Origin of the sequence: Nocardia sp. NPDC049737, assembly GCF_040674755.1 — a bacterium.
Classification (GTDB): domain Bacteria; phylum Actinomycetota; class Actinomycetes; order Mycobacteriales; family Mycobacteriaceae; genus Nocardia.
The window spans coordinates 226,998-268,780 of the sequence record NZ_JBFANH010000009.1 but is presented as its reverse complement, the minus strand read 5'-3'; the positions used below and the strand labels follow the sequence as shown (position 1 = coordinate 268,780).

41 protein-coding genes and 1 pseudogene (1 of these 42 only partly in view) are annotated in these 41,783 nt (G+C 64.6%); 24 read left to right on the top strand and 18 right to left on the bottom strand.

The genetic code is table 11. The features are described 5' to 3' along the window. Positions 1-90: 90 nt before the first annotated feature. Together AB0J47_RS15450 and AB0J47_RS15445 are read right to left on the bottom strand one after the other, a co-directional pair. A complete protein-coding gene (locus tag AB0J47_RS15450) occupies positions 91-591 on the bottom strand; it encodes a DUF3830 family protein (RefSeq protein WP_364345708.1) in 501 nt (166 codons plus the stop codon). A 16-nt stretch (positions 592-607) separates the two neighbouring features. Then, complete coding sequence (locus tag AB0J47_RS15445; protein WP_364345706.1) at positions 608-1,855, bottom strand: aminotransferase class III-fold pyridoxal phosphate-dependent enzyme; 1,248 nt, start codon at positions 1,853-1,855, stop codon at positions 608-610. Positions 1,856-1,978: 123 nt separating this feature from the next. On the opposite strand from AB0J47_RS15445, the gene AB0J47_RS15440 reads away from it, so the two are divergent. From AB0J47_RS15440 to AB0J47_RS15410, 7 genes are all read left to right on the top strand, one after another. Beyond that, the gene (locus tag AB0J47_RS15440) at positions 1,979-3,451 is read left to right on the top strand and encodes an NAD-dependent succinate-semialdehyde dehydrogenase (protein ID WP_364345704.1); all 1,473 of its coding nucleotides are present in this window, start codon (positions 1,979-1,981) and stop codon (positions 3,449-3,451) included. Between the two features lie 23 nt (positions 3,452-3,474). Next, entirely contained in the window at positions 3,475-4,584 is a 1,110-nt protein-coding gene (locus tag AB0J47_RS15435; protein WP_364345735.1) for a tartrate dehydrogenase, read from the top strand. A 98-nt stretch (positions 4,585-4,682) separates the two neighbouring features. After that, positions 4,683-5,570 carry an ectoine/hydroxyectoine ABC transporter substrate-binding protein EhuB gene (gene ehuB, locus AB0J47_RS15430; protein ID WP_364345702.1) on the top strand — a complete coding sequence of 296 codons (888 nt, stop codon included), beginning with the start codon at positions 4,683-4,685 and terminating at the stop codon, positions 5,568-5,570. A 4-nt stretch (positions 5,571-5,574) separates the two neighbouring features. Next, on the top strand, positions 5,575-6,300 hold the full coding sequence (locus AB0J47_RS15425; RefSeq protein WP_364345700.1) for an amino acid ABC transporter permease: 726 nt from the start codon (positions 5,575-5,577) through the stop codon (positions 6,298-6,300). After that, positions 6,300-6,968, top strand: coding sequence for an ectoine/hydroxyectoine ABC transporter permease subunit EhuD (gene ehuD / locus AB0J47_RS15420; protein ID WP_364345698.1), 669 nt, complete (start codon positions 6,300-6,302; stop codon positions 6,966-6,968). The genes AB0J47_RS15425 and ehuD overlap by 1 nt, the downstream gene beginning before the upstream one ends. Positions 6,969-6,972: 4 nt before the next feature. Next, complete coding sequence (gene ehuA, locus AB0J47_RS15415; RefSeq protein WP_364345733.1) at positions 6,973-7,737, top strand: ectoine/hydroxyectoine ABC transporter ATP-binding protein EhuA; 765 nt, start codon at positions 6,973-6,975, stop codon at positions 7,735-7,737. 25 nt (positions 7,738-7,762) lie between these two features. Next, positions 7,763-8,500: a glutamine amidotransferase gene (locus tag AB0J47_RS15410; RefSeq protein ID WP_364345696.1), complete on the top strand. Its 738-nt coding sequence runs from the start codon at positions 7,763-7,765 to the stop codon at positions 8,498-8,500. A 7-nt stretch (positions 8,501-8,507) separates the two neighbouring features. On the opposite strand, the gene AB0J47_RS15405 is transcribed toward AB0J47_RS15410, so the two are convergent. The 3 genes from AB0J47_RS15405 to AB0J47_RS15395 form a co-directional block, all read right to left on the bottom strand. Then, positions 8,508-9,395, bottom strand: coding sequence for an MHYT domain-containing protein (locus tag AB0J47_RS15405; protein WP_364345694.1), 888 nt, complete (start codon positions 9,393-9,395; stop codon positions 8,508-8,510). A gap of 501 nt (positions 9,396-9,896) precedes the next feature. Next, entirely contained in the window at positions 9,897-10,229 is a 333-nt protein-coding gene (locus AB0J47_RS15400; RefSeq protein WP_364345692.1) for a hypothetical protein, read from the bottom strand. Position 10,230: 1 nt separating this feature from the next. Beyond that, complete coding sequence (locus AB0J47_RS15395; protein WP_364345690.1) at positions 10,231-10,611, bottom strand: hypothetical protein; 381 nt, start codon at positions 10,609-10,611, stop codon at positions 10,231-10,233. A 20-nt stretch (positions 10,612-10,631) separates the two neighbouring features. Between AB0J47_RS15395 and AB0J47_RS15390 the strand changes: the two genes are divergently transcribed. Together AB0J47_RS15390 and AB0J47_RS15385 are read left to right on the top strand one after the other, a co-directional pair. Then, on the top strand, positions 10,632-11,471 hold the full coding sequence (locus tag AB0J47_RS15390) for a recombinase family protein (protein WP_364345688.1): 840 nt from the start codon (positions 10,632-10,634) through the stop codon (positions 11,469-11,471). A gap of 34 nt (positions 11,472-11,505) precedes the next feature. Next, entirely contained in the window at positions 11,506-12,126 is a 621-nt protein-coding gene (locus AB0J47_RS15385; protein WP_364345686.1) for a hypothetical protein, read from the top strand. A 158-nt stretch (positions 12,127-12,284) separates the two neighbouring features. Here the strand turns inward: AB0J47_RS15385 and AB0J47_RS15380 are convergent, their stop codons facing one another. The 5 genes and pseudogenes from AB0J47_RS15380 to AB0J47_RS15360 form a co-directional block, all read right to left on the bottom strand. Next, positions 12,285-13,088, bottom strand: a complete 804-nt coding sequence (locus AB0J47_RS15380; protein ID WP_364345684.1) for a hypothetical protein — start codon at positions 13,086-13,088, stop codon at positions 12,285-12,287. A gap of 206 nt (positions 13,089-13,294) precedes the next feature. After that, the gene (locus AB0J47_RS15375; protein WP_364345731.1) at positions 13,295-13,717 is read right to left on the bottom strand and encodes a tyrosine-type recombinase/integrase; all 423 of its coding nucleotides are present in this window, start codon (positions 13,715-13,717) and stop codon (positions 13,295-13,297) included. Between the two features lie 92 nt (positions 13,718-13,809). After that, entirely contained in the window at positions 13,810-14,859 is a 1,050-nt protein-coding gene (locus AB0J47_RS15370; RefSeq protein ID WP_364345682.1) for an alpha/beta hydrolase family protein, read from the bottom strand. A 192-nt stretch (positions 14,860-15,051) separates the two neighbouring features. After that, positions 15,052-15,144: pseudogene (locus tag AB0J47_RS15365) on the bottom strand (LysR family transcriptional regulator); the annotation flags it as partial. Positions 15,145-15,283: 139 nt separating this feature from the next. Then, positions 15,284-16,942, bottom strand: a complete 1,659-nt coding sequence (locus tag AB0J47_RS15360) for a hypothetical protein (RefSeq protein ID WP_364345680.1) — start codon at positions 16,940-16,942, stop codon at positions 15,284-15,286. A 303-nt stretch (positions 16,943-17,245) separates the two neighbouring features. Between AB0J47_RS15360 and AB0J47_RS15355 the strand changes: the two genes are divergently transcribed. The 4 genes from AB0J47_RS15355 (at position 17,246) to AB0J47_RS15340 (ending at position 22,264) form a co-directional block, all read left to right on the top strand. Continuing rightward, positions 17,246-18,064: a hypothetical protein gene (locus tag AB0J47_RS15355; RefSeq protein ID WP_364345678.1), complete on the top strand. Its 819-nt coding sequence runs from the start codon at positions 17,246-17,248 to the stop codon at positions 18,062-18,064. 437 nt (positions 18,065-18,501) lie between these two features. After that, positions 18,502-19,248: an NAD(P)-binding domain-containing protein gene (locus AB0J47_RS15350; protein WP_364345676.1), complete on the top strand. Its 747-nt coding sequence runs from the start codon at positions 18,502-18,504 to the stop codon at positions 19,246-19,248. A gap of 523 nt (positions 19,249-19,771) precedes the next feature. Continuing rightward, positions 19,772-21,034, top strand: a complete 1,263-nt coding sequence (locus tag AB0J47_RS15345) for a cytochrome P450 (RefSeq protein ID WP_364345674.1) — start codon at positions 19,772-19,774, stop codon at positions 21,032-21,034. A 9-nt stretch (positions 21,035-21,043) separates the two neighbouring features. Then, the gene (locus tag AB0J47_RS15340) at positions 21,044-22,264 is read left to right on the top strand and encodes a cytochrome P450 (protein ID WP_364345672.1); all 1,221 of its coding nucleotides are present in this window, start codon (positions 21,044-21,046) and stop codon (positions 22,262-22,264) included. Positions 22,265-22,326: 62 nt separating this feature from the next. Here the strand turns inward: AB0J47_RS15340 and AB0J47_RS15335 are convergent, their stop codons facing one another. Further along, positions 22,327-23,313, bottom strand: a complete 987-nt coding sequence (locus AB0J47_RS15335) for a potassium channel protein (RefSeq protein ID WP_364345670.1) — start codon at positions 23,311-23,313, stop codon at positions 22,327-22,329. 57 nt (positions 23,314-23,370) lie between these two features. Then, complete coding sequence (locus AB0J47_RS15330; RefSeq protein WP_364345668.1) at positions 23,371-24,117, bottom strand: hypothetical protein; 747 nt, start codon at positions 24,115-24,117, stop codon at positions 23,371-23,373. A gap of 220 nt (positions 24,118-24,337) precedes the next feature. On the opposite strand from AB0J47_RS15330, the gene AB0J47_RS15325 reads away from it, so the two are divergent. After that, positions 24,338-24,496, top strand: coding sequence for a hypothetical protein (locus AB0J47_RS15325; protein ID WP_364345666.1), 159 nt, complete (start codon positions 24,338-24,340; stop codon positions 24,494-24,496). 59 nt (positions 24,497-24,555) lie between these two features. On the opposite strand, the gene glpD is transcribed toward AB0J47_RS15325, so the two are convergent. Both glpD and glpK (AB0J47_RS15315) read right to left on the bottom strand, forming a co-directional pair. After that, positions 24,556-26,235, bottom strand: coding sequence for a glycerol-3-phosphate dehydrogenase (glpD, locus tag AB0J47_RS15320; protein ID WP_364345664.1), 1,680 nt, complete (start codon positions 26,233-26,235; stop codon positions 24,556-24,558). 41 nt (positions 26,236-26,276) lie between these two features. Then, on the bottom strand, positions 26,277-27,797 hold the full coding sequence (gene glpK, locus AB0J47_RS15315; RefSeq protein WP_364345662.1) for a glycerol kinase GlpK: 1,521 nt from the start codon (positions 27,795-27,797) through the stop codon (positions 26,277-26,279). A 417-nt stretch (positions 27,798-28,214) separates the two neighbouring features. Between glpK (AB0J47_RS15315) and AB0J47_RS15310 the strand changes: the two genes are divergently transcribed. The 4 genes from AB0J47_RS15310 (at position 28,215) to AB0J47_RS15295 (ending at position 32,786) form a co-directional block, all read left to right on the top strand. Next, the gene (locus AB0J47_RS15310; protein WP_364345660.1) at positions 28,215-28,979 is read left to right on the top strand and encodes an IclR family transcriptional regulator; all 765 of its coding nucleotides are present in this window, start codon (positions 28,215-28,217) and stop codon (positions 28,977-28,979) included. A 49-nt stretch (positions 28,980-29,028) separates the two neighbouring features. After that, complete coding sequence (gene glpK / locus AB0J47_RS15305) at positions 29,029-30,534, top strand: glycerol kinase GlpK (protein ID WP_364345658.1); 1,506 nt, start codon at positions 29,029-29,031, stop codon at positions 30,532-30,534. 64 nt (positions 30,535-30,598) lie between these two features. Continuing rightward, the gene (locus AB0J47_RS15300) at positions 30,599-31,492 is read left to right on the top strand and encodes a DUF5995 family protein (protein WP_364345656.1); all 894 of its coding nucleotides are present in this window, start codon (positions 30,599-30,601) and stop codon (positions 31,490-31,492) included. Positions 31,493-31,538: 46 nt separating this feature from the next. Further along, complete coding sequence (locus AB0J47_RS15295) at positions 31,539-32,786, top strand: VWA domain-containing protein (RefSeq protein ID WP_364345654.1); 1,248 nt, start codon at positions 31,539-31,541, stop codon at positions 32,784-32,786. 31 nt (positions 32,787-32,817) lie between these two features. Here AB0J47_RS15295 and AB0J47_RS15290 read toward each other — a convergent pair whose 3' ends face one another. Continuing rightward, positions 32,818-33,093: a hypothetical protein gene (locus AB0J47_RS15290; RefSeq protein ID WP_364345652.1), complete on the bottom strand. Its 276-nt coding sequence runs from the start codon at positions 33,091-33,093 to the stop codon at positions 32,818-32,820. Positions 33,094-33,248: 155 nt separating this feature from the next. On the opposite strand from AB0J47_RS15290, the gene AB0J47_RS15285 reads away from it, so the two are divergent. The 3 genes from AB0J47_RS15285 (at position 33,249) to AB0J47_RS15275 (ending at position 35,905) form a co-directional block, all read left to right on the top strand. Then, positions 33,249-33,545 carry a hypothetical protein gene (locus AB0J47_RS15285; protein ID WP_364345650.1) on the top strand — a complete coding sequence of 99 codons (297 nt, stop codon included), beginning with the start codon at positions 33,249-33,251 and terminating at the stop codon, positions 33,543-33,545. Positions 33,546-33,659: 114 nt separating this feature from the next. Beyond that, a complete protein-coding gene (locus AB0J47_RS15280; RefSeq protein WP_364345648.1) occupies positions 33,660-35,057 on the top strand; it encodes a DUF1254 domain-containing protein in 1,398 nt (465 codons plus the stop codon). Positions 35,058-35,185: 128 nt separating this feature from the next. Beyond that, positions 35,186-35,905 carry a hypothetical protein gene (locus tag AB0J47_RS15275; RefSeq protein WP_364345646.1) on the top strand — a complete coding sequence of 240 codons (720 nt, stop codon included), beginning with the start codon at positions 35,186-35,188 and terminating at the stop codon, positions 35,903-35,905. Between the two features lie 7 nt (positions 35,906-35,912). Here the strand turns inward: AB0J47_RS15275 and AB0J47_RS15270 are convergent, their stop codons facing one another. Beyond that, on the bottom strand, positions 35,913-36,356 hold the full coding sequence (locus AB0J47_RS15270) for a group II truncated hemoglobin (protein ID WP_364345644.1): 444 nt from the start codon (positions 36,354-36,356) through the stop codon (positions 35,913-35,915). Positions 36,357-36,656: 300 nt separating this feature from the next. On the opposite strand from AB0J47_RS15270, the gene AB0J47_RS15265 reads away from it, so the two are divergent. Together AB0J47_RS15265 and AB0J47_RS15260 are read left to right on the top strand one after the other, a co-directional pair. Beyond that, entirely contained in the window at positions 36,657-37,886 is a 1,230-nt protein-coding gene (locus AB0J47_RS15265; protein WP_364345729.1) for a cytochrome P450, read from the top strand. 8 nt (positions 37,887-37,894) lie between these two features. Then, positions 37,895-38,620, top strand: a complete 726-nt coding sequence (locus AB0J47_RS15260) for a TetR/AcrR family transcriptional regulator (RefSeq protein WP_364345642.1) — start codon at positions 37,895-37,897, stop codon at positions 38,618-38,620. On the opposite strand, the gene AB0J47_RS15255 is transcribed toward AB0J47_RS15260, so the two are convergent. Beyond that, positions 38,610-39,374: an NAD(P)H-binding protein gene (locus AB0J47_RS15255; protein WP_364345640.1), complete on the bottom strand. Its 765-nt coding sequence runs from the start codon at positions 39,372-39,374 to the stop codon at positions 38,610-38,612. The two genes, AB0J47_RS15260 and AB0J47_RS15255, sit on opposite strands and share 11 nt — an antisense overlap. A gap of 137 nt (positions 39,375-39,511) precedes the next feature. Then, the gene (locus tag AB0J47_RS15250; protein WP_364345638.1) at positions 39,512-41,455 is read right to left on the bottom strand and encodes a TerD family protein; all 1,944 of its coding nucleotides are present in this window, start codon (positions 41,453-41,455) and stop codon (positions 39,512-39,514) included. Between the two features lie 149 nt (positions 41,456-41,604). Here AB0J47_RS15250 and AB0J47_RS15245 point away from each other — a divergent pair, with 149 nt between their 5' ends. Then, a protein-coding gene (locus AB0J47_RS15245; protein WP_364345636.1) for a hypothetical protein crosses the window boundary here: on the top strand, positions 41,605-41,783 show its beginning. 316 nt of this gene lie beyond the right edge of the window; 179 of the gene's 495 nt are visible here — the first part of the coding sequence; its start codon is at positions 41,605-41,607; the stop codon falls past the right edge of the window.

Here is a 41,783-nt window from a genome sequence, read left to right as displayed (position 1 = left end):
CGAAGCGCATGCGACGAAGTCGCGAGTCTCGACGGCTCGGACGCGAGACACCAGGGGGCCGCGAACACGCCGCGCCGCAGGCGCGGCAAATCAAACACTGCCGCGGGCAAACGCCAGGGTTTCGCCCTGGACGCCGTGCAGCCAGAGTGCGTTGCACGCCGTCGCGATATCGGTGAGGCCCTCTTCGATGGTGGCGAAGACATTGCCGGGCACCCAGCCCAGATCGCCATTGATAAGTAAGTTGTTGCGGCCGTAGAACAAAGCGAGGTCGGTAGCGCCCTGCTCATGGTGCGCCGCCGTACCGGGCTCGTAGCCGTAGGCCGGATTGCCGATCTCCCATGCTTCGAAATCGAACAGACACACATCACCCGGAATCGGGGTGACCGTCGGGTTCTCCCGATGTGGTGCCGCGGCGATCCGGGGCAGCAGCGTATAGACCTCGTTGCGGGCGTACTTGGCGTGGAATGCGTCGCCTTCCTGGGGCAGCGCATCCCACACCGCCGAGCAGGTCTGGGGTGCTTCGGCGTCGAGCAGTCGGGCTCGGCAGGTCACGCCCGCCTTGGTCAGTGTGATCGAGATATAGCGGGCCATGGGTTCTGCCTCCTGGTCACGCGGGGAGTTCGGCGAGCACGGTCGACCAGATCGCGAGTGCGTCGTCGATCTGGGTTTCGGTCACGATCAGCGGCGGGATCATCCGCACCACATTCATATACGCACCGCAGGTGAGCAGCAGCAGCCCCTTCTCGACCGCGAGCCGCTGCGCCGCGGCGGCCGTCGCCGTGTCGGGTTCGCCTGTGGCGGTGGTGAATTCGGTGCCGCAGAGCAATCCGAGTCCGCGCACATCGCCGATCGCCTTGGTGGCGCCCTCGCGCAGTCCGGTCAGCAGTTGCGCTCCGCGCGCGGCGGCGTTGTCCACCAACCCTTCCGATTGGATCACCTCGAGTGTGGCGACCGCCGCCGCGCACGCCACCGCATTGCCGCCGTAGGTGCCGCCCTGCGAGCCCGGCCAAGCCTTGGCCATCAGCTCGCGCGCAGCCGCGATTCCGGACAGCGGGAACCCACTGGCCAGGCCCTTCGCGATGGTGATGACATCGGGTCGGACGTCGAAGTGCTGATGTCCGAAAAACTTTCCGGTCCGGCCGAAGCCGGTCTGGATCTCGTCGAAGATGAGCAGAATGCCGTGCCGGTCCGCGCGTTCGCGCAGCCCGCGGAAGAACGTGGCATTGCCGGGGATGTAGCCGCCCTCGCCGAGCATCGGCTCGACCACGAATGCGGCGGTCTCGGCGGGGGAGGTGACGGTGGCGAACAGGTAATCGAGTTCGCGCAGCGCGAAGGCGGTGGCCTCGGCTTCGGTCCAGCCGTAGCGGAAGGCGGTGGGGAACGGCGCCACGTGCACACCGGACATCAGCGGGCTGAACCCGGCGGAGAAGCGGGTGCCCGAGGTCGTCATGGTCGCGGCCGCGACGGTGCGACCGTGGAAACCGCCTTGGAAGACAACGATATTCGGCCGTCCGGTGGCCTGGCGGGCCAGGCGCAGCGCGGCCTCGACCGCCTCGCTGCCGGAGTTGGCGAAGAACAGTGTGTCCAGACCTTCGGGCAGCACGGTGCCGAGTCGCTCGATGAGTTCGAGCAGCGGCCGGTGCATGACGGTGGTGTATTGGCCGTGGATCAGGCTGGCGACTTGTGCTTGGGCCGCGGCGACGACGTGCGGGTGGCAGTGGCCGGTGCTGGTGACGCCGATGCCCGCGGTGAAGTCGAGATAGCGGCGGCCGTCGGTGCCGTAGAGGTAGCAGCCCGATCCGTGGTCGACGGTGACCGGGGTGGCTTGTTTGAGAACGGGGGATAGCTCGGTCATGATCCGCCTCCCGGGCGCGTATCCGGTGGTTGTCTATTGTCGGATTGTTGACAATATGCATAACATGGGCACGGGGTTCGCAGCAATGGCCGAAGGCCGCGTCGGGAATGAAAAGGAGCCCACATGCTCACCGAAACCGCCCTGACCGCAGCCGAACGCGCCGCGATCGACACGGTTGCGACCGGACTGTTCATCGACGGCGGATGGCGCGCGACAGCCGCGACGTTTCAAGTCACCGATCCAGCGACCGGCCAGTTGCTGTGCGAGGTGGCCGATGCCGATTCGACCGACGGGCTGGACGCCCTTGCCGCGGCCGACCGGGCACAGGCGCAGTGGGCGCGAACGACGCCGAGACAGCGCAGTGACATCCTCATGGAAGCGCACCGGGCGCTGCTCGCCGATACCGAACGACTCGCGCTGATCATGACATTGGAAATGGGAAAGCCGCTGGCCGAGGCGCGCGGTGAAATCGCTTATGCGGCAGAGTTTTTTCGATGGTTCGCCGAAGAGGCTGTTCGGCTGGATGGCGGGTATATGCCGGCGCCGGCGGGTGGTTCGCGCTTCCTGGTGACCAGACAGCCGGTCGGTCCCAGCCTGCTCGTCACGCCATGGAACTTCCCGATGGCCATGGGGACCCGCAAGATTGGTCCGGCACTGGCCGCGGGATGCACCTGCATCGTGAAGCCCGCTGAGCAGACACCGCTTTCGATGCTGGCGCTGGCCGACATTCTGGATCGGGTCGGTGTTCCGGCGGGTGTCGTCAATGTGATCACCACATCCGATCCGGGGGCAGTGATGACGCCGATGATTCTGGACAACCGTTCACGCAAGCTGTCGTTCACCGGTTCGACCGCCGTCGGGAAGCTACTGCTCGAGCAGTGCGCGCGGACCGTGATGCGCACCTCGATGGAGCTCGGTGGCAATGCGCCGTTCATCGTATTCGACGACGCGGATCTCGATGAGGCCGTCGAGGGTGCGCTCGCGGCGAAGATGCGCAATATCGGGCAGGCGTGTACTGCCGCGAACCGAATCTTCGTGCAGCGCAGCATTGTTGACGAATTCGCGAATCGACTCGCGGACCGGCTGGCGGCGCTGCCGATGGGGCGCGGGACCGAGCCGGGAGTCGTAGTCGGTCCGCTGATCGACGCCGATGCGGTGGCTAAGGTGACCAGTCTGGTTGCCGATGCGGTCGGCCGCGGGGCCACCGTGCGCACCGGTGGCGCGGCACTGGAGGGGCTCGGAAACTTCTATTCCGCAACGGTATTGACCGATGTGCCCGATGACGCCGAGATGTGCCACACCGAAATCTTCGGACCGGTCGCGGCGATCGCGGCCTTCGATACCGAAGCCGAGGTCGTGGCGCGCGCGAATAACACGCCTTACGGATTGGTGGGCTATGTATTCACCGAAAATCTGCGGCGTGGACTGCGGGTGTGCGAGGCGCTGGAAACCGGCATGGTCGGTCTGAATCAGGGGGTAGTCTCCAATCCCGCCGCACCGTTCGGCGGCGTGAAAGAATCCGGGCTCGGCCGTGAGGGCGGACTCACCGGCATAGATGAATTCCTGGAGACCAAATACATCGGAGTGCGAATATGAGTACAGCATCGCGAAGCGATTCCATGTGGGGTGGCGCTCGGGCGACGGGTGGGCCCAACTATCGGATCGCTACCATTCCTGGTGACGGCATCGGGGTCGATGTCACCGCCGAGGCCGTTGCGGTACTCGATGCGGTGCTGCCCGGCATCGAATGGACCGAATTCGACTGGTCCTGTGAGAATTACCTGCGCACCGGAGCGATGATGCCCCCCGACGCATCTGGTCAGCTGGCCGGATTCGACGCGATCTTGCTCGGTGCGGTCGGCTTTCCCGGTGTGCCCGATCATATTTCGCTGTGGGGTTTGCTGATTCCGCTGCGTCGGGCCTTCGGTCAGTACGTGAATCTGCGCCCGGTCCGGCTGCTGCCCGGCACCGAATCGGCCTTGCGCGACCGCACCGCCGAAGACCTGGACATCCTGATCGTGCGGGAGAATTCCGAGGGCGAATACTCCGCGATCGGTGGCATGCACCATCCCGGCCGCACCGACGAATTCGTCCGGCAGGAATCGATCTTCACCCGGGTCGGCTGCGAACGGATCATCCGCTACGCCTTCGAACGTGCCCTCGAACGCGACGGCCGACTGTGCTCGGCGACCAAATCGAACGGGCTGCTGCACTCGATGCCGTACTGGGACAGCATCTTCGAGCGCGTTGCCGCGGAATATCCGCAGGTGCAGACGCGGCAGCTACATGTCGACGCGCTGGCCGCCGAAATCGTGCTGCATCCGGATCGGCTCGATGTGATCGTCGCATCGAATCTGTTCGGCGACATTCTGTCCGACCTCGCCGCCGCGGTAACCGGTGGACTCGGCCTGGCCCCATCAGGCAATATCAATCCCGAGCGCACGGCCCCGTCGATGTTCGAGGCGGTACACGGTAGTGCGCCCGATATCGCCGGAAAGGGCATTGCGAATCCGGTCGCGCAGATTCTCGCTGGAGCAATGCTGTTGGAGCACTTGGGCGAACGTGCCGCCGCCGCGGCGGTCGATCGCGCCGTCTGTGATGTCCTGCGCGAAGGTCGAATTCGCACACCTGATCTCGGTGGCACCGCGACGACCGGTGAGCTCGGCAGCGCCATTGCAAGCCGTGCGGCCGAATTGGTCGAGACCGGTTCGATATTCGCGCAACCATAGATCCGCATCGTCATGTGATCGCAAAGAATTCGGCAGGACGATCGCAAAGTTCCTCCGCAATCATGAGGCGACTCGCGTGTCTGCGGAAGGACGGGGTCATGAAGTTCGAATTCGGAGGTGCGCGCAAGCGATTGCGTCGCGCCATGGCCGCCACGATTGCCGCGGCCAGCCTCGTGGTGGTAGCGGGCTGTGGATTGGGCGGCGACGATGCCGCGGCGGTGACCTACGAGGATGCGAAATCCTCGGGCAAGATCAAGGTCGGTTTCGCCAATGAAGCGCCGTGGGCATTCCTCGGTGCGGACGGCCAGCTGACCGGATATGCGCCGACCGTCGCACGCGCGGTATTGAAACGCCTCGGCATCAATGAAGTCGAAGGCGTGGTCACCGATTTCGACGGACTGATCGACGGCGTCCGGGCCAAGAACTACGCATTCGTCGCGGCGGGGATGTTCATCAATCCGAAGCGATGTGAGAGCTCCGCATTCGCCACTCCCGACTACCAAGTCGGATCGTCATTCCTTGTGCCGGAAGGTAACCCGCGCAATATCAACCGCTTCGAGGACATCACCCGGGAGAACGTCCGGATCGCCACCCTGGGTGGTGCGGTCGAGAACGGCTACGCGCAGTCCTCGGGTGTGCCATCCCAACTCGTCGAGCCGATGGCCAAACAGGACGACATCCTGCGTGCGGTGCGCAACAAGGACGTCTACGGCGCGGCAATGCTCGATGTGACCGCCGCATGGCTGGTGAAGAATAATCCGGATGCCAAATTGGCGGTCGGCCCGTCCTTCCGCTTCGGCAATAAGCCCGACGTCGGCACCTTCAACTTCCGCATCGGCGACGACAAGTTCCGCGAGGACTTCAACCGCGAGCTGCGCGCACTGCACGAAAGCGGTGAATGGTTGAAGCTGGTGGAGCCGTTCGGCCTGACCAAGGCGAACGAGGCGGATCCGGCGGCCACGGCCGAGCAGTACTGCACGGCTTGACCTCGTGTCGTCGCATTTCTCGACTTACCTCGAGCGAGTACTCCAGGGTCTTCCCTTCACGCTGTGGGCGGCAGTCGGCGGCATCGCGCTGACCGTTGTACTGTCCTTTGCCGCCGGGATCGCCATGCTTTCGCCGTATCTGCCGGTGCGGTTGGTCACCCGCATCTATGTGGAGGGATTCCGGGGCAGCTCGGAGGTGGTGCAGCTGTTCTTCTTCGCGGTGGCGATACCGATCTTCTTCGGCGTATCGCTGGGTGCGACGGCGAAGGGGCTGCTGGTCATCGGCATCATCGTGCTCGGTCTCAACCACGGTGCCTACGGTGCCGAAATCGTCCGTGGTGCGATCGGATCGGTGCCGCAGTCGCAGGTCGAGGCCGCGATCGCATTGAATCTTTCACCAGCGCAACGCATGTGGCGGGTGGTCCTGCCGCAGGCGGTAGTGGAAATGCTGCCGTCGTTCAACAATCTGTTCATCCAACTCGTGAAAGCCACCGCGCTGCTGAGCTTTATCGCGGTGCCGGAGGTCTTCAAGAAGGCCGATGAATTGCGTGCGGTGCCGGCATTCTCTCGCGAACTCGGTCTCATCTACGGGATCCAGCTGGTCGTGTACCTGCTCATCGCGGTGGTGGTCACGGTGATCATGCGGGTGCTGGAGCTGTTGGCGGCTCGGCGGGTCGGGCGGCGACCGAAGCGATCGAGTATTCGACTCTCGGCACATGTGGGGGTCTGATGGAGAAATGGCGGTGGGACCGCTTCTTCGATGCCTTTCCGTTCATTTGGGACGGGCTGCTCGTCACGATCCAGTTCACCCTGCTGGGATCCGTGGTCGCCTATGTACTCGGTCTGATCTTCGCGGTGCTCCGACGGCTGCGGATTCCGGTGGTCGATCAACTGCTCTGGGCATTCATCGAATTCATTCGCAGTACACCGCTTCTGGTGCAGATTTTCTTCCTCTACTGGGTGCTGCGCCCGGATCTGCTCGGTGGGTTTTCCATCGACACCCAACGTCTGATCGTCGGTGTGACCGCACTCGGTGTGCACTATGCCTGCTACACCTCGGAGGTGTTCCGCGCGGGCATCGACGCGGTGCCCGCCGCGCAATGGGAGGCGGCCACGGCGTTGAATCTGCCGCGCACGCGCACCTGGGTCGATGTGATTCTGCCGCAGGCGGTGCCGCGGGTGCTGCCCGCGCTGGGCAATTACACGATCGCCATGTTCAAAGAGGTCCCGCTGTTGTCCTCGATCGTCATTCTCGACATGGTCTATCAAGTCAAAACCGAATACGCGGCCGATACCGGTGGCGCGGGCCCCGAGGCCTGGTTCGCGGCCGGTCTGACCTTCCTCGCGCTGAGCTATCCGTGCTCGACCCTGGTACGAAAGTTGGAACGACGTGTCTGAACCGATGATCCGGTTCACCGGTGTGGAAAAGCGCTACGGCGCGACAGTGTGTCTGGACGAACTCGATTTCGCCATTGCGCCAGGCGAATTCGTCACCTTGATCGGGCCGTCCGGTTCCGGTAAGACCACCATTCTGCGGCTGCTCATGGGACTGGAACGGATAGACGCGGGCACTATAGAGGTCGGCGCGGAGTTGTTCAGCCATCAGCGGCGCGGCGACAAACTGGTGCCCGCCGGTCCGGCGCACCTGCGCCGGATGCGGCGCAAGATCGGTATGGTCTTCCAGCAGTTCAATCTGTTCCCGAATATGACCGTACTGCGCAACGTCACCGAAGGCCCGATCCGTGGTCTCGGCCAGTCCAAGGACGCCGCCGAGGAGCGGGCGCGAAAGCTGCTCGAACTGGTCGGGCTCACCGACAAAATCGACGCCCGTCCCGCGCACCTGTCCGGCGGCCAGCAGCAGCGTGTCGCCATTGCCAGGGCGCTGGCCATGGAGCCGGAAGTGCTGCTGCTCGACGAGGTGACCTCGGCGCTCGACCCGGAGCTGGTGACCGGAGTACTGCATCTGCTGGCCGATATCGCGGCCGATACCGAGATCACGTTCCTTTGCGTCACCCACGAAATGCAGTTCGCCCGAAAGGTTTCCGATCGGGTAATGATGTTCGACGCCGGACGGGTGCTCGAGGACGGTGATCCGGAACAGATCTTCACCGACCCCCGGCACGATCGGACTCGTGAATTCTTACGTGCGGTCTTGGATGAAAACTGACCGCCGATCTTCCACAATCTGAAGCATGACCAAGCCGTGTCTAGTCCTGCAGTTGCGGCCGGAGCGACCCGCCGCAGATGACGAATACCGCGCCGTCCTGCGTATGGCCGACCTCGACGAGGATGACACGGTCCGGGTGCAGATGGACCAGGAATTCCCGGATATCGACCTCGACGATTACTCGGCGGTCATCGTCGGTGGCGGGCCGAGCAATGTCAGCAGTCCGGACGCGGAGAAATACGGATACCAGCGGACATTCGAACCCAAGCTGAAGAAGCTGATGACCGAGATCGTCGGCCGGGATTTCCCGTATCTGGGCGCCTGCTACGGATTGGGCATCCTCGCGGACGTACTCGGTGGCGAGGTGAGCGTTCAGCAATACGGTGAACCGGTCGGCGCACAGACCATCGATCTGACCGAGCCCGGCCGCGCGGATCCGCTGCTAGTGGGTATTCCGCGAACATTCCGAGCGTTCGTCGGCCATAAGGAAGCCTGTCAGGAGGTGCCGCCCGGTGCGGTGCTGCTGGCCGGATCGGCCGATTGCCCGGTGCAGATGATTCGCGTCGGTGAGCACGTGTACGCGACCCAATTCCATCCCGAATTGGACAGCGATGGACTGGCGTTGCGCATCGAGGTTTACCGGCACGCGGGCTATTTCGAACCGGATCAGGCCGAGGATCTGATCGAGCTCGGTCATCGGGAATCGATCACGGTGCCCAGCGTGATTCTGAGCCGATTCATCGCGCGGTACTGCCGCGGGTAGGGCCCGATTACCGATCGGAGTCGAGGCGATGGCGATTTCGGTATTCGGTCTGCGAGCTATTACGCAGCCCCCAGCTGGGGGATTCGTGGCGTACGTCGGTGATTACCGGCCAGGCTCCGGTTGTCGTCGCCGATGGTTCGCGGGGTTCGCGCCGGACGGACAGCGCTTCGCGGGTGCTGCGTTCGTCGATCTCGGCGAGTCCGACGACCACCATCAGCATCATGATGACCATCGTGACGGTCACGATCAGCGGTGTCACCAGTTGGAGCGGATCGATGCCGCCGCCGACCTGGTGGTCGGAATGGCTGGCGTGCATCGAGGTCATTCCGACGTAGTGCATTCCGCACACCGCGACACCCATGATCAGCGCTGCGCCTATGGTGGCGAACAGACCGCGGACATGCAGCATGAACCACAATGCGGCGGTGGCCGCGACCACCGCGATCACGACCGACACCGCTACCGTTTTGCGGTCGTATTCGACGTGGGCGGTGGTTTTCATCGCGTACATGCCCAGGTAATGCATGGCGGCCACGCCGATACCCGTGACCGCGCCGCCGATCGGCAGTGCCACGAGTTCGTTTCGACCGTGTACCACGATCGATAGCCCGACCCAGACGACCAAGATCGCGATGACCGCGCTGAGCAGTGTCATCGGGACGTCGTAGCGAATGGTGGCGCCGTGGATGGAGAACCCGAGCATGGCGGTGAAATGCATGACCCAAATGCCCGCGCCCCCGAGCGAGACGGCGGCGGTGGCGAGCCATCCAGCCGGCCAATCGGAGGACCGAGCGTGTACCACACAACGGAGGGCGAGCGCGGAGCCGATAAAGGACACGAGGTAGGCCATGACCGGGGTCAACCAGCCATGGCTGAAATGATCGAGTTCTAGCATGCGTACACCCCGGTCACCAGTCGTGCCGTTGCGGCTTGCTGGTCAGCAGGGGCGACCCGCTAACGGTCGGCGGCGGCCAGCTGCCTGTCGAGCGCAGTGACAGTAAACCAATGAACATCGGGCGGAACCTCACGATCTGCGGAAATTTACACTGGCATTTCCGCCAGCCGCTGACAATAGCCAGGTCGGGCGCTCATGGCCAGCTCCGGTCCCAGATTCACAGCTAACGGATAGTTTCCGACGGAGCAATCGGCCAGCGTTCAGTTCGGGGAGCCGGGCGCGCCCGTCAGACTGCCGCGCCGCGCGGTGGCAGCCTCGTGGGCGCTTCACACGGTCGAATCGACGTGTAGGAGCTCTGGTGCACCTCACCCGGGGTGAGCGCGTCGGGCGGCGCGAGCTGCTGCACCGCCGGGGCGCTGTCGAGCAAAACCGGCTGCACCGGCTCGCTTGTCAGGCGCAGCCGGGCCGCGATCTCATGCGCGACGAACCAACCGAGCCGGGCTACGGATTGCCGAGTTCCCGTAGCGCCTGTTCGGATGCCGAACCCGGCTCGGCGGCGAACAGATCGAGGCCACAGCACGACGGAGCGTCGGGCAGTGCGATGAGTTCGCCGTGCAGGGTCAGCTCGCCCACGACCGGGTGGTGCAACGCGTACGTCCGGTTGCGTACCTGCGCGACCGGGTGCTCGGCGCACATCCGTGCGAAGTCCGGGCTCAGCTCTTGCATGTTCTCGATGTGCGCCGTGAGTTCGGTGTGTCCGCGATAGCGTCCGAGCAGAACACGCAGATGCGCCACATGCGCGAGTGCCGCCTGATCCCAACCGGTTCCGAGCAATTCACGCAGGTGGGGGTTCGGTGAACAACAGGTGTGAGAGGGTGCGCCGCTCGTGGGGGAGTGCGGCGAAGTCGCCGAACACCGCGACTGCGAGTCGGTTCCACCCGATGATCTGGGTGTGACGACCGACCACCAACGCCGGTGTCATCACGAACGAATCCAGCAGATAACGCAGGCCCACCGGCATATCCGTCGATGAGGTTTCCTGCGCGCACGGTCGCGGACGTCGTGCGATCCGGTGCAGGTATGCCGATTCGTCCACGTCCAGGCGCAGCGCCGCGCTGATTGCTTGTAGGACCTCGTCCGACACGCTCTCACTCTTGCCCTGCTCCAGGCGCGTGTAGTGGGCGATACTCACTCCAGCGAGCTGTTCGCTATACATTCCTTCCGTAGCTTCGTGGCATGACTAGGACCACGTATACGGAACCGGCGTGGCTTGTGGAGGTCAATGCTGGGTTGGCGGCGGGGGTTGATCCTGCGGAGTGGGTGTACGGCTATGTCCGTATCTCCCGTGATGAGAAGGACCGTGCGGAGGGGGTGCAGTTGCAGGCCAAGAACGAGGTCGCCTACGCGGCCCGGAAGGGTCTGCGGTTGGCGCGGATTTTCTGTGACAACGATCTGTCCGGCGATGGCGCGGATCGTCCGGCGTTGCGGGCGGTGTTGACGTTAGTCGAACGCGGTCCGGCGAAGGTCGTGCTGGCGCGTGATGTGGCGCGGTTGACTCGTGATTACGACCTGGGCAACGAGTTGATGAAGCTGGGGCGTGATGAGGGGGTGCGGTATGCGTTCGTGAAGGACACCGGCTACGACCTGACCACGGGCACGGGCACGGGCCGGAAGAATTTCATGGTGAAGTTCGCCGAAGCGGCCGAGTATCGGGAAACCAACACCGAGAACCTTCTGGATCGGATGGGTGAGGAGGCCGCGAAGGGGGTGATGCAGGGCGGTTCGCGCCGGTTCGGGTATGGCAAAGTTGTTGGCACACACCCGATTACCGGTGCCAACATTTTGGATCGGTGTGCGTTACGGGCCGAAGAGGTCGCGGTGTTGGAGGAGGGCCGGGACCGGGTGATCAACGGCGAATCTCAGACTGCGATCGTCACCGATTGGAAGGCGCGGGGGATCACCACGTCCGGGGGTCGGCTGTGGCGGGTGGGCAAGCTGTCTCACCTGCTGTTGTTGGAAGGCGTATGTGGTCTACGACCTGGGCGAGCACAGGGATGCGACCGGTGCCCGGTGTGAGTGCTTGAACAACCCGGAAGGTAACGGGATTCGCGTGCACGCACGGACCGGTACCCGTCATCGTGCGCAGTGGCCGGGGATTTTCACCCGCACCGAGCACGACGCGATGCGGGCGGCGTTGACCGCGCATCGCCGGTTGAAGGCCCCGGATCGTCCCCGGCAGCGTAACGGCGAGTATTGGCTGACCGGGGCTGGCCGAGTGCGGCGGGAAATGGCCCGAAACCAGCGCGCGGGCGGGGCAGTATTGCGGCGCGTGGTGGGTTCACTGTTGGAGCGTGAACGCAAGAACGGCAACACCGTTGTGCAGCGCCGGTATGGGTGCCGGGCGAAGGATTCCGCTCGGGTGGCGTGTGGGTGCGGGCGGGTGTTCCGGGACGCGGGCGCGTTGGAGATGTACGTTGCACAGCAGGTGATCGCCGAGTACGAGAACCCGATCGATCGCGACGGAGCTTGTCGATGTTCGGAGTCGTCTGCACTGATGTTCGAAGTGCTCCGCACTGCGATGGTTCTGCGGCGAGTCCGTGCTGATGTCGCGCCGTTGCGAACGCCCTGCTCGGCTGCTGTTCCCGCACTGGTCCGGTGTCTGTGTCGTGTCGACGCACCGATGCTCGATCGCTGCGGGGTTCCGGCACCCAATCGGCTGCTGATGGCTTAACTTCACCACTCTAAACAGGCATTCGACATGACCAACCGACCCAATTCCCGGCTAGCCACCGAAGGCCAATCAGGTGGCGCGCGAAGTCACTTTGTGGCTCAGGCCAGCTTCAGGGCTCCGGGGCTGACAGCTTGGGGGTGGGGCAATCACCCCACTGGTTATTGACGCGCAGTATGTATTCCGAGGTAGTTGACGATGCTCGGTGCAGGATCGGCCAGATCGTCCACCCGCAGATACCGCAATGCTGCCGCTTCGCGGATATGCTTTGTGGCGTCTGTCAGCGGAGGGTTGGGCTGTCCGTCGACGACGCGTATCCCGGTACCGGGTACGTGTTCGATGTTGAACACATGGGAATCGCCAAGGTCGACGCGCCGCCCCGGAGGCCAGTCCACAATGACGATCCCGCGTGAACCGGGTTGCTGGAATGCCTCGTGCAGATGGCTCCGTTGGAGCACCGCAGTGAACCGTCGCGCCCAGGCAATCTCGGTAATACTGTGCGGGAACCCAGCCTCGAACGGGAATGGCACCTGCCCTGCCTCCACGTCGTATCCTCGCCGACGCAACTCGTACGCGGTCGACACGGCCACACAGTTGTTACTTCGTCGCGGATCGGCCGAGTCGAAATGGGGATTCACCCTGGTCAGGCAGTCGTCGATCTCTCGGTTGATCCGCTCGGACCGCGCCAGCCTCGGTGGGAACCATGCGAAGCCGTCTCCCTCTCGCCGGGACGAGTTGCCAGTCGATCCCCTGGGTTCTGCGTATGCAGCCAACTGCGTTCCCAGAGCGTGGTCCATGTCACCAAGCTCGCCCATCGTCCTCTGCAGCCGTCCACCCGTCTGCCGCATCACTCCCGCGAGGGCCGTCGCCCCATGGTCGACGAGTGCACGAGTGACGTCGTCGGCAGCGCGCCGAATAGCCACGATCAGCTCGTTGTTCACCTGCATAGCTGCCAGACCGTCCATAGAGAAAAACCAATCGGTCTTTTTTTCGAAGAAGACGTTCCGAGCGTTACAGCCGTTACGGGGTGCCGGTAAGGATCGTGTCACCAGCCGCAAACGGGATCAGAGCGGGATGTACTCGCGGAGTTTGCCTTTGACGTGGGGGCGCGGGTCGCCGAGTTGGGTAGACCTCAACGCCACAGCGGTGATCTGAGTTTCTCGCCGCCGAGCTACCGGCGCGAGCGGGTGTCGCGGCGGCGCCGCGCGGCGCGGATCTCGTCGTCGGCGATCTTGTCGGCGAGCAGGGTGTAGATCTGCGTGGTCTCGGTGGAGGCGTGACCGAGGCGTTTGCGCACCACCTCGATGGAGACCCCGGAATTGATCAGCTCCGTGGCGTGACTGTGACGCAGTTGATGGATTTCTATCGCCACACCTGTTGCAGTGCAGTACGACTGCCAGCGGTTGTGGGCCGCCGAGTAGGACAGCGGGCCGCCTTTGCCGTTGATGCTGGCACGGACCATCGGCCCGGACGTGTAGCCCGCCCGCGCCAGATACAGCTTCACCAGGGCGACGTAGCCGCGGTCGTCCAGCAGCACGGTGCGTACCGTGCCGCCTTTGCCATGCACGCGTACGTGCTCGTCGTCGTGGTCCAGGTGGTAGTCGGGAGATCCTCGTCTTTCGAATCGCTTCTTCTTTTACGGCTGGACGCTTCGTGCACCCCCGGGGCCGTCGGCAGGTCTTCGTGTCAGTTGCCGAGTGCGTGGGCGATGGTGGGCCAGGACCGGACCAGTTCGTCGGCCCAGTAGGGCCAGGAGTGGGTGCCGGTGGGCCGCAGGTTCACCGTCGCCGGGATCTCGAGTCGAGTGAGCCGGTCGGCGAGGGCCACAGCGCAGGCGAAGGCCCCAGCCTCGAGGGGGCCGCCGACAGTGATGGCTTCGGGCAAGTCGACTTGCCCGGGTGTGTCGTGCTCGCCGGGGACGCCGCTGCCGCTGGACAGGTAGATCGCGGTGCCGCGCAATGCTGCCGCGTGGGTCATGACGTCGTGGGCGAGCCAATCGGGATCATTCGGTGGGCCGAACATGTTGTCCGGGTCGCCGCCGTAGGTTTCTACGATCGCGCGAGCCTGGGCTTGGCCGGGCCCGGAGGCGAGGGTGTAGCAGCCGCTGTGCGCGGCCACCGCCCGGTACAGGCCCGGGTTGCGCACGGTGAGCATCATCGCGGCTTCGCCGCCCATCGACACGCCTTCGATGGCATTGCGTCCGTTGCCCTCGAACCGAGCGTCGATCAGTGGGGGCAGTTCGCGGGTGAGGAAGGTTTCCCATTTGTTGGTGCCCAGGATGGGGTCGCGGTGTTGCCAGTCGGTGTAGAGGTTGGCCGGTCCCCCGGTGGTCAGCACGACGTTGACGTTCTTGTCGGCGAAGAAATCCACGGCATGCCCGTGCTCGGTCCAACTGCTGGCGCTCTCGGGGGCACCGCGCCCGTCGAGAAGGTATAGGGCGGGTCGGGGCCGGCTGCGGTCGACGGGTAGCAGCACCTGCACCTGCACGACCCGGTTCATCGCCGGTGACCGCACGAACACCCGCAGCCACCGGTCGGTGATCGGCTCGATCCGGTCGATGACCGGCCGGGCGGGTAGACCAGTGTTCTCAGCGGGTGCTTGGTATCCGCCCGGCGGGCCGAGTTCCGGACCAGAGGTCGGCGGCTCCGCGGCAGCCGCCCCGGTCGCCAGAATAGCCAATCCCATGACCGCGGCAGCCGCACTGGCGGCCCGCCACGCCCGCAGCCGCTGCACCACAAGACGCCGCCATGTCGGCCACCCCGCACCATTGTCGCTGTCTTCGTCCGATTTGTTCCGTTTATCCCCTGGGTTGTTGTCAACGGTCCGCTGCGCGGACTTTCCGGAATTACAAGACACTCTCCGAGTAGAAACGATGAATCACCGTTTCCTGCATATGGGAAGGAACGTGTTCCTGGCCAGCAAAGAGGGACTCACCGGCGGTTGCGCGATATGCAGCCGCTCGGCCGCCCGCCCGAAATGCAACTCCTCGGCCATGGTCACGAAGTAGCGCAATTGGCGCAGCTCAACGGCTCATCCTCGATATAGCGATCCGGTCGACTCCATAAAACCAGCCGCCGCAGCCCCTACTCACACCACCCTGTGTGGACGGCTCATCGCGCCGAACCGTCCAGCAGGTACAAGCCACGCCACTGCGGTGCGCTCATATCGGTGGCAAAGCGGAGCGATCGGCAGCGTTGTTGTGTGGCTCCGGTGCGGCCGCGGGGGTATCGGCTGGGAGCGCAGGCGCCGGGCGTGCGGTGTTGGGTGCGAACACCGTGGGATCGGTGACCGGAGTGGGCTTGGGCTTCTTCGACCACGGGGTCCTTTTCGCTGTACCGGTTGCCGGATCGGTGGCGCGCTGTTTGCCACGGTTGCTCGCAGCCGATTTCGCGGCACCCTTTGCTTGTTTGCTCGACAGCCCGGAACGCTGCCATGGCGTCGACGGCGGACTACCCTGCCGCGAACTCTGCGCGGGCGAAGCGCTGGGCTGGCTATCGGTCGTGTTCGCGAAACTCTCCTCGACGGAGCCGAGTTCAGGGGATCGAATGTATCCGGGTGTGTCGGCGCTCGACTCGGCAGGTGGATGTTCGACGAAGCGGTTGTGCTGCGCAACGTTTTCCACAGAATGTGATGGGGCTTCCGACAGCTGCTGGATTGTCTCGCGCCAATTATGTGGCGCGTCGGCCGGTGTCGGGAGGGAACGGCTATCTGCGTGTGAAGGCGCTGGTGCCGCGCGGTCGAACACGGGATCGGCCGTGTTCACGGCGCCGGTATCGGTGCGCTCCTGCGCGGTGGACACAGTTGGACCGGCCGCAGGGGCAGCCGCTGGCTTCGGTGCGATGCTGGTACTGCTGTCCTCGGATGTCGCCGCTGCCTGGGAATCGCCGCCGCCCAGAGTGGTTCGGGAATCGGCACTGCCGGCTCCGCCCGGAGTGGCTCGTGTCGGCATCGGCCCGCTGCTTTCCCGCGCCGACTCGGCGGGAGTCGTTGGCGTGGAAGCCAGTTCACGGTCGGTGTCGGGATCCGATGATCTGCTCGGCGCACTACCGATGGCGTTCGTGCCGGGGCCGAGCAGATCATTGCGCCCGTTGGATGTGCTGAAATCCAGTGCGGCAACGTTATCGGCGAAGGTCACCGCATGCCGTAGCAGGTCATCGGCGTGATCATCGAGCACCTTGGCGTAAGCCAGCACCTCATCGGGCTCTATGTGCAGCGGTAGTGTCGACGAGCCGCCGGGCGGCACATCCAGTAGCTGACTCGCGGCGTCGTAGACGACGCCGTTGATCATGCGCTCGATGGTGTGCTCGAGCGGTTCGATAGCCTTGCCGATCACCTCAGTGGCGATATAGCCGATCAGCATCTGCTCCATCGCGGTGACCAATTTGGTCGCGGCCGCCCGGATGGCGGCGGTAAGCGCGGCCGATAAACCCATGGTGGGCACGGTGGCGGCCATGAGTGCCGTGTAACTCGCCGCCAGCCCAGCCAATCCGGCGAGTACAGCGACCTTCACCGCAGTGATCACCTCCGCCGTGACGTCCAGGACCTTCGCCACCACATGGCATGCCCGGTCCAGATCCGCCATATGCGATGCGCTCATCCGCGCCCACGTCGCGACCAGTTGCTCGTAGGAGTATCCCGAATAGACCGAGCCCATATCCTGGATCGTGTCGGTGGCCGACTCGTGCGTATCGCGCACGTTCGTGGCGAAATTTCGCACCTGAGTGGCCAATTCACGCACCTGATCCTCATCGATGTCCGGATACGGGACACCCATGACATTCAGGAACAGCGCCACCTCATGCGGTAATTCAATAGACACGCCGTGATCCACTGATCAGACCGACGCCGATCACCACAGCGCGATCATCTCCCACCGCTGGTGGTGTTCGACCGACACCACTGCTCACCACGGGACCTCGCAGATGCACCCGCACATTGCCTCCTGGGGAAGCGGCCTGTTCAACGACGTCACTCCATCGCACAGCATTCTCATTCTCGGGAATATCGACAGCGGTGGGCGAAAGTAAGATCCGCCTGTTCAATCGGCGACGGGCAGGATCTATCGGATCCTTGCTCATCATGACAGTGAGATCGGATGATCAGCAGAGTCCTGATCGACGCGATGAAAACGGCGACCGGGCAGCTGAGTTCGGTGCTCAGGCTAGGCACCAAAGCGGCGGCCGACGGATCCCGAGAAATCACCGGAACCTCACGCCGGGGCCTTGACGATTTAGTAGATCGTGACGAGAAGAACGCGCTCGTCATTAGGCAGTCGAAGTCCGAAATGTCGAGGCAGCCAGCAGGCGATACCTCGGCATCGACTCCCCGCGCCAAGGGGCGCGACCTCATCGACGAGCTGGATTATCGCCAGCTGCACTCCGTACTTCGCGGCAAGACAACCGGAGATCCGATGTTGCGGGAGATCTGCCGTCGCCAGGGATTCGACGGCCCACCGACTCTGGTGGGGGTGGGCGGAATTCGCGATATCGTCCCGCCCGGGACGGAGCTGTTCCGTGGCGTGCCGATCTGGGACTATGCCGACCAATTCAAATCCGGCGAATACTTCGGATCCTCAGGGGCGAACGGCAGTGGAATCTATGCAACGACCAAGGCGGACCGGGCGAAAGGCTATGCCGACGATACCGGCGGCGAGGTGATACACATGGCGCTGCGACCCGACGCGCGAACCACGCTGTTGAATCGGCTGTTGAAGGAGCAGGACAAGGAATTGCGGCCGATTCACAAGGAGTTGACGCGCCTGAAACGAGGCGAGCAGACCGAGGCCGCGATCGTACGGAAACAAGCGTTGGAAGAGCAACGGAAGGTGCTGGCGAACCCGGGCCGATTCGCCGCCATCAAGGGTTATGACGCCTTCCGCATGGGGAAGAACGCTGATGAATGGCTGATTCTGAACCGTACGGCATTGGTGGTCGAGCGATGAGCACGGATACAGATATCGGCGGGCGCTTCCTCCGAGCGCCCGCCGATATCTGTGCCGGACTGCCAAATTACTTGGGTGCCATGAAGGCTGGTTGATCGTGGCCAAGTTCCGTGCCGCCGCACTGCATCGGCCGGAGCTGACATCGGCGCGCAACCCGCCACCTGGGCCAGCTCTTCGCGCCGCAGGCCTGCGACTCGGCGTACGCCGCCGTGGTCGCGCAGCCCGACGTCCTGCGGGCGCAGGCGAGCTCGGCGCGATTTGAGGAATCCGCTGAGCTCGGTCCGGTCGTCCACTCGATAACCCTATGCCGGTGTGCGGCGACCATCGCATCGCTGTGGGTGATCACGGCGTGAGTAGGCAGAACACGGGTCTGGTCGTGGGTTCGTGATGGATTCACGCTGTCAGGCGGCACCCACATCAACGAACGGAGATACGCCGTGCACGGAACGCTCGGACTCATCGGCTGCGGAATGATCGGTACTTCCATTGCCCGCCTGGCCATCTCAGCAGGCCTTGATGTCGTGCTGAGTAATTCGCGGGGTCCCGAGACGCTCGCTGATCTGGTAGATGAACTCGGTAGCCGAGCCCGAGCGGCCACACCCGCGGAAGTGGCACGCGCCGCGGATCTGGTGGTCGCAGCGATTCCGCTGATGGCCCTTCAAAAGCTCCCCGCGACAGCGCTGGCCGGAAAGACGGTCCTCGACACTGCGAACTACTATCCACAGCGAGACGGTCACCTGAGCGAACTGGATACAGGCGCACTGACTTCCAGCACCCTGATCCAGCGCCATCTCGCGGATTCCCAAGTGGTCAAGGCATTCAATACCATCACCCCGCACCAGCTGCTCTCCCTCGCCCGCCCGGTAGGTGCGCCGGACCGCAGCGCCCTTCCCATCGCAGGTGACAACACGGCCGCCAAAGCCGAAGTCGCCCAGCTTCTGAACCTCCTCGGCTATGACGCGGTGGACATCGGCCCGCTGACCGACAGCTGGCGCACCGAGCCGAACACCCCGGCATACATTCACCCCTACCTCGGCGAAATCCCAGCCATGGACGTCGACGCCTTCCGTCAGTGGACCCAACTAACCCCCGGCATTCCCGTCCCCGCAGCTCAACTCACCGAACTCATCGAAACCGCAGTCCGCCGGCCCGCGGGTGAAGCCAGGCTTCCCAGCGCCGACTGAACCCACCCCGAGCAGGGCGCCCGGACCGCGCCGCCGAGCAGCTTGCTTCGGACGTACACACTATTTATCGCAACTGCACATCTACGGCGGTGTGCAATTGCCACAGAGCATGTGGGGGCACTTCTCGTCGAGCCTCAACGAGCGACGTGATCAATAGCAGCTCAACATATTTGCCGATAGCGGCGGGTTCGCGGTCGGCGTGCGGGCGTTGCGGACGGATCTGGAGAGAGTTCTTCCGGATGCTGATAACGTGGGCGGGTCGTCGAGTTCTGGGCGGCTGGTAGGGCGTCCGGTGATTGTGTGTCGAAATCGCCTGTCGTGCAGGGACTGTGGGGTGACCGCAGTCGACTGTGGTTGCCTCGCCAGGGTCCGAGTTCTCGACGCGGACCTCATGGCCGGGGTCACATACGGTCGGCGTCGCGAGGAGGGCTGAACTGAGTGCTGTGGCCGCAGGCTGTGTTATCGCCGCGGTGCTTCCATTGATCCTGGCCACCTTGCTGATCCAACGTCTGGAGTCACGCCTTTGACCACGCCATCGTCAACCCGCGCCACCGCGACCGGAGTCTGCCCCGCCCAGCACGGCTCACCACTGGATCCCGGCGAACCCCGAGTGTTGTTGCATACCGAGGAGTTCGCCGCGGATCCACATCGGGCCTATCGGGAGGCCCGCAGCCAATACGGGTCGCTGGTGCCGATGGAGTTGGCGCCGGGTGTGCCCGCCACCCTGGTGGTCGGGTATCAGACCGCGGTGCGAATCCTCAATGATCCCGAACACTTTCCGGCGGATCCGCGGCAATGGGAACAGACAATTCCCGACGACTCACCCATCAAGCCGATGATGATGTGGTACCCGAACGCACTACGCAATACCGGGGCGGCGCATGCCCGCTATCGGCAGGCGTATACCGGCAGCATCGACGGAATCGATCTGCACGAACTGCATTCGACGGTCGAGAAGATCGCCATCCCGGTGATCAACAGCTTCTGCGAGGCAGGCGAGGTCGACCTGGTCACCCAGTACGCGCTGCCGGTCGTCTTCGAGGTCATCAACCAGATGGTCGGCTGCCCAACGGAACTGGGGCAGCGGGTCGCGACCGGTATGGCGATGCTCTTCGATACCGTCGAGGCGGCCGCTGGTATGGCGATGCTCAGCGAGGCGCTACTGGAGCTGGTGCAGCTACGCCGGGCCGAGCCCGGTGACGACGTCACCTCGCGAATGGCTCACCACCCGTCCAAGCTCGACGATACCGAAATGCTATGCCAGCTGATCAGTTTCTACGGTGCGGGCATCGAACCGATGCAGAATCTGATCACGAACACCCTGCTGCTGATGCTAACCGACGACCGCTTCGGCGGTGAGATGCTCGGCGGTAGCCTCTCGACCCGCGACGCACTCGACGAGGTGTTGTTCAACGACCCGCCGATGGCGAACTTCAGCATCACCTACCCGCGCCAGCCGACCCTCATCGACAACACCTGGTTGCCCGCCCATCAGCCGGTCGTGGTCAGCTTTTCGGGCTGCAATAACGATCCGGCGATCCGCGGCGGCGACCGCACCGGCAACCGCTCGCATCTGGCCTGGGGCGCCGGGCCGCACGCCTGCCCCGCGAAATCCGTTGCCTACCTGGTCGTTCAGGATGCCATCGATCAGCTGCTCGACGCACTCCCCGAGATGGATCTGGCCGTGCCCGCAGACGAATTGACTTGGCGGCCCGGACCATTCCACCGGGCACTGGCGGCGCTGCCGGTCGTCTTCCCCAAGTCCCCTCCACTGCCCGTCCTCTAGGAGATAACGATGGAGCATGAACCGCTGGTCCTGGATCTGACCGGCGCTGATATCCAAGGCGAGAACGAGCGGATCCGGGAGCGCGGACCGGTTGCGCTGGTCGCCCTGCCCGGTGGTGTGCCCGCATGGTCGGTAACCGATGCCGCCGTGCTCAAGAGTCTGCTCGCCGATCCGCGGGTGTCGAAAGACGCACGGCAGCACTGGACTTCGTTCATCAATGGCGAGATCACCGAGGAGTGGCCGCTGCTGCCGTGGATCGCGGTCGACAACATGTTCACCGCGTACGGCACCGACCACCGTCGCCTGCGCAAGCTGGTCTCGCCCGCATTCACCCACCGCCGCACCACGGCGCTGCGTCCACGCATCGAGGCGATCACCGAGGGACTGCTGAACGCGCTCGCGGCCACGCCGAAGGGGGAGGTGGCCGATCTGCGCGAGGGTTACGCCTATCCGGTGCCGATCGAGATCATCACCGAAATGATGGGTGTGCCCGAACATCTCGGACCCGGCCTGCGCAAATGCGTCGACGGCTTCTTCGACACCTCGTTCGGCCCCGAGGAAGCACAGGCCAACTACCTCGAGATGTATCGCCTGGTCAGCGAACTCGTGGCCTACCGGCGCGAAACTCCGGGCGACGATGTCACCAGTGTCCTCATCGCCACCCGCGACGAGGACGACGGTTCACAGTTGAGCGAGAAGGAACTCGTCGACACCTTGATGCTGGTCATCAATGCCGGTCACGAGACTACGGTCAATCTGCTCGACCAGGCGATCTTCATCCTGCTCACCCATCCCGAGCAGCGCGCCGATCTGATCGAGGGCCGGGTGCCGTGGTCGGATCTGGTGGAGGAGACGCTGCGCTACGAGGCGCCGGTCGCGCATCTGCCGCTGCGCTACGCGGTCGACGATATCGAGCTGGGCGAGATCCGAATTCCCAAAGGCGAGGCGATTCTCGCGTCCTACGCCGCCGCGGGCCGCGATCCGAACCTGCACGGCGCCACCGCTGCCACGTTCGACCTGCAGCGGGTCAATAAGGAACACCTGTCCTTCGGGCACGGCGCGCACCACTGCATCGGCGCCCCGCTCGCCCGGCTCGAGGCGACGATCGCCCTGCCTGCCATATTCGAGCGGTTCCCGAATATGCGGTTGGCCGTGGATCCGTCGGAATTGGCGCCGGTCGGCAGCTTCATTTCGAATGGACACCGTACGCTGCCGGTTTTCCTGGATTAGATCGGTGTCGGGGTGTCGCCCAGCGGCACCCCGCTCGATCTATTTGTGGCACCCCGCTCGATCTATTTGTGGCCGAAGCCGCGTATCGCATCGAGTTGGGCCGCTGTGCCCAGCACGATCAGAATCGTGTTGACCGCCAGTATGGTTTCGGCGAGAGGGTTGGCGATGAACTGCCCATTGGGTGTGCGAATGGCCAGCACCAGTGCACCGGTCGTCTGGCGCACCGCGATGTCCTCCAGTGTGCGGCCGATCAACGGCGAGTCCGGGGCGATATCGAATTCCTCGATCCGGTAGTCGAGCGTTTCGTCGTGCATGACCACGTCGAGGAATTCGGCGACGTTGGGCTGCAAAGCGAACGCCGCCATTCGTCGCCCGCCGATCAACTGCGGGTTCACCGCCCGATTCGCCCCGGCCCGAAGCAGTTTCGACTTCGAACCCTCGGTGCGCGCCCTGGCGACAATGACCAGATCCTGCCGCAGCGCCCGGCTCGACAAGGTCACGTAGACATTGTCGGCATCGCCGTCCAGCGCCGCGATCAAGGCGTGGGCGCGTTGGATGCCGGCGGTCTCCAGCACCCTGTCATCGGTGACATCGCCGAGCACATTGGGATATTCGAGCCCCTGCAGCCGCGCCGGATCGCGATCGACGACGACGATCTGTTTACCCAGCCCGCTGAGGTATTGCACGCACGCGGTGCCGACGCGGCCCCAGCCGCAGACGATGATATGACCGGACATCCGGTCGATGCGCCGGTCCATCCGTCGCCTCTCCATGTGTTCGCGGAGATGTCCTTCGATGAGCGCCTCGAGCAGGACACCGAACATGTACAGCGCGGTGCCCGCGCCGACGATGATGAGCACCATCGTGAACAGCTGGCCCGCAGCGTTGAGCGGGTGGACCTCGCGAAAGCCGACGGTGGATATGGTCGTCACCGTCTGGTAGAGCGCATCGAGCAACCCGAACCCGAGAATGAGGTAGCCGACGGTACCAGCCAGCACTACCAGCAGGAATGCCAGCACTGCTCGGCTGATACGGCGTAACGGGCTCACGCGAGGATTGTCCACCCGCGGCAACGGTCACATCCGGCAATTGCCGCGCAACGTAGGTTATGCGGTTGCCGGTTGCTCCTGGAGCGGTATCGGGGTGGCGGCACCCTCGATTGCGCCGACCGCCGCACCGACGGCTGCGCCGGCCGCCGCGGCCGGTGCGGCGATCACCGCGTAGCCGATGGCCGCGCCGATGACGGGGACGACCACCAGTCCCGCGGGGAGGAAGGGGATTCCGGCGATGAAACCTGCAGCCGCGCCGACCACCGCGCTGGTGGCGGCGAGCGGGGACGCTAGGGTGGCACCCACCGACGCGCCGATGATGGCGTCACCGATCATCGTATCGGCGACATGGTCGGAGCGGGCGCGGTCGGTACCCGCCGACTGAATTCCCTGGGACAGTGCGGTTTTAGCACCTCCGGACGCATCGTTGATCTGGGCGGCGTATTCGGACGGCAGCCAGTCCGGGCGATCCATCTGGAGATTGCCGATGTGAATGCGATTGTCGGTGACGAGCATCTGTGGGCCCTGGTCGGGGCCTGTCGTGTCCACGCTGTCGGTGGGGTCGGGGTTCGGATCGGCCACCAGTGCGGTGGCGCTCCACAGCGGCAAGGGAGCGAGTGCGATGTTGTCGCCGACCGGAGCCGATGGCTCGACGACGAACCTGTTGTCTAGTGGCTGTGAGTCAGCGGTCGCGGGTGCGGCGCTGATCAGGATGGCGGACAGCGGGGCCGCACTTGCCAAGGTGAGTGCGGCGGTTCGTCGACGTATGGGTCGAATCCGCGCTGTCGCTCGATGTTTGCCCATAAATAGCCTCATTCCGAACGTGGGATGCTTACTTACCTACATTCGGCGCAGCCGATCTTTCGGATGAACATGCGCTGGGGGCAATCTTTCGGTTTTGTCGCCGCGATATCGAATGGTGCCACCAGCGTCGCCCGCGATCCCGCGACCGACTCGGGACGCAGTTGCCCGATCAAAGCTGATCGGTCTGCGTTCGGCGGCGGATCCCGGGTATACGACGAGCATGACCGGACGAAAGATCGATCCGCGAACAATCGAGAACGACGAGGGCGACTTCGCGGACGAGCACAGCAAACCCACGCATGCCGACGAACATCCGCAGGAGGAGCAGTTGGAAACCGACGAATCGACGCCCGGTGGCTACGGCGGCTCGGACATCTGACGCGGATGGCGCGCGGTACGATTTCGTACCACGCGCCATCGAACTCAGCGCCATCGAACTCAGGCGACGGCGACCAAGCGCGCGGCATTGGCCGACTCGTCGTCGGCGGCCTTGTTCGCGGCCAATTCCGCCTCCACCCGCTCGCGGTAGCGGGTGATTTCGCGATCCGTGGTCGCGGCATCCCAGCCGAGTCGGGTGCCCATGAGGTAGGCCACCGCGGGTGCGGCGGTCAGGCCGCGGTCGGCGGTTTCGATCGAGATGCGGGTGCGGCGGGTCAGGACATCGTCTAGATGCAGTGCGCCCTCATATGTCACCGCGTAGACGACCTCGGCGCCGAGGTATGCACCGGCACCGGGGAGTGGTTCGGCCAACTCCGGTTCGGCGGCGATCACCTCGAACAACTCGGAGACGTCCGATCCATAGCGACCGAGCAGATGCTCGACGGTTGTGACGGGCAGACCGGCCCGCTGCGCGACGCTGTTCACATCGGCCGCCAGTTCCTGGAATCCGACGGCGCCGAGCAGCGGCAGGTGTTCGGTCACCGACGGGGCGGTCGCGCGACCCAGCCCCTTGACGGCCGCGTCCACCACATCGGCCGCCATCACGCGGTAGGTGGTGTATTTACCGCCCGCGATCACGAACAGACCCGGAACCGGTTCCGCGACAGCGTGTTCGCGCGAGAGCGTCGCGGTATCGGCGGATGCGCCCGACAGCAGCGGCCGCAGACCGGCGTAGGTGCCGACAATATCGTTGCGGGACAACGGTTCTCGCAGCACCGCATTCATATGGTCGAGGATGTACTGCACATCGGCATCGCTGGCCACCGGATGATTCTTGTCCAGCGCCCAATCGGTATCGGTGGTGCCGATGATCCAGTGCCGGGCCCACGGGATCACGAACAGCACGCTCTTCTCGGTGCGCATGATCAGACCGGTATCCAGGTCGAGTCGCTCACGCGGGACCAGAATGTGCACGCCCTTCGACATGCGTACGTGGAATGGGAAATCCACCCCGGTCATCTTGTTCATCTCGTCGGTCCAGACGCCGGTCGCGCTGATCACCCGGCGGGCGCGCACGGTGTATTCGCGACCGGTCTCCACATCGGTGACGCGGGCGCCGATCACCCGCTCACCGTCGCGCAGCAGACCGGTGACCTTGGTGCGGGTCAGCACCGTCGCGCCGTGCTGGGCGGCGGTGCGGGCAATGGTCATGGTGTGGCGCGCATCGTCGACCTGGGCGTCGAAGTAGCGGATCGCGCCGATCATCGCGTCGTCGCGTAGTGCGGGCGCCAATTCCATTGCGCGCGTGTGTGATAGGTGCCGATGCATGGGCAGCGCCCTGGCCCCGCCGATAGTGTCGTAGAGCGCGACTCCCGCGCCGATGTAGGCGCGCTCCCAGACCCGGTGCTGCAGTGGCAGCAGGAACGACACCGGGCGCACGAGATGCGGGGCGAGTCGGTGCAGCAGCAGGCTGCGTTCCTTCAAAGCCTCACGTACCAGCCAGAAGTCGAGTTGCTCCAGATAGCGCAGGCCGCCGTGGATGAGCTTGCTGGAGCGGCTCGAGGTGCCTGCGGCGAAATCCCTTGCCTCGACCAGGGTGACGGTCAGGCCGCGGGCGGCGGCATCGAGGGCGGCACCGGCGCCAACTACGCCGCCGCCGATAACGAGTACGTCGATTTCGTTGTCGCCCAATGTGTTCAGTGCATTAGTGCGGTAGTTCGAGTCCAAACGTGCGGACACGGTATGTCTCCTTGTTTCGGTGCTACTGAGTCTGCGAGTTGTCAGTCGTCGACGTCGATCCAGTCGAGCGTGCGCGCGACCGCCTTTTTCCAACGGGCGTAGCCACGTTCGCGCTGTTGCGAGGTCCAGGTGGGTGTCCAGCGTTTGTCCTCGCGCCAGTTCTGTACGAGTTCGTCGGTGTCGCTCCAGAATCCGACGGCCAGTCCGGCGGCATAGGCCGCTCCGAGTGCGGTGGTCTCCGCGACCACCGGCCGTGAGACCGGCACACCGAGGAAGTCCGCCTGCAATTGCATGCACAGTTCGTTGGCCGTGACGCCACCGTCCACCCGCAAGGTATCCAGGCGCACACCGGAATCGGCCTCCATGGCCTCGACGACATCGCGGGTCTGATAGCAGATCGACTCCAGGGTGGCCCGTGCGAGATGGGCATTGGTGCTGTAGCGCGACAGCCCGACGATCACACCGCGTGCGTCCGAACGCCAATAAGGCGCGAACAGACCGGAGAACGCGGGCACGAAGTACACCCCACCGTTGTCCTCGGCCTGCCTGGCCAGCGATTCGCTTTGCGCCGCACCGGAAATGATGCCGAGCTGATCGCGCAACCACTGCACGGCCGAGCCGGTGACCGCGATCGAACCCTCCAGCGCGTACACCGGCTTCTCGTCGCCGAACTGGTAGGCGACGGTGGTGAGCAGTCCGTGCTGGGAGCGCACGAGTTCGGTCCCGGTATTGAGCAGCAAGAAGTTTCCGGTGCCGTAGGTGTTCTTGGCCTCGCCGGGGCGAAAGCACACCTGACCGACGGTGGCCGCCTGCTGATCACCGAGCACACCCGCCAGCGGCACCTCGCCGCCGAACGGTCCGTCGGCGCGGGTCCTGCCGAACAGTTCCGGATTCGACGAGGGCGCGATGGTCGGCAGCATGGCGCGCGGAATTCCGAAGACGGACAACAGTTCGTCGTCCCAGTCGCAGGATTCCAGATCCATCAGCATGGTGCGGCTGGCATTGGTCGGATCGGTGACGTGCACGCCGCCATCGATGCCGCCGGTCAGATTCCACAGCAGCCAGGTGTCGGTCGTGCCGAAGACGGCCTCGCCCTTGTCCGCGTCGGCGGCGACGCCCGGCACATTGTCCAGGATCCAGCGCAACTTGCCGCCGGAGAAGTAGGTCGCCGGCGGCAAACCCGCTTTACGCCGAATGATTTCGCCGTGACCCGCGCGTTCGAGCTCGGCGGCGATCTTGTCGGTGCGGGTGTCCTGCCAGACGATGGCATTGCAATACGGCCGCCCGGTCCGGCGATTCCACACCACGGTGGTTTCGCGCTGATTGGTCACGCCGAGCGCCGCCAGATCGCTCGCGACGAGATTCGCCTTGTTCAGGGTGGACACAATGACCGAGCGCGTGCGCTCCCAGATCTCGGTCGGGTTGTGCTCCACCCAACCCGCGCGGGGCAGGATCTGCTCGTGCTCGAGTTGGTGCCGGGCGATCTCATTGCCGCCGTGGTCGAACACCATGAAGCGGGTGCTCGTGGTGCCCTGATCGATGGCGCCGACGTACTGGCTCATCGCTGCTGTCCTTTCGGAAAACGCATCGGGAGACAAGACAGCGAGTTCGGCGAGTGAACCGGCCGAGTGGACTTGGTCAGCAACACATTCGCGACCACGGCGACACCAAGCAGCACCGGGATCGCTGTGCCGAGTGCCTCGGTTGCGGATAGCGAGCCGAAGTTCAACGTTGAGCCTCCGTCTGCAAAGACTGCCGCGGTTGCGGCCGTTGGGGCCGACGTTACGACCGGATCGCCGAAACGGACATAGCGTGCGTTCGACAATGCCGAACGATTGTGATGGTCATCGCTGGGCGACGTCACTACTGTCCAGCGACCGTGGAGGTCGCGATGATGCAGGTCACATGCATTGCGTAGATGTTGCTCGTCGGTTGGTGTGTGTTCGACATTGTCGAATCGCGCGGATAGGTTTCCGCGTATGCCCGGTCCGATCCAATCGATCGAACGAGCGGCGGCCGTCCTACAGCTGCTCGCTCGGGGTTCCGGCCGTCTCGGAGTCGGCGAAATCGCAGGTGCGCTCGGGCTGGCCAAGCCGACCGCGCACGGCATCCTGCGTACATTGCAGGGTGTCGGGTTCGTCGAACAAGATCAGGCCAGCGGCAAGTACCAGCTCGGCGCGGCCGTACTGCATCTCGGGACGAGTTATCTCGACAACAACGAACTGCGCTCGCGGGCGATCAACTGGGCTGACGCCCTGGCCGCGCGGACGGGAGAGTCGGTGCGGATCGGCGCCGCGGCGGACGAAAGCGTTGTGGTCGTGCACCACGTCTTCCGGCCGGACAACTCCGAACAGGCACTCGAGGTCGGTGAATTGCTACCGGCGCATGCGACCGCGCTCGGCAAGGTGCTGCTCGCCTATGACGCCGAGTTCGCCGCCGCTGTTCGCGGTGCCGAGTTGGCGCCGCTCACCCGGCGCACCATTGTCGACCGGGCGGCGCTCAGCCGGGCGCTTACCGCGGTCCGGCAGGCTGGATGGGCCGGGGAGATCGAGGAATTCCGATCCGGGACGGCCGCAATAGCCGCGCCGATCCGGACACACGGCGGACTCGTGGTCGGTGCGATCGGGATCAGCGGCCCGGTCGATCGGCTCTGCGATCCGCGACTGCGGCACCGGCCGACGCTGGTCGGGCACGTCCGCGACGCGGCGCATGCGGTATCGCGGGATCTCGGTGCCGGACAGTGAGTCTCGTTTAGCTCGACCATCCGAATTTTCGTCCGACAGAAAGTAGCCGATGTCGCAACGCTATGTGCTGGCGATCGACCAGGGCACCACCTCCACCAGGTGCATCCTGTTCGATCAGCGCGCCCGCCTGGTCGGCGTCGCACAGCGCGAACACCAGCAGCACTATCCGCGGCCCGGCTGGGTCGAGCAGGATGCACTGGAGATCTGGCGCAATGTCGAGCGGATCGTGCCGCAGGCGCTGCGGGATTCCGGTATCGCCGCGGAACAGGTTGCGGCCCTTGGTATCGCGAATCAGCGCGAGACAACGGTGGTGTGGGATCGCCGCACCGGTGTGCCGATCCGCCGGGCAATCGTCTGGCAGGACGTGCGCACCGACGAGCTGGTGCGCGAATTCGAAAGCAAGCCGGGTGCGGAACGGATTCGCGAACTGTGCGGCCTGCCGCTGGCCGGTTACTTCGCCGCTCCGCGGCTGCGCTGGCTGTTGGATATCATTGCGGGACTGCGGGATCGGGCCGAGCGCGGGGACGTGCTGTTCGGCACCATGGAGACCTGGCTGATCTGGAATCTGACCGGGGGACCGGACGGCGGTGTGCATCGCACCGATGTCACCAATGCCAGCCGCACGCTCTTGATGAATATCGCCTCACTCGCCTGGGATCGAGAACTGTTGGAGTTCTTCGGAATTCCAGCCGCGATGCTGCCGAGCATTCAGCCGTCGACCGCATCCTATGGGACGACCAGCCGGGTCGTACCCGGCATCCGGATCGCCGCCGCACTCGGCGACCAGCACGCCGCGCTATTCGGCCAAACCTGTTTCGCCCGTGGGGAAACCAAATGCACCTACGGCACCGGCGGCTTCCTGATGATGAATACCGGGCGCGAGCTGGTGCAGTCCTCGCACGGTCTGCTCACCACCATCGGCTATCAGATCGAACCCGAACCGGTATACGCACTGGAGGGGCCGATCGCGGTCACCGGCTCGCTGGTGCAGTGGGTGCGCGACAATATCGGTCTGGTGTCGAGTGCGCCCGAGATCGAAACCCTCGCTCGCACAGTCGAAGACAACGGCGGCTGCTATATCGTGCCCGCCTTCTCCGGCCTCTACGCACCCCATTGGCGCAGTGACGCAAGGGGTCTGATCATCGGCCTGACCTCCTACATCAACAAGGGCCACCTCGCCCGCGCCGTCTTGGAGGCCACCGCCTGGCAGACCCGCGAAGTCGTCGACGCCATGAACGCCGACTCCGGACTCCAAGCCCGCACCCTGCGCGTCGACGGCGGCATGACCTCCGACAACCTGCTCATGCAGATCGTCGCCGACGTCCTCGATATCCCCGTCATGCGTCCCTTCGTCGCGGAAACGGTCTCTCTCGGAGCCGCTTACGCCGCCGGACTGGCCGTCGGCTACTGGCCCGATCTCGAAGGCCTACGCAGCAACTGGCGCCTCGCCGGACAATGGATCCCCCAAATGGACCCCACCCACCGCGAAGACGAATACGACAACTGGAAACGCGCCGTAGCCCTGACCTTCGGCTGGTCGCGCTCGAAGCGATAGCGTGTGGTGATCAGGTGCCGTGTCACGGCTCGGCGGAAACCTGAATCGCGCTTAGACTCCGGCGGTGCGAGCTTCCTTGCGAACGGCCATCCTCGGACTGATCACCGCAGTAATCGCGATTGCCGTCGGGCTGACGCCGGTGGCCTTAGCGCAGCCGGTTGATCCGGCGTTCTGTGGCACCCCGCTGTCGGCGGACGAACTGGACACCATCGCGCAACTCTCCGATACCAGCACGCTGACCGGAGATACGTTGCAACGCTTGGAGAGCGCGGTCGCGCGCCACCATGAGATCACCGAGATACTGGTCGCCCACCGGGATCGGCGCGGACTGTTTCCGCTCGGACTCGACGGTGTGGAGCAGGTGGCGGTAATGCCATTACAGCGCGATCCCGGTGCGTTTCAGGATCGGGAGTACGCGCATGCGATCAGCCTGGAATTGCTGCGGCGATTCCTGGTCAATGTGCATGCGGCATTCACCGGCGCGCCGGTCGAGCCGCACTGGGCGCGGTATTTCGAACTCGCTCGCAGGTGCGAGGTATCGCCCGCCCACGTCGCCATGGCGGGCTACAACGCGCATTTGACCGTTGATCTCCCATATTCGGTGGCGACGGTTGCGAGTAGGCCGGAGAACGCGCCCGACTACTTCGAGATCGTCGACGGCATCGCCGCCTCCGGTCAGGTGATCATCGACCGTACCAAGGAGATCTACAACGGCGATCTCGGTCCGCTGTGGCGGTTCTATTTCGTCGGCGAGGGTCTGGACCTGTTGCTCGGCGCGGGCGTGGCGACCGGTCCGCTGCTACGGGCCGCCGATCTCGGATACAACGTGGTGATCTATGGAAATGGCCTGGCACTGGAGGATCCTGGACTGCACGATGCGACCGCGGCGGAGATCCGGCTGCTCAGCGGTTCCGTCGAAACAGCGTTGGATGTGTTGACACTGCTCAGAGGTCTGTGAGACGCCTAGTCTGTTCGGGTTCGATCAGGTACGGCAAGGAGTCGCGGTGGGCATATCACTCGTCAAGGGACAGAATGGCCCGCTCGCGGCATCGAATGTCGTTGTCTCGGTGCGATCCATCGCCCCGGCCGATGTCTCGGCATTATTGGTGACCGAAGCCGGCCGCGTTCGCACCGACGCCGATTTCGTCTTCTTCAATCAGCCGCAGGCGCCCGGTGTCGAACTGCGATCGGGAACGCCTGCGGCGCTGGCCGTTTCCGCGGCCCAGGTACCCGCCGATATTGCCCAGATACGGGTGGTCATCACTTTGGACGAATCCGGGGCAACTTTCGGGCAATTCGCGCCGCCGGTTGCGACTGTTGCCGACGGAACAGGAAATGCACTCTACGAGTATGTGATCGAGGGACTCGACAGCGAATCTGTTGTTATCGCACTGGAACTGTATCGGCGTAATTCCGAGTGGAAAGTACGTGCGGTCGGGCAGGGCTATGCGGGCGGTTTCGCCGCGCTGGTCACCGACCACGGGGTGAGCGTCGACGACGAGCCCGCGCCGCCCGCCACCGCGGAGGTCCGCACCGTGCCCGGCGAAGCCGAACTCTCCTTCGAGAAGCGCGCCCAACTCGACCTGCGCAAACGCGAAGTAGCCAAGGTCCTGATCAACAAGAACGCCTTCGGAATTCGCGCCCGCGTCGTCCTGGTCATCGACAAGACCCTCAGCATGAGCAGGCAATACAGCAAACAGGTCGTGCATCGCGTTGTGCAGCGGATGATCCCGGTGGCCACCCAGCTCGATGAGGACGGCACCCTGGAGGCCTACCTCTACGCGTTGTCCTTCGCGAAACTGCCCGATATCACCGTCGAGCACGCCGAGGCATGGGCCCAGACCTTCTTGCACCTCACCGGCACTCACCAAGGCATCGACTATGCCGGGATCGGCGGTCGCAATGACGAACTGCCGATCATGCGCGACATCATCGCATCGCTGCGGCCCGGCGATGCGCCGACCCTGGTGCTGTTCTTCACCGACGGCGGCTTCGCGAAGAAGCGCGAGATCGCCGCACTCATGCGCGATGCGTCCCGTCTGCCCGCCTTCTGGCAGTTCGTCGGCCTCGGCAGGGCCAACTACGGCCTGCTGCGCACCCTCGACGAAATGTCGGATCGGGTCGTGGACAACGCGGGCTTCTTCGCCCTCGACGACATAGACCAGGTGGACGACGCACAGCTGTATGCCCGGTTGCTGGGCGAATTCCCGGACTGGCTACGCGCGGCCGGCCGAGCGGGCATCCTGCGCTGAATCGTGCCGGTCCGCAGTCGAAGTCGCGAACTCAGCCGATGACCGCGTTCATGATGGTGCCCGCACTGGTGGCGATGACACCGCCGATCATGGCGCCGGCCACCATCTTCGGGGATTCCAGACCGCCGCCGCTCCACTTCTCCCAGGCGAAGCGACCACCTGCGTAGATGATGGCGCAAATGCCGGCGAGCAGCACGAACCAGGTGAAGTAACGGACCAGTTGAAGAATCTTGTCGGACACCGGAGGGGCCTCGGGTGTGGGATTGCCGATCTGTGCCCAAGTGTCGTAAACGGCGGCCAGGATCATCTCGTGTTGCTCATTCTGGATGCGGGACAAGGGGGTAACTCGCTCTCCGCGATGGTATCGGTTTCTCGGCGACCGTGCAGTCACGATCCCGGCGAGGTTGCAAGACGACTCGATGTGCGGATCATGGAAAGGGCGTAATGGTCGAGGAGTAGACGATGAACATCTATCTGATGTCGATCGGCGATGCCTATGCGACGTTGGCGCAGATCCAGAATCCGACGCCGCAAGCTCCGCCGCTATCCGACAAGCTGCTGCAGATGGTGCGCTATCTGACCTGGTTTGCCCTGCTGTCCGGGATAATCAGCATCATCTATGCGGGTGGGCGGTTCGCCTGGGAGAAATGGAGCGGCGGTGCGATGCAATCGCCGAAGATGGTGGCGGGCGCCTTGATCGGCGGTGTCGTTGCCACCAGTGCGGGCACGATTATGAATTCGATTCTCGGCACCGGCTGATCGGCGAAAACCCGTCCGCATCGCCGCTTGACCGATTTATGGCAAATATGTGGCTATACTCCGGCTGATCTCTCTCGAAGTTGTCCGACCTGATCGGGAAAGTAGGGAGAAGGCATGAGTATGTCGCGGCGATCTATGCTGCTGGCCGGTGCCGTTACGGGCGCGGGCCTGGTCGCGTGCGGCAAATCGACGAACTCCGATAACGTGGCGAGTTCGAGTAACGTGCCACCGAGTGATCCGCGGTCGGTCGCGACCGACGCCTATATTTATGGATATCCGTTGGTGCTGATGGATGTCACGCTGCAGTCGAATACCGCCGCCGTACCCGCCAATCGGATATGGGCCGTCAGCCCGGTGAATCCCGGGATGAATACGGTGGTCATGCCGAATATCGACACCCTTTATGCCACCGCCTGGCTCGACGTGGGTACCGAACCGGTGGTGCTGCAGGTTCCGCCGATGGACGGCGACCGGTATTGGCTCATGCAGATCATGGACGCCTGGACCAATACCGCCCACAATCCCAGCAGTGTCGCACCACGGGTACGCGCCGGTCAGGACCCGCCCTACGGCTACGTGATCACCGGCCCCAATTGGTCTGGTGCGCTGCCGGATAACCTGACCAGATTGGCGATGCCGACCGCGACCGCATGGCTGATCGGTCGCATCGAGTTGCGCGGCCAGGCCGACCTCGCCGCCGCCGAGAGCGTGCAGCAGCAGGTGCTGCTCGCACCGCTGAGCGCGTGGCTGCGCGGTGAACGGCCGACTCCGGTGATCAATCCCGATTTGACCGCCCCGATCGCACCTCCGCAGCAGGTTGCGCGGATGGACGGGCGCACCTTCTTCGACCGGCTGTGCACACTTATGCTCACCAACCCGCCCGCTCGCGACGATGCCCCCGCGCTGCAGCGGTTTTCGAAGATCGGCATCCGGCCGGGCGGCACTGCGGGTGCCCCGGTCGCCGATCTCGATGCGGCGGTGGCGGCTGGCCAGATGCGCATCCCGGACTACGCCAATCCCAAAGCCAGACGTGTGAACGGCTGGGGTTTCGCGACGAACCTCGGCACCTACGGCACCGATTACTCACTGCGTGCCTCGACGGCGTTCAGCGCACTCGGCGCGAATCTGCCGGAAGACACCGTCTATCCGGAGATCAGCGCGAATGCGGGGGAGCAGGGTGCGCCGCGCTCGTACCGGCTGCATTTCCCCGCGGACCGGACTCCGCCCGCGCGGGCCTTCTGGTCGCTGACTGCCTACACCGCGGAGCGCTTTTTGGTGCCGAACCGCGCGGGCATCTACTCGGTCGGTCATCAGCGTCCTGTCGTAACGCTTCCGGACGGCTCAGTGGAACTCGCTATCCAGTTCGCGGAGCCGGGAAGTGATGTGCCGTATGGGAATTGGCTTCCTATACCGGAAACCGGCACCTTCCGGCTGGCGCTTCGCCTGTATGTGCCCGAGGAGCGCGCGCTCGATGGTCGCTGGCAACCGCCGAGTCTGAATCGAGTCGGATGAAGGAAGGTTCATGAACGTCTCGCCCAGAACCGCACTCGGGCTTGCCGTGACAGGTGTCGAAGATATTGCCATCGACGGGCATTGGCTGCTGCCCGTCCTAACCGCAGTGCCGTAGGAGGCGTGAAACCATGGGCCGCTTGGCTTTCCCGATATCGGTCGCGGTCGCGGCGGTTCTGGTATTCGCCGCGCCCGTCGCCGCCGCCGAGGTAGGTGATGAGGACGGTGTGCCGTCGCGAACCGCGTTCTCCTTCCGTTCGGTGGTGCCCGGCGTCCAGTGGGGCACCAGCAACGAATACGAGATGCGCACCGGATTGTCGCTGGTAAAGCTCTATATGGTCGACTACGCGCTGCATCGAGGCGACGGGTCGGCGACGGATCTGGCGTTGGCGGAGCGGATGATCCGCTATTCCGACGACTCCGCGGCCGACGCACTCGGCGCGAAGTATCCGCAGGCGATCGACGCCATTGCCGCGGAGTACCACCTGACCGCTACCAAATCGGGCCCGGCCTGGGGGATGTCGTACACCAGCACCGCGGATGTGGCCACCTTCCTGGCGACCAAGAAGCGCACCGAACCCGGTTCGCCGATCTTCGGCTGGATGGCCGCGGCGGGTGAGCAGGCGGCCGACGGAACCGCGCAGGATTGGGGTACCGCGCGGCTGCCCGGCGTCGAGGGCAGCAAATGGGGCTGGTCCGACAGCGGACCGCTGGAGGTGGCTTCGGCATCGTTCGGCGAAGGGTTCGCGGTCGCGGCGCATACCCACGGCACACCCGAGGAGCAGACGGCCGATGTTTCGGCCACCGTGCCATTCTTGATTCTGGCTCTGCTCGCGCGCCTGACGGGATAGGTGCGGGTCAGTCGTCGCCGTCCCAGGTCCAGTGCGGTACCGCACGGATCGGGTGCAGTTCATCGTCGGACTTGGCATGCGAATTCTGTTGTGCCACTTGGGCACCGAATTCGACATGTTCGCGCACCGCATCCCGGAAGGCCGGATCGTCGAACAGTCCCGCCTCCTCGAACGCCGCCAGATACAGCTGGGCGAAGCGCTCGCGCTGTTCGTCGGTGATTTCGAGGCCGCGGTGCACGGCGATGATGTAGTCGAACCCGAGGTTGCGCGTGAAACGGTCCGGGCCGCCGAAGGATTCGGCGGTGAACCAGGTGAGATGGTCGACGTGCGTCGGGCGCCGTTCGGTGAACTGGGTTTTCAGCACCGGATCGGCGAGCACCTTGTCGTAGAAGGCTTCTTCGACGCGATGCAATGCCTCGTCGCCACCGGCGTGCTCGTACAGGCTGGGCATGGGGACCTCCGAACGGTGACCTGTTGGGTCCTATTACAGGCTGGCCCGCTCGGTCGCGTCCACAGTTTCGCGATAAGCGATCAAGCGAGCTATTGATAGCTATTAGCTATCTCTAATGGGCGGTCGCGAGCGGGCGAACCGAAGTTAACGGGGTTTACTAAACACTATTCACAAACTCTCGGATCTGTGGTTTTATCGGCTTCGGAACGTGTTCCACAGTTCCTACCGCCCCGCTGGCTGCCATTCCCCGTGTCGTGAGGTCTGCAGCCCAAGTCAGACCGCTAGGAGATAGCCGTGACCGTGACCACGCCATCGATTCCCGCGGGATTCGACTTCACCGACCCCGATCTGCTGTCCACCCGCCTGCCCATCCAGGAATTCGCCGAGCTGCGCCGGACCGCCCCGGTCTGGTGGTGCGCGCAGTCCGGGCGGGCCAGCGGCTTCGATGACGGCGGCTATTGGGTCATCTCCAAGCTCGACCACATCAAGGAGATCTCGAAGAATCCGGAGGTGTTCTCCTCGCACGAGAACACCGCGATCATCCGGTTCAATGAGGAAACCACCCGCGAGCAGATCGACATGCTCGGCAATATGCTGATGCTCAACCAGGATCCGCCGCAGCACACCAAGACCCGCCGCATCATCTCCAAGGGCTTCACCCCACGTGCCGTGGAGAGCCTGCGCGCGGCGCTCACCGAGCGCGCGGCCCGAATTGTGCACGAGGCCAAGCAAACCGGCCGCGGTGACTTCGTCGAACAGGTCGCCTGCGAACTGCCGCTGCAGGCCATCGCCGAATTACTCGGAGTTCCACAGAACGACCGCAAGAAGCTGTTCGACTGGACCAACCAGATGATCTCCTACGATGATCCGGAGTTCGACGGCAATCACCACGCCGCCACCGCCGAGGTCATGGGCTACGCCTGGAATATGGCCGAGGAGCGGCGCAAATGTCCGGCCGACGATATCGTCACCCAGCTGATCAATGCCGATATCAACGGTGAGAACCTCGGCTCGGACGAGTTCGCGTTCTTCGTGATCCTGCTGTCGGTCGCGGGCAATGAGACCACCCGCAATTCGATCACCCACGGCATGAAGGCCTTCGTCGACAATCCGGACCAGTGGGAGCTCTACAAGCAGCAGCGCCCGCGCACCGCGCCGGATGAGATCGTGCGCTGGGCCACTCCGGTGACCGCATTCCAGCGCACCGCCACCCAGGACACCGAGGTCGGCGGCCAGCAGATCAAGAAGGGACAGCGCGTCGGGCTGTTCTACAGTTCGGCCAATTTCGACGAAGACGGATTCGAGGAACCGTTCACCTTCAATGTGCTGCGCAACCCGAACCCGCACGTCGGCTTCGGCGGCACCGGCACGCACTACTGTGTCGGCGCGAACCTGGCCCGGCTGCAGATCGATCTGATGTTCAATGCCATCGCCGACGTGATGCCGAACTTGCGTCAGGTCTGCGATCCGGTGCGGCTGCGCTCGGGTTGGTTGAACGGCATCAAGCGCTGGGAAGTCGAATACGCTTGAATTCCTCTATGAACACGTCCAAGCCGCGGGGGCGGGCACCGGTGGTTTCGGATGCGGATATCCGCCGGGTGGCCCGCGCACTGCTGGTCGAGCACGGTCCCGATGCGGTCACGCTGCGGGCGATCGCGCGCGAACTCGGCATAACCGCGCCCGCGCTGTACCGGTATTACAACTCGCGCGAGGACCTGTTGGAGAGTCTGCGCCTGGAGTTCTGCGCGGACCTCGCGGCCGAGCTGTCCGAGCAGATCGCCACGCTGCCCGATGACGGCGCGGTGCAGTTCTTCGCCATCTGCAAGGGATTCCGGCGCTGGGCGCTGGCGCACACCAGGGAATTCACCCTGGTGTTCGCCTCGCCGGGCGCGGGCCGCGCGCGCATGCTGCGCCGGTTCGACGAACCGTTCGGGCGGATCTTCCTCGCGGCCGCCGGTCGGCTGCTGGCCACCTACGATGTTGTGACCCCGCCGACCGATGTGATTCCCGCGGAGCTGCGCGATGATCTCGTACTGTTCCAAACCGAGCTGCTGGCAGCGCTTTCGGAGTCCGGACAGAAATTTCCGGCCGAAAAGCTCGACCTCGGCGTGACGTATCTGATGATCCAGATCTGGGCCCGGCTCTACGGGCACGTCACTCTCGAGGTATTCGGGAATTATCCGATCCCGCTGTCGAATCCGGAGATCCTGTTCGAGGCGATGCTGGCCGATCTGGGGCGCACGGCCGGGCTGATCAGCGAGTGAGTCGGCGGGAGAGCCATTCGGCGTAGCCGATGCCGACCGCGTCGCCGTTTCCGTTCAGGCAGAGGGCACCGGACCGAAGGGCGCGTCCGGCGCGTCCCGGGATCGGCACCGGGAGTGGAAGCAGCTTGCGGCCGGTGTGTTCGCGGTAGATATCGGCCAGTTCGGTGAGGGTATGCACGGTCGGTCCGGCGATATCCGGGATGCGTCCGGCAGGGCCGTTGTCCACCGCATCGGCGAGTCTTGTCGCGACGGCGTCGACGTCGATCGGCTGTATCTTCGCCGTCGAGCGCGGTGCGAGCCGCCAGCGTGCCGATAGGGCGAGGATTTGGGTGACGAGTTCGTGGAATTGGCTCGCGCGCAACAGTGTCCATGGGATTTCGCCGGTGGTGACTACCTGCTCCTGCTCCACCTTCGCGTGGTAATAGCCGAAGGGGACGAGATCGCAACCGACGATGGAGATTTCGACGTGATGGCCGATAGCCGCCTGCTGCTCGGCCGCCAGTAGACGACGCACGCCATCCACCATGACCGATCGGGTCCGGCTGCGGGCGCTTACCGCGTCGACGACGGTGTCGCAGCCGTCCAGTGCGGACTCCAGCCCGGAGCCGGTGGCAAGATCCGCGGACCGGTGCTCCAGTGTTCGATCCGCCGGGGCGCTCCGGCTCACCACGCGGACCTGATGTCCGCGCGCATTCAGTTCTCGAACCACCGAGGCCCCCAGTACCCCGGTCCCGCCGATTACCGCAATCCGCATGATCCCACTCCCTCCAAACGGCCCTGTTCGGTATGTCGCACGCTACGGCGGCGCGCCGCGCGGCTCAACATGCTTCATCACATATGCCTGGTTCGTCACATCGGTGTTCCGGTGCACGACCGCATGCGGTATCTGGATCAGATCCGCGCACCCTTCGCGCGGTTGCAGGAGCGACAGAGGATCTGCAGATTGGTCGCACTCGTCGCACCACCGCGGCTCAGCGGGATGATGTGATCGAATTCGAGGTAGTGGCCATCGCCGCATTCGACGCACTTACCGCCGTCACGTTGCCATACCTCGGCCTTGACCTCCTGCGGGATGCTGCGCGTGTCGCGCTGGCCGGGGGTGAGGACCAGGCGTTTGGCGACCCGTAAAGCCCCTTCCAGCGCGGCCGCGACGTAATCCGGATCGTCGACATCGAAGATGGCCCCACCGCGGGACGAGGTCGCCGCGACGACCACCGAACGCTGCTCGACATGCACCGAAACCACGCGGTTCCACGGCAATTCGGTGCCGGTATCGGTGCCGACGAACCGCAGCTTCTTATTGCTGGCGATCAGCCTGCCGTCGGTTGGTTTCGGTCCCCTGGCGAGCTGGCGGACGTGCACGGCGGGCAGATCGACATGGACCTTCTCCTCCGGATCCAGATGCAGGCCGGGCGTTCGCACCACCGGCAGATCACCTCCGCGCAACCGCGACAGCGTGCGCCCGCGATACATCCGCCTGCGCAGATCCTCGACCAGCGGTCCGCTGAGCGCCAACTCCTCGATCGCGTATTCGAACGCCTCGAACTCGGTCTGCTCGATCTCGCCGTCCGCGAATGCGAACGCGACCAGCCGCTCGACATAGGTCAGCGCCACATCCCGCAGCGCCGCCCGGCCCAGACCCTCATCAATTCGCTGATACCGCAGCGACGCCCACAACGCATCCCACTCCGCACCGCGCGGCCCGGCTGCGGTCAGGGCCCGCCAGGCCTGGGTATGCCAATGGGTGAGGAATTCCTCGATCTCATGCTCGCAGCTCTGACACGGCGCGAGCCCACCGAACAGCTTGCGGCGCCGGGGATTTCCGCACCGCTCACAACCGCGCGGACCAGGCCGCCGCCGTTCGTATGTGGCACTGGTCCATTCGACCCCATCCCACCACCGCATCCGTGCGGGGTTCTCGGGATCCGAATGCCAGTCCGCGCGTTCGGGATTCGGCGGTGCTGGTATCGGCGGCTCGACCTCGTGCCGCTGGCGCTCGAGGTTTACCCGCATGCCTGGTTGCGGTCGGGCGGGGCGCGCGTCGGCCGAGTCCGGGCGATGGGCGGCTCGGTCACCGGGCCCGGTGGCGGCGGTGTGGCGCCAAGCCTGATCTGCCCGGTTTGCGCCTAGCGTCCGTGGTCGGGTCGGTGCCGCATCGGGCCGAGCATGCTGTCCAGTCGGGTCCGCGTTGGCGGCGTCCTGGTCCCAGGGTGCAGTGTCGTACTGCCGGGAATCGGGCAAACCGGCCAACGCCGTGCCCATCGAGACACGTTGCTGCACTGGAGAAGTGGGTATCCGATCCGCGCGCGAGCGATCGGGTGTCGGTTCGGCGGGGTCGTCGATGGTCACGCCGAATTCGGTGACGAGTCCGGGGAGCCCGCTGTCCCACCCCTGGCCGATCGCGCGGAAGCGCCACTGGCCGTCGCGGCGGTAGAACTCGCCGAACATGATCGCCGAGACCGCATCGGGATCGGTGATCTCGAACCGGGCGATCGGCCCGTGCGCGGCCTCGATGGTGAGGGTGAGATCCGCGATATCGCCGAAGGTGCCGTCGTCGATCGATCCGGCGACCACGATCCGCGCCACATCGGATTCGGTGCGCGGTAGCGACACGCTCAGCCGCGCCGTCCCGGGGGCCGGTTCTTGATCGAGCGTCACCGCCTGCGACATATGTCGGGGTGCATTGAAGAACACCAGATCTCGATCCGTGCGCACCGTCCCGGCCTCCGCGAGCAACAGCGCATGCGCATCCACGGCATGCCCCGACCGCCATGAAACAACCACGGCAAGAAGGGAAGTCGGCACCGCCGCGTTGGCCCCTTTACTGAGTTTCATCGTGCTCGAACTATGCCACGAACCACCGACACGCCGACTCCGGCGGTCCATATCTTCGGCGGTGCGAGCGAGTCCGCGCCGACACGACACAAACCGGTCGGTCGGGGCATATCCGGCCTGGAGAGCGATGGGTGCGGCAGAGTGAAGGGATGACTACCCCGAAGGGAGGGGGCCGCAAGGCCTCGACTCCGAAGGCGCCGGGTGGGCGAGTGCCGAGTCCCGGCGATGTTCTGGCGGCCGCGCAATCGGCGGTGGAAGCGGCACAGTCGGCGGCGAGTCAAGTATTGGATGCCGCACAACTCACGGCTGGTCAGGCCTTCGATGCGGC

Coding starts and splice junctions, on each gene's coding strand:
- AB0J47_RS15330 (WP_364345668.1), bottom strand. CDS start 24,117: ATGGGCAAACATCGAGCGACAGCGCGGATTCGACCCATACGTCGACGA.
- AB0J47_RS15440 (WP_364345704.1), top strand. CDS start 1,979: ATGCTCACCGAAACCGCCCTGACCGCAGCCGAACGCGCCGCGATCGAC.
- AB0J47_RS15275 (WP_364345646.1), top strand. CDS start 35,186: ATGGGCCGCTTGGCTTTCCCGATATCGGTCGCGGTCGCGGCGGTTCTG.
- AB0J47_RS15450 (WP_364345708.1), bottom strand. CDS start 591: ATGGCCCGCTATATCTCGATCACACTGACCAAGGCGGGCGTGACCTGC.
- AB0J47_RS15410 (WP_364345696.1), top strand. CDS start 7,763: ATGACCAAGCCGTGTCTAGTCCTGCAGTTGCGGCCGGAGCGACCCGCC.
- AB0J47_RS15290 (WP_364345652.1), bottom strand. CDS start 33,093: ATGATCCTGGCCGCCGTTTACGACACTTGGGCACAGATCGGCAATCCC.
- glpK (WP_364345662.1), bottom strand. CDS start 27,797: ATGAGCCAGTACGTCGGCGCCATCGATCAGGGCACCACGAGCACCCGC.
- AB0J47_RS15395 (WP_364345690.1), bottom strand. CDS start 10,611: ATGTATAGCGAACAGCTCGCTGGAGTGAGTATCGCCCACTACACGCGC.
- AB0J47_RS15380 (WP_364345684.1), bottom strand. CDS start 13,088: ATGGACGGTCTGGCAGCTATGCAGGTGAACAACGAGCTGATCGTGGCT.
- ehuD (WP_364345698.1), top strand. CDS start 6,300: ATGGAGAAATGGCGGTGGGACCGCTTCTTCGATGCCTTTCCGTTCATT.
- ehuA (WP_364345733.1), top strand. CDS start 6,973: ATGATCCGGTTCACCGGTGTGGAAAAGCGCTACGGCGCGACAGTGTGT.
- AB0J47_RS15435 (WP_364345735.1), top strand. CDS start 3,475: ATGTGGGGTGGCGCTCGGGCGACGGGTGGGCCCAACTATCGGATCGCT.
- AB0J47_RS15355 (WP_364345678.1), top strand. CDS start 17,246: ATGAAAACGGCGACCGGGCAGCTGAGTTCGGTGCTCAGGCTAGGCACC.
- AB0J47_RS15250 (WP_364345638.1), bottom strand. CDS start 41,455: ATGAAACTCAGTAAAGGGGCCAACGCGGCGGTGCCGACTTCCCTTCTT.
- AB0J47_RS15280 (WP_364345648.1), top strand. CDS start 33,660: ATGAGTATGTCGCGGCGATCTATGCTGCTGGCCGGTGCCGTTACGGGC.
- AB0J47_RS15260 (WP_364345642.1), top strand. CDS start 37,895: ATGAACACGTCCAAGCCGCGGGGGCGGGCACCGGTGGTTTCGGATGCG.
- AB0J47_RS15325 (WP_364345666.1), top strand. CDS start 24,338: ATGACCGGACGAAAGATCGATCCGCGAACAATCGAGAACGACGAGGGC.
- AB0J47_RS15390 (WP_364345688.1), top strand. CDS start 10,632: ATGACTAGGACCACGTATACGGAACCGGCGTGGCTTGTGGAGGTCAAT.
- glpK (WP_364345658.1), top strand. CDS start 29,029: ATGTCGCAACGCTATGTGCTGGCGATCGACCAGGGCACCACCTCCACC.
- AB0J47_RS15310 (WP_364345660.1), top strand. CDS start 28,215: ATGCCCGGTCCGATCCAATCGATCGAACGAGCGGCGGCCGTCCTACAG.
- AB0J47_RS15255 (WP_364345640.1), bottom strand. CDS start 39,374: ATGCGGATTGCGGTAATCGGCGGGACCGGGGTACTGGGGGCCTCGGTG.
- AB0J47_RS15445 (WP_364345706.1), bottom strand. CDS start 1,855: ATGACCGAGCTATCCCCCGTTCTCAAACAAGCCACCCCGGTCACCGTC.
- ehuB (WP_364345702.1), top strand. CDS start 4,683: ATGAAGTTCGAATTCGGAGGTGCGCGCAAGCGATTGCGTCGCGCCATG.
- AB0J47_RS15405 (WP_364345694.1), bottom strand. CDS start 9,395: ATGCTAGAACTCGATCATTTCAGCCATGGCTGGTTGACCCCGGTCATG.
- AB0J47_RS15285 (WP_364345650.1), top strand. CDS start 33,249: ATGAACATCTATCTGATGTCGATCGGCGATGCCTATGCGACGTTGGCG.
- AB0J47_RS15340 (WP_364345672.1), top strand. CDS start 21,044: ATGGAGCATGAACCGCTGGTCCTGGATCTGACCGGCGCTGATATCCAA.
- AB0J47_RS15270 (WP_364345644.1), bottom strand. CDS start 36,356: ATGCCCAGCCTGTACGAGCACGCCGGTGGCGACGAGGCATTGCATCGC.